The sequence below is a fragment of the Marinobacter sp. F4216 genome (assembly GCF_019931195.1).
GTDB lineage: Bacteria > Pseudomonadota > Gammaproteobacteria > Pseudomonadales > Oleiphilaceae > Marinobacter > Marinobacter suaedae.
Genome location: NZ_JAIOUO010000003.1, coordinates 288357 through 346027 on the forward strand (window position 1 = coordinate 288357; position 57671 = coordinate 346027).

Here is a 57671-nt window from a genome sequence, read left to right on the forward strand (position 1 = left end):
GAGTTTTTCACGGGCACCCTCGGCAGCCCCTTGTGCCATATCAACACGAACCTGAAGACAATCGAGCAGTCCGGGCATCATCGGAAACAACTCCGGAATCCGGCCGGCAGAGCGATGAGGCTCCAGCTTCTCAAGCGCCTGCCGGGCGCTCTCCAGTTGCCCCTGAGCCAGCCAACAGCTTGCCTTCAGTGCCTCCAGAACCGGCTCAAAAAAGGCCTCATCCACCTGCCAGGCATGCATGGTTCGTTCTGCACGGCCTACCCATGCGAAAGCCTCCTCGTACTGTCCTGCTGCCCGACACATCAATACCCGAAGCGCCATGGCCATCAGCAATCCGACATCCCTTGATTGCTCAGCCTGCCGACTGCAGGATGCCAGAAGACGATCCGCTTCCCGGTCACGCCCCTGATGCCAAAGCACAAGCGCGAGACTCAGCTGCAGGCGGGTTTCGCCGATGCGCGCATATCGCGTTAGCTCATGCATGGCTGTGTCGAGCCCCGTCCGCAGAAGCTGCTCCGCGTGTTTCAAGGCCCCTTTGCCAAGTTCAATACCCGCGTGACCATAGACTGACAAAGCCTCTGATCCATAATCACCGGCTTCACGAGCCAGTTTTGCTGCCATGCGATTGGCTTCCCTGGCTTCGGCAAAACGACCGCAAGCCGACAACGCACTTGAGCGGACCATCTGGGTTACCAGACGAGCCTGGGCAGACAGTTCATCCTGGGAAAGGGCGCGATCCGCCATATCCAGCGCCGACCCGATCCGGCCCTCCCCCCGCAGAATGAATGCTTCGAGCGCACACAAACGGGCTGAGTAGGAGACCCTGTCGACCTCGCCGAGGCCGTCGATCAGCGCCCTTGCCCGGCTGAACTGACCACCAATGGCATGCACCCAACTGTAAACAATTCGAAGACGGGGACTACTCTCCAGCAAGTGCTGCGGGAGTGCCTTCCGAAGCTGCAACAGCGACGCCGTATCCTGGCCGAGAAGCAGCGCTTCGGATCCCTCAGACGCGATCTCGATCACCAGTTTCGAGTCGCCGGACAGAAGGGCATATTTCAGGGATTCCGGAAACTGATCCCGTTCACCAAACCACTGACTGACGTAGCGCAATCGCGCCTTCTGCCCCGGTACCTGCGGCGTTTTCAGCCATTCCTTCAGCAAGCCATTCAACCGATACCAGCGTCCGCGACCGGGCACCGCCCGCAGCGGAATGCCGATATCAGCGGCCTGAGACGGCAGGAAATCAACGGGAAAGTCGGGAAACTCTCCGGAGGAAAACAGAGAGTCCGAACTCAGCTCAAGTTCAGCCATCAACTGAAGAGAGCGCTGCTGGAGTCGGGTCAGATGTCCCAGAACAGACTCCTTGAGAAAGCGCTGCACACTGGCACTATCCAGCAGTGATTGGCGATTCTCGGAGCAAGCGATTTCTCTCCTATATAAGGCAAGAGGCGCAGGCCAGCCCTCACTTACCTCGTAAAGCTGATCGACGGCTACGCTGGTCAACCGGTCAGACGCCAACAACCGGTCAAAAAACTCAAAGGTTTCGGACCGACTGAAAGCAAGTGCATCTACGCCAAAACGGACAAAGCGATTCTCAAGCTCAAGGTTATGGGTTTCAAATGGCACCGCACTGCGTGAAATCAGAACCGCACAGAGACAACGGGGTAGGTCCGCGACCAATTGATGAAGAAGCGCCGTTACCGACGGGTTAGTCAGGCTCTGGACGTTATCCAGAACAAGAGCCTTGGGCTCGCCCTTGCCGGACTTACGCTCCAGGGAAACCAACAGCATGGCCAACACATCGGAGAAGGTTCCACCACTGTGGAGAGCAGTTTCCAGCGTCTCTGAGAGGTTAAGTGCGATGGCAAGCAACGTCAGAAACCGAGACGGGGAATTATCCTGACCATTAAGCGTGATCCAGCAACAATCGTCTGGAGCGGATCGGTGAGTATCGATCGCCCTGGCAACCAGATGGGTCTTCCCGAAACCACAGCCACCCTCAATCAGAATCACGCTACGGGGCCGGAGCGATGCCGCGATAGACTGTTCGAGTTGCGGCCGACCAAGCCATCCTTCTGGCAACGCCGGAAACTGAATCCGCTGCCTTAGCAGATCCTTTACCAATTCGCCCTTTTGCAGACCATTATTCGCTGACTGGAACTCATCGTTGGCTGCACAGCCATCATTGAATGGATTCACTCACTGCCCCGTGTTAACTGCGACACTGGAATGGTCCGAAAGCCTGAAACGGGCATTTCGGCACTGAGTTAGAACTGGCGACCGGCAACGGGTACGCCTTTAGTATGACTGGAAGGGTAAACCAATTGACAGGGGGCTGCAAAAAATTGACGTAAAACTATTTTTCTAGGTTGCGGTTTTCTAACAACCCCGGACTTTACTTAAAGAAAAACAAAAAAAGGCGGACATTTGTCCGCCTTTTTATCTTTCGAGGGTAACAGGTTACCGGGTGCCCGACCGTCGGAGGGCCGCAGGAGTGTATTCCCGGAATCGACGGTCCGCACCAAACTCGTACGCGTTCTCTTCTTCGTTGGTCAGGCCAAGGGCCAAGTATCGACCAGACAGAAGATCATAGAGTACTTCAATCGCGTACCAGGGCACGTCATGATCGTAGAACTGGACCGCGTGGGCTTCCGCAACCCGCCACAGCTCACCACGTCCATCGTAATGATCGATCACGGACGCCTGCCAGGTATCCTCATCGATGTAGAAGTCACGCTTGGCGTAAACATGACGCTCACCGTCCTTCAGCGTCGCACGAACGTGCCAGACCCGGTGCAGTTCATAACGGGTCAGTTGCTGATTGATATGACCCGGCTTGACGATCTGATCGTAATTCAGGTCCGGGTTCATCAGCCGGTAGGAGTTGTACGGGATGTACACTTCCTTCTTGCCAACCAGTTCCCAGTTGTAACGATCGGGAGCACCGTTGTACATATCGTAGTTATCAGAGGTACGCATGCCATCAGACGCGGTACCCGGACCGTCATAGGAAACCTGAGGTGCCCGACGGACACGACGCTGACCAGCGTTGTAGATCCACGCCCGGCGAGGTTCAGCCACCTGGTCGATAGTCTCGTGAACCAGCAGTACGTTACCCGCCAGTCGCGCAGGAGCAGTGATCGCCTGCTTGAAGTAGAAAAGAACGTTGGGATCTTCTCCGGGCTCGTAGTCGCTCAGAGCCGTCCGCCAGGTAAACTCGTCCTGAAATTTAACCACCGAGAAAGCACCACCTTCCGTCGGGGTTACCTGACCGATGGTTCGCACAACAGAACCACCCCGGTAACGGGTAATGTGATTCCAGATCACTTCCACGCCACTTTTCGGAATCGGGAATGGAACAGACTCTACGTAATTGCCGAGACCGTTACCATCCTTAATCAACTCAACCTTGGTCGCGTTTTCGACTGACTGTTGCTGGATAGGCTCCGGGTAAGCCGCGGTCCGGTGAGTCTCGAAAACCGGCATGACGTAATCGTCATAGCGCTTGATCATGGCAATCTGGCCGGGAGACAGGTTGTCCGCGTACTGATCCACATTGCTCTGATCAATCACGAACTTCGGCTCCTCGCCGGAGAACGGATCAATGTAAGCGCCGCCACTTTTGTAGCCGTCTGGCGGCGTATCCAGGCCGCCCGTCCATGCTGGAATATCGCCACCATTGCCAGCCATCTCTGCGCCCATGCGGGTCAGAGAATCGCCGAGTTTGGCAGCTTCATCGGCAGAAACCGCACCATAGGCCTGACCAGCAAAAACGCTTGCAGCCAGTACACCTGTGGCCAGTAGTTTCTTGTTTAATTTCATTTTCATCCCTCGTAAAACGAATTCTTTCCGGTATTAGAATGAGTAGGAAACACTCACCGTTGCGAAGTCACGGTCTGTCAACTCGTTATACGGCTTACCGCCGAAAAAGTTCGTGTATCCGATATTACCGGTGATCTTGTTCTGGTAGACCGCTTCCATGGAAACACCCAGAGCCTTGCTGCCTTCATTGAACGCACCACCCGGCTGCGGGCTGTAGCCCTGAACATCATGTGACCACGCCAACTGCGGACGGAGGTTCACACCGGCAAACACGTTCGGGTAATCCCACACAAACCGGGCGCGGTAACCCCATGAGAAGTCAGTGGTAAACCCATCATTATTACAGTAGTTGGTATTCAGGTTTGCGCCAGCTTCACAGAGGTCGAATCCGCCGCCCAGTGGCAAAGTGCCTATACCAAAGGTACCAGAACGGCCATAGCGAGCTTCATCGTAATCCGGCAGATCATGGATGTAGGTTGCGCCAAATTCACTGACGAAAGTCAAACGGCTGGCACCCATAACCTGGTCAAAGAACTTGATCAGGGTGAACTGGGCCTGGGACACGTTGAAGCGGTCATAGCCCGCCACGGGTTTACCTGCAAAGTTCGCTCCACCAGTTTCTTCCAGACGCTGTTGCTCCAGCTTGCTCAGCACTTCACCGTTGGGACCACGCTGCTGAAGACCACCAAAGATCAGCTCGAACGCGCTCCACTGCAGAGGCACATTGTCACGGAAGCTATACTCTGCACCCAGCGACCAACCACCCGGAGTGGTGGTGTTGATGCTGACACCGTAAAGGTTGATGTTCTCCGGATACTCGATGAAGTAACTTGGAAATGCGGAATACGGAAGATCAGGATCGCTTTGCTGAGTCTCGCCGGGATCCGAAGGATTGTTTACCAGACCACTGACGTACGGCAGACGGCTGTTGTACTTGATGTAGTAGAAGCCCAGCTCGGAATCGTTCAGTGCTGGCACGTACCAGCGCATGGCCACACCAAACTGATCCTTGGAGTCGGCTTCCTGGTCGCCGATACGAGGCGCGATGAAGCCCTGGGCATACGCCTGAGAATCCGGCAACTGACCAGCCAGAAGGACCGGACCACAGCCATCAGCGGCAAAGTCGTTGGTGGAGAAGAAAGTACCGCAGTCATCCGGACGAACGGGCTCCCAGTCGGCCTGAACAAAGGTTTCAAGGGTAATGTTCTCGGTCACACCTGCTGACATGTAGAACATTTCAACCGGCAGCAGGACGTCCTTCAGCTCGGCACCCGGAGAACGGAAGGCCGGAACGTCAACCGGGTTGACGACGTTAATACCACCCTGAATAAAGGTACTTTCACCCCAGCTCACCACCTGGCGGCCATAGCGCAAGCTCACAGGAACGTTGCCAAAGTACCAGTCGGTGAACACATAGGCATCCAGCAACTCGCCGCCGGACGCGTTGCCCTTTGCTTTTGGGTTCAGTTCACGCTGCTGGCCGACATAATCCACTGCACGGCTTTCGTCTTTCAGTTCAAAGTCGTACCAGTAGCGGCCACGCAACAAACCTCCGACACGGGTCAGGACATTGCTGTCAACGTAATAGTCGATGAACAGCTCACTGTTACCCTTGACGATTTTCGAGTAGGTGTCACCTTTCTCGAAGTTCAGGTTGCCATCGTCGAAGTTATTCGAGGAGGAACCGATGTTCGCCAGGGAACCGCCCGGAGCATATTCTGGCCCAAGGTTACCCGGGGCGATCAAACGCTTGTCGCGATCTTCCATCCGCCAGCCGGCACCCGCTGACAAAGTGGTATTGAACTGGTAGTCGACACCCCAGACGCTGCTGCTGAAGGCAAGCGCCTGACCCGACATACCTGCGGCAACCGCGGCCGCCAGTGGCAATTTGGTCCAACGCTGCCATTGATGAGTTTTTCTTGTCATTGGAAGGCTACTCCATTGTTGTTCTGAGTCGCTGCTCTGATTATTGGTGTTCACGATGTATTGGAGGCTTCGTGCACAGTGCTCGTGATGTACGCACTATAGCTAAGGCTGTCGAGGGCTTTGATCAGTCAAAAGTATGATTTTGATATCACCCCATCCCGGCACCTTTGAATTGCAAATAAGAAGGCCCGGTTTTTAACCGGGCCTTTATTCATTAAATCAGCTCTATCGCCATGGCGGTGGCTTCACCGCCGCCGATGCACAGGGCGGCGACCCCACGTTTCTTTCCGTGCCGCTGAAGCGCGTGCATCAGCGTGACCAGCAGTCTGGATCCTGTTGAGCCAACCGGGTGACCCTGAGCACAGGCACCACCATGGACATTGACCTTATCCGGATCCAGGCCGAGCTCACGGATCGGCATCATTGCCACCATGGCAAACGCTTCATTGATCTCGAACAGGTCAACGTCGGCCTTGTTCCAACCTGTTTTGCCAAGGAGCGTTTCGATAGCGCCCACGGGAGCACAGGTGAATTCGGAAGGATGCTGGGACTGAGTGCTGTGACCCACGATCCGGGCAACCGGCTTGAGCCCCCGCTTCTCGGCTTCTGACTCGCTCATCAGAACCAGAGCAGAAGCACCATCGGAAATTGACGAGGCATTAGCCGCGGTTACCGTACCGTCTTTGCTGAAGGCCGGACGCAGGGAAGGAATTTTCTCGATGTTGGCATTGAACGGCTGTTCATCGTGCTCAACCACCGTTTCACCTTTGCGGGTTTTCACGGTAACCGGAACGATTTCATCTTTTAGAGCACCCTCTTCAATGGCTCGCTGCGCTCGCTTGAGCGACTGAATGGCGTATGCATCCATGTCTTCGCGGGTGTAACCTTTCTTATCCGCCATCTCCTGGGCAAACGCGCCCATCAGACGACCCGTCTCGGCATCTTCAAGCCCGTCCAGGAACATATGATCCTGAACAGTGTCACCCGCGCCCATACGATAGCCTTTACGAGCATTGGGCAGGATATACGGCGCGTTGGACATACTCTCCATACCGCCGGCGACCATGATGTCATTGCTACCAGCCTTGATCAGGTCATGAGCAAACATGGCGGCCTTCATGCCGGAGCCACACAGCTTGTTGATCGTGGTGGCACCGGTGCTGTCCGGTAAACCTGCCTGGCGCATCGCCTGACGAGCTGGCCCCTGCTTGAGCCCTGCCGGCAGAACGTTGCCCATAATGACTTCCTGCACATCCGCAGGCTGAAGTCCCGCGCGTTTAACTGCCTCGGCGATCGTAATGGCCCCAAGCTCCGGCGCAGACAAAGGCGACAAACTGCCTTGAAAGCCCCCCATCGGGGTCCGAACGCCGCTAACAATCACTACGCTATCGCTACTCATGGATCAATCTCTCTGTCTTTATGTTGTGGGTCGGGACGAACTGCCCGATCGTCCGGTTTAGCAAAGAACCGGAGCGCTGCTCCGGCCAGAAAACTTAGGGTTTGTGAGGTGCCTCTAGATATTCATGGGACTGCATTTCCAGCAACCGGGATTCGGTACGCTCAAATTCGAAACTGAGCCGGCCGCCGGCATAGAGTTCGGTGATAGGTGCCGCTGCAGACATGATGACCTTCACGTTGCGGTCGTAGAACTCGTCCACCATGTTGATGAACCTACGCGCCTGGTCGTCTTTTTCACCACCGAGGACTGGCACATTGCTGATGATGATGGCGTGGAACTGTCGCGCCAATTCAATGTAATCGTTCTGGCTCCGAGGCCCGTCACAGACATCGGTAAAATCAAACCAGACAACGTCATCGGCGTGCGCCTGAACCGGAATTTTCCGGCCATTCACCTCAATACTCTGACTGTGCTTGCCCGCCTCAAGAGCCAGCGCGTCATAGCTTTTGCGCAAGCTGACATCAGCTTCTGCATCCAGGGGGGAGTGAAACAATTCCGCCTGCTCTAGTGTTCGCAACCGGTAATCAACGCCGCCATCCACGTTCACCACATCGGTATACTTCTTAACCAACGCGATCGCCGGCAGGAAGCGAGCCCTTTGCAAACCATCTTTGTAGAGGCCATCCGGCACGATGTTGGAGGTACACACCAGCGTGACGCCCCGGCTGAACAGACCGTCCATCAGCGTTGCGAGAATCATGGCATCGCCAATATCGGAGACAAAAAACTCGTCAAAGCAGATAACCCGGGTTTCCTCGGCAAACTTCCGGGACACAAGATCCAACGGGTTCTTCTCGCCCTTCAACTGTTTTAGCTCGTTGTGGACCCGCTGCATGAACCGGTGAAAGTGGACACGCATCTTTCGGTCAAACGGAAGCGACTCGTAAAACGTGTCCATCAGATAGGTTTTACCGCGCCCTACGCCACCCCAGAAATACAGACCCTTAACGGGCTCCTCTTTGCCCTTTTTCAATTTGCGACGCAACCTGGCCATCGCCTTGTTGCGCTCTTCTTCCGCAACAACCAATTTTTCATACAACGCCTGAAGACGACGTACGGCATCTTCCTGGGCAGCATCCTTCTGGAAATCCGGACGCTCAAGATCTTTTTGATAACGCTCCCAGGGAGTCAGATTTGCACTGGCATCTAGTTTGGACATCGCTGCGGTCATTGATTTTTCCAGGATCATAATCATGAAATTTCGGCGCTGTATTGTCTCGCATTTGGGCATTTTTCGCCACGATGCCGCCCCACCGCCAAATTACGACGATTGGTTCACCACAAGGTAATGTGCTGCGAGCGCTCAGGGCGCTATACTCGGAAAACGTGCGAGGTAAAATTCCAGTCAAAAAGGGACGACACAACCTATGGAAAACCTGATTCTGGCAGCCGTTGCCGCGCTCATCGTCGGCATCGTCATTGGGGTCATGATTGGCCGTTCAGGGCAAGGAACCACGCTCCGGCAACGCCGGGCGGAACAGCAGGTCGAAGAACTGCGAAATGAATACACCCGCTATCAGGCGCAGGTGAACGAGCATTTCATGGAATCCGCTCATTTGCTCCGGCGGTTCAATGACAGCTACCGTGACATCAACCAGCACATGGCCAGAGGCGCAAACCGCCTGTGCAACGACGATGAATGGCTGGACGAACTGGGCGACGAAACCGCGAGGAAGCGCCTGGGAGAAACCGGGGACCGCGATGATGGCGTGGAAGCACCACGGGACTATGCGCCCAAAACCGACCCCAAAGCCTCCGGGACCCTGTCCGAAGACTTCGGGCTGGCGGGAAAAGGCAACGCCTGAATCCTTAAACCGGGTTGTCGCAGTCAATAAACCGGTGCATCAACCCGAACTCCTTTGCCAAAGCCGCGCCTAATGCCTGGACACCGTACCTTTCGGTAGCGTGGTGGCCCGCCGCAAAGTAATGGATACCACACTCTCTGGCGGTGTGCGTGGTGGGCTCGGATATTTCGCCGCTGATGTAGGCATCCAGCCCAGCTTCAAGCGCCTGATCAATAAATCCCTGCGCGGCACCGGTACACCAGCCCACCCGCTTTATCTCGTCTTTACCTTCACCCACCCAGAGCGGCGTTCGATTCAGCTTTTCAGCTATCCATTCGGCAAAATGAGAGGCTCCCAGCGGCTGTTCCAACTCCCCCTGCCAGACCAGCCCGGCCAGAGGACGAGGATTCCGCAGCCCAAGCACATCCGCCAGCTGCCGGTTATTACCGAATTCCGGATGATCGTCCAGCGGGAGGTGGTAGGCAACCAGGTTGATGTCATGATCGAGCAGCAGCTTCAGACGCTCACGTTTCATTCCACGAACACGGGCATCCTCGCCTTTCCAGAAATAGCCGTGGTGAACAAGAATCATGTCTGCCCCGGCATCAATTGCGGCATCAATCAACGCCTTTGACGCCGTCACCCCGCTGACAATGGTTCGAACTTCGGCCCTGCCCTCAACCTGAAGACCATTCGGACAATAGTCCTGAAAATTGTCTGGCTGAAGCCATTCATCGATCCGGGTCAGAATTTCGTCTCGGGTGATCATGATTTTCTCCTGCCATCAAAGAGCAAAGCCACCATACCAAAGCGCCGGCTTTGCTCTGCTCGGATAAGTTTAAAGAGCTGCGAGCCCGTCGATCAGCGCATCGTTCTGGGAGGTCGTTCCGATGGTAATCCGGAGGTACTCACTGATTCTGGGCTTGTTGAAGTGGCGAACGATAATGCCCTTTTCCCGGAGCCCCGTCGCCAGGTGCTGGCCGGATTTGTCGGGATGGCGAGCAAGAACGAAGTTAGCCCTGGACGGCAACACCTCAAAGCCCTGCTGCTCCAGCGCCTGTGTTACACGCTCCCGCTCGGCGATAACAGTCTGGCAGCATTGCTGGAACCAGGCTTCGTCCTCATACGCCGCCTTGGCTCCAGCCAGGGCAAGCCGATCCAGGGGATAGCTGTTGAAACTGTTTTTCACCCGATTCAGCGCCTCAATGAGATCGGGGTGCCCGACAGCAAAGCCCACCCGCAAGCCGGCCAGCGCCCGGGACTTTGACAATGTCTGGGTAACCAGAAGGTTCGGATAGCGATCCACCAGGGTAATCGCACTGGTACCGCCAAAATCAATGTAGGCTTCATCCACCACCACGACACGATCCGGATTGGCGTGCAGAATCGTTTCGATATGCTCCAGCTCCAGGTACCGACCGGTTGGCGCATTGGGGTTGGGGAAAATAACCCCACCGTTGGGACCGGTGTACTCTGCCGGGTCAATCTCGAAGCTGTCCGTCAGGGGAATCTGCCGACTTTCTATGCCATAAAGGCCACAGTAGACCGGATAGAAACTGTAGGTGACATCCGGAAACAGCACCGGCTCCCCGTGCTGGAACAGCCCGTAGAAAATATGCGCAAGCACCTCGTCGGAGCCGTTTCCGAGAAACACCTGCCCGGGCGTGATGCCATGATAGGCCGCAATGGTTTTCCGAAGGCTCTCGCCTTCGGGGTCCGGATACAGCCGCAGGGTATCGTTCAGCTCGGCCTGAACGGCCGCGATAACCTTTGGCGAAGGCCCAAACGGGCTCTCATTGGTATTCAGCTTGATCAGGTTAGCGACCTTGGGCTGCTCCCCCGGCACGTAGGGAACGAGATCATTAACCAGCGGACTCCAGAACTTGCTCATGGCCTTACTGCTCCACTCCAGCGGGGATTAGCATTCACTCTTTGATTCGATATTCCGCAGAACGGGCATGGGCCGTCAGGCCTTCTCCTCTGGCCAACACAGAGGCGATCCTCCCCATTTTATCGGCACCATTGGCCGAAAAACCGATAATGGACGAACGCTTCTGGAAGTCATATACCCCCAAAGGAGAGGAGAAACGCGCCGTACCACTGGTCGGAAGAACGTGGTTGGGGCCAGCGCAATAATCCCCCAGCGCCTCAGCGGTGTAACGCCCCATGAAGACGGCACCCGCATGGCGAATGTTTTCCAACAGGGCTTCCGGCTGCTCCACGGACAACTCCAAATGCTCCGGAGCAATTCGGTTGGACACCTCGGCGGCCTCCGCCAGATCTGCTACCTGAATCAACGCCCCGCGACTGCCGACCGACTCCGCAATGATATCCGCACGCTCCATGGTTGGAAGCAAGCGCTGAATGCTGGCTTCAACGGCATCCAGGAAGCCTTTATCCGGACTGATCAGGATGGACTGGGCCTGCTCGTCGTGTTCAGCCTGGGAGAACAGGTCCATGGCAATCCAGTCCGGGTCAGTCTGGCCATCGCAAATCACCAGAATTTCGGACGGGCCGGCAATCATGTCGATGCCAACGGTTCCAAACACCTCCCGCTTGGCCGTTGCAACAAAGATGTTCCCGGGCCCGACAATCTTGTCGACCGCCGGAACGGTTTCGGTTCCGTAGGCTAGCGCGCCAACCGCCTGGGCACCGCCAATGGTAAACACCCGGTCTACACCAGCGATCGCTGCCGCAGCCAGGACCATATCATTCACCAGACCATCCGGTGTGGGCACCACCATGACCACCTCGGAAACACCCGCCACCTTCGCCGGGATGGCATTCATCAACACCGATGAAGGATAAGCTGCTTTCCCTCCCGGAACGTAAAGGCCGGCGCGATCCAGAGGCGTCACCTTTTGCCCCAGAACCGTCCCATCGGCCTCTTCGTACTGCCAGGAAGTTTGATTCTGGCGTTCGTGGTAGTCACGAATGCGTTGAGCTGCTGCTTCCAGCGCCAGGCGCTGATCCTGAGGAATGGCCTCAAGCGCCTTCAGCAAGCGATCCTTGCTCATTTCCAGTTCCGCCACAGAGTCAGCCTTGAGCCGATCAAACTGTTCGGTAAATTCCAGGATCGCGGCATCGCCACGGGACTTCACCTGGCTCAGGATATGACGCACTGACTCGTTCACCTGATGATCAACACTGTCGTCCCAGGCCAGCAGTCGGGCCAGCGAACGGTCAAAATCCTCGTCGGACGTATTGAGTCGAGTGATACTGAGATCAGACATGTATTCAATCCTGCGCTAAATGAGGGAATTGAAGGCGGCCCAAGCACGGACCGTAAAACGGCGTGCCGAAGTCACCGGCACACCCTGAAAAAAACGACAGCAGGCGGCGATTACGCCTCGGCGTGTCGCGACGCCACAGCAGCAGCCATGCGCTCGATTATGGGGTTAATGCGACCGTGTTTCATCTTCATCGAGGCGCGATTCACCACCAGGCGACTACTGATATGCTCGATCAGTTCACGCGCCTCCAGCCCGTTCGCACGAAGCGTGTTGCCCGTGTCAACGATATCGACGATTTCATCCGCCAGCCCCAGAATCGGCGCCAGCTCCATCGCCCCATAGAGTTTGATGATATCGGCCTGTCGCCCCTGAGCGGCGTAATAGCGGCGGGCGATGTTCACAAACTTGGTGGCTACCTTGATGCGACCCGACGGAGGCTGACTGCCCTTGGGACCAGCTGTCATCAGGCGACATTGGGAAATCTTCAGGTCCAGGGGCTCGTACAACCCCTCGCCTCCGTGCTCCATCAGTACGTCTTTCCCGGTTACGCCGAGATCGGCGCCACCGTATTGAACGTAAGTCGGCACATCGGTGGCGCGGATAATCAGCACCCGCACATTCGGATCGGTGGTAGGGAACACCAGCTTACGGGATTTTTTGATGTCGTCGACCAGCTCAATACCGGCCTCGGCCAGCAGCGGCAACGTTTCATCCAGGATTCGTCCCTTCGACAAGGCGATGGTGATGGAATCTGTCATACGTCCTTCCGGTTTCCCCTAATCTCCGTTATGCCGGCAGCCGGCGGATGCTTGCGCCCAGCAGCTGCAGCTTTTCCTCGATACACTCGTAGCCACGGTCGATGTGGTAGATACGATCAACGATGGTGTCGCCATCGGCTACCAGACCGGCAATGACCAGGCTCGCGGACGCCCGAAGATCGGTTGCCATCACCGGAGCGGCTTTCAGATGATCCACACCTTTGATAATGGCCGCGTTGCCTTCGAGAGTGATATCCGCGCCCATACGGATAAGCTCCTGCAAATGCATGAAGCGGTTCTCAAACACCGTTTCAACGATGGTTCCCGAGCCTTCTGCCACAGTATTCATCGCGGCGAACTGCGCCTGCATGTCTGTCGGAAATGCGGGATACGGTGCAGTGCGCAGACTGACTGCCTTGGGCCGATTGCCCTTCATGTCCAGCTCGATCCAGTCCGGACCGGTGGAAATGTGGGCGCCCGCCTCATTCAACTTGAGCAACACCGCTTCAAGCAGGTCCTCACGGGTATCCTTGAGTTTTACCCGGCCACCGGTTGCGGCCGCAGCCACCAGGTAGGTTCCGGTTTCGACCCGGTCAGGCAGCACGTCATAATGGCATCCGTGCAACCGCTCGACACCATTGATCTCTATGGTCGCCGTACCGTGGCCTTTAATGTCAGCACCCATGGCAATCAGACACTCGGCAAGGTCGACCACTTCCGGTTCACGGGCGGCGTTCTCCAGAATGGTTTTGCCGTCAGCCAGGGCGGCGGCCATCATCAGGTTCTCGGTGCCGGTTACGGTAACGGTGTCCAGGAAGATATGAGCGCCCTTGAGGCGACCATTGGTCTTCGCCTTGATGTAGCCGTTTTCAACCTTGATGTCGGCCCCCATCATCTCCAGACCGTGGATGTGCAGATCCACCGGGCGGCTACCAATAGCGCAGCCACCTGGCAGTGAAACCTCGGCTTCGCCAAAGTGTGCGACCAGCGGCCCCAAAACGAGAATGGACGCACGCATGGTTTTCACCAGCTCATAGGGCGCATGGAACTGCTTGATGGTATTGGCGTGAATCTCAACACTCATCTTTTCATCGATCAGCAGCTCCACCCCCATGCGCCCCAGCAACTCCATCATGGTCGTCACATCATGAAGGTGCGGCAGGTTGCCAACAGTAACCGGCTCGTCAGCCAGAAGTGTGGCTGCCAGGATCGGCAGTGCAGCGTTCTTGGCACCGGAAATCCGGATTTCGCCATCCAGGGGCTTACGCCCCCCGATCATTAGTTTATCCACGGTAATTATCCTGTTCTGTCGGTGCTGGGGATCAGCCCTGTCGCTCGGCCCATTCAGACGGAGTATAGGCTCTTGGATGCAGTGCGTGGATGGTGCCATCCATGACTTGCTGGAACAGCGCCTTGTTGATCATCTGCTGCCGTTTGATGGTCGGCAGCCCTTCAAAGACATCACCCACCACAACGACCAGGTAATGAGTACCGTCGACCTGCACCTGAACTTCACAGCCGGGAAACGCAGCTTCAACCAGTGCGGTAGCTTCGGTGGCATCCATAACTAAATCCTCGGGCGTTTTGAAAAAATCAGGGGCGGGATTGTAACCAATTACGTTGCGCGGGTCAGCTTTAGCGTCATGAGATGGAAGGAAAGTAACCCGCAAAGACAGACGTCACATCAGGCCGTTTCGAATCCGGGGATTTGCCTGTCCAGATTGCTCAGCGCCGCCAGTGACCTTAGACGGTCACTGGCGTTTTGAAAGGTCAGCGTTGCGCCACTCTCTCCAGCTGCTCTTTGCCAGCACAGAAGCATGGAAAGCACCACACTGTGGGCCGTCTCCAACCCTGCGAGGTCGACGGCCAAAGGTGACCGGGCCGAACGAATCAGGGCCTCGCCCCGGGATCGCAACGACATAACGGTCTCAGCATTAACCTCGCCGGCGACGCTCAGTGTCGTACCGTTCAGCGTCACGCTCGGCACTGCGAGACTCACGACTTATCAACTTCCTCTTCGAGGTTCAGTGACTTCACCGCATCGCCCCAGTCATCAATCACAACATCGACCTGGCCGCGATTTTGCTCCATTTCCTGGGCAAAACGGTCGCGGAACGCAAGGCCGATATTCACACCTTCGACGATCACGTTCTCCATCAACCAGACACCTTCGCCGGATTTATACATGGAGTAGGTCACCGGATAGCGGTTACCAGAAGCGGTGATCACCTCCATCTGAACCGAGGCCCGATCTTCATCACGGGGATTTATCACCGCTTCATTCACCTCGATACTGAAATCCTCGGTGTTCACCAATGCCTGGGCGTAGCTGTCAAACAGGCTGCGCTTGAACTTGGCGACGAATTCATCCCGCTGCTCGGGGGTAGTCTGGCGAGCGTAACGCCCCATTACCCGGGCTGCGATCCGGCGAAAATCAACAAACTCCTCTAGTGAGGCGTCCATGCTGGCATAGAATGCTTCCGGATCTGACTCGTAAAGCCCCCGCTCCTGGTTGAGCTGTGCAACCATCTTCTGGGTTTTTTCATCCACATAGCTTCGAAGATCCTCGGCAGCATCAGCCTGTGCCGCACTGGCAAACGCCATTACCAGAAAAAGCAGCATCAGAAAGCGTTGTGTCATTCCGAACATCGAATTCTCCTTCATAAATCAAATTCCGTCGTACTGGCTCATCGGCCAGAAGCAAAATTGCTGATCATCCGCTCAAGGTTCATGGCCGACTGCGTAGAGTAAAACGTATCGCCTTCTGCCAGAGACTCCATGTCGCCGCCAATCGATATATCAATGTACTGCTCACCGAGCAATCCGGATGTACGTATTACGGCTGAACTGTCTGCCGGAATGTTGTCCACATCCGAGCGAATCGCCAGGGAAACCCGAGCCTGGAAGGTTTCCGGCTCAAGCGTGATGGAATCGATCGAGCCAACCGTCACACCCGCCATCGAAACCCGCCCGCGGGGCCGCAAGCCGCCAATGTCATTGAAATTGGCATACACCGTGTAGGTGTTCCCGGCCGACTGCAACGACAACCCGCTAACCTTCAAGGCCAGGAACAGCACCGCAGCGAGACCGGCAATCATAAACAAACCCACTGCAATTTCCATCGTTCTCTGCGTCATCACTTACACCCGATATTCAGTACCCAAACTCACCAAACATGATTGCGGTGAGCACGAAATCCAGCCCCAGCACGGCCAGAGACGAGTAAACGACCGTCTTGGTGGTCGCTGAACTGATCCCTGCCGACGTCGGCACGCAGTCGTAGCCCTGGTACACCGCAATCCACGCACATACGAAACCAAACACCACACTCTTGATTACACCGTTCAGAACGTCTTCCCTGAAATCCACGGAGGACTGCATATTCCCCCAGTAGGAACCTTCGAACACACCGAGCCATTCGACACCAACAAGCATGCCGCCGACGATCCCCACCATGGAAAAGATCACAGCCAGTACCGGCATTGCCAGGAAGCCCGCCCACAGTCGAGGGGCAATGACACGCCTCAATGGGTCAATCCCCATCATTTCCATACTGGACAGTTGCTCGGTTGCCTTCATCAAACCAATCTCCGCCGTCAGGGCAGACCCTGCCCGACCAGCAAAAAGCAACGCCGTTACCACCGGCCCCAGTTCACGAACCAGAGTCAACGCAATCATCTGACCAATTGCCGCCTCGGAACCGTAGTCGCTAAGAATCGTATACCCCTGCAGCCCCAGAACCATGCCGATAAACAGGCCAGACACAACCACTATTACAAGGGACAGCACACCAACCGAGTAGAGTTGCTTGATAAGGAGGGGAAAGCCGGTTGCCGGCCGGGGAACGCCTGCGAGCACACCAAACAGAAACTGACCGGCCCGCCCAAGGGAGGCAACCACATCCAGCCCCTGACGCCCAAGGGCTGCCACACGCTCAATCATGCACCGCCCCCGGCCAGGCCGAGATCCGCGTCCAGCCCGCTCGCCTGATAATGAAAGGGAACCGGGCCGTCGGGTTTGCCCTGTAAAAACTGCTGAACCTGTTCCGAGGGGTGGGACTGAAGCTCATCAGGCTCGCCCTCCCCGATCACCTTGCCATCCGCCACAATACAGGCGTAATCGCAGATACTCAGGGACTCCGCGACATCGTGAGAGACCAGGACACTGGTCATCCCCGTGGCCCGATTCAGATCCCGGATCAACTTCACCAGAACGCCCATGGCAATCGGATCCTGACCGGCGAAAGGTTCGTCATACATAATCAATTCGGGATCCAGTGCAATACTGCGGGCCAGGGCCACACGACGAGTCATGCCTCCAGACAGCTCAGAGGGCATCAACTGGCGCGCGCCCCGGAGGCCAACCGCTTCGAGCTTCATCAGGACGATATCGCGAATCATATCTTCCGGCAGGGAGGTATGAACGCGTAATGGAAAAGCCACGTTCTCGTACACATTTAAGTCGGTAAACAGTGCGCCACTTTGAAACAGCAGGCCCATTTTTTCCCGCAATTCATACAACGCTCGCCGCTTAAGGCCCGGAACCTCCTGGCCAGCCACCTGAATGCTGCCCGAATCCGGCTTCAACTGCCCACCGATCAGCCGCAAAAGTGTGGTCTTACCAGTCCCGCTGGGCCCCATAATGGCGGTAATCTTACCGCGCGGAATATCCAGCGACACGCCATCGAAGATTCGTCGCCCAGCGCGGGAGAAAACAACATTCTGCAGGGAAATATACGCAGGCGATTCCATGGCCTTTACCTTTGTGGGAGCGGCAGCATGCTGCTGCTGGGGCACGAAGCTCAATCCCTTGAACAAAAAACGGGTTGTATCTGAAGGTCAGTTTGCCCGAACATACCTCAACCGAACAGCGTCGATGTATGAAAATGATATACTGAACAGTCGACTTGGACTAGTTTCCGGGCCGCGCATCACCACTTGATTGACGTACATCCATACCCACGCAAGCAGACCAGGCAAGGATCCCGATGACTGAAACGAGCCCCAAGGATTTTCGCACATCCGCACTGCAGGCCATCCGAATTGAACGCCAGGCCATCGAGGCTCTTGAAGAACGCATTGATGATGAGTTCATCAAGGCCTGCGAAGTCATCATGCAGTGCAAGGGGCGCGTCGTCGTTACCGGGATGGGGAAATCCGGACACATAGGCAACAAAATTGCCGCAACACTGGCCAGCACAGGCACCCCGTCCTTTTTCGTACACCCGGGCGAGGCCAGTCACGGCGATCTGGGCATGATTACCAGTCAAGACGTGGTGATCGCCATCTCGAATAGCGGCAATACCAGTGAGGTGGTGACTATACTGCCCCTGATCAAACGCATGGGCGCACCCCTGATCAGCATGACCGGCAACGCGTCGTCCACGCTGGCCAAGGAGGCCGTGGCCAACCTGGACGTCAGTGTACAGACCGAAGCCTGCCCTCTGGGCCTGGCCCCCACTTCCAGCACCACGGCCACACTGGTGATGGGAGATGCACTGGCCGTGGCGCTACTGGAAGCCCGCGGCTTCAGCGCAGAGGAATTTGCCTTCTCTCACCCTGGCGGCAGTCTGGGACGGCGGCTTTTGCTGCATGTCTCAGACATTATGCATGTCGGCGACCGGATTCCCCGAGTCCAGGAAGGCACTCCCTTAAGCGGCGCACTGCTGGAGATTTCCCGCAAGGGGCTGGGCATGACCACGGTTCTGGACGCACGGGGCAAACTGACCGGTGTATTCACCGATGGTGACCTGCGACGCACCCTCGACAAGAACCTTGACGTGCACACGACACCTATTGAAGACGTCATGACTCGCAACGGCAAAACAATCGAGGCCGATCATCTGGCTGCCGAAGCGCTGAACATCATGGAAGAAATGAAGATCAACGCCCTGCCGGTCACCAATGCACAAGGTGAACTGGTTGGCGCTATCAACATGCACGACCTTCTGCGGGCGGGAGTCATCTGATGCCGGAGACAACGCATCCAATGGCTGACCAGTGGCCCGAAGCCCTGAAGAAAAAGGCGGCACCTATCCGGCTCGCGGCCTTCGATGTCGACGGCATCATGAGTAACGGCAAGCTCTACTTCAGCGCCACAGGCGACGAACTCAAAGGTTTCAACATCCTTGATGGACTGGGCCTCAAGCAGCTCATGGCCGCCGGAATCACGGTGGCGGTTATTACCGGGCGGCGCTCGGCGCTCACCGAGAAACGCATGAATGACCTGGGCATCACTCACCTGATGCAGGGGCGTGAGGACAAAAAAGTCGCCTTGCAGGAACTGGTCAGCACCATGGATGTGCTACCGGAACAAATTGCCTATATGGGCGACGATCTGCCTGACCTGCCAGCCATTCGCTTCGCGGGCCTGGGCATCACCGTACCCAATGGCTACTGGCTGGTCCAGAAACACGCCGATTACTGTACCCGGGCAGCAGGTGGCGAAGGCGCCGTCCGCGAGGCCTGCGACCTGATTCTGACATCGCAGAACAAACTGGACGAGGCACTGGCAAAATACCTGGAACCGGACGCATGACCTCAGGAACCTCATCCCAGCAAAACAATCAGGACTCCGCTCCGGATTACGATCCGGACAACGCTGATGGTGGCCTGATCGCACTGCTCACACTGGAAAACCGCCCCTGGCTTCGCACCCTGGCACTGATCGCAACCATCGGCGCGACCATATTCCTGTTGTGGCGCAGCGACGAACCCACCATGTCCAGCGACGACCGGGCCGATCTGCGAGGCACCCGGGAACCGGACGGCTTTGTGGTCAACGGCAGTTATACCTCGTACAACGAATCCGGCGAGCTGGAAATCCAGTTCACCAGCCCGCGGATCGAGCAATTCGAAGAAGGCAACCTGGCCACTGTCGAAGCGCCAAAAGCAAACATATTCGGCGAACAGGGCGACACCTCCCCCTGGCAAATCGAGGCCGAAAACGGCAGCCTTCTTCAGAACGAAGGCATTCTCTATCTGACCGGCAATGTCCGTGTGTTCCAGCAACTGGGTGAGCGTGACATCACGCTTACCACGGAATCACTCACACTGGACAACGATCTTGGTATTGTTTACACCGATGCCCCGGTCACCATAGCCGACAAAACCGGTGTGACCCGCGCAAATGGCATGCAAGCATGGATCGACAAACGTATTGTGGAACTCAAATCCCAGGTGGAAGGACGTTATGAAACTGGCAAATAAGCGGCTCCGAGGGGCGCTGGCAACCACTCTTTTGCTGACACTCGCAGGCCCTGCTGCCGCCTTCACCCTGGACTCCGACGAGCCCATCACCGTCAGCGCCGACAGCGCCCGACTGGATGACGGGCAAGGCATCGCAGAATACAACGGCGCCGTGGAACTGATTCAGGGCAAGACCCGACTGACCGCAGACAAAGTGATGCTCTACCGCTCCGGAGACGACCTCAACCGGGTGGAAGCCACCGGCAGCCCGGCCCGATACCAGCAGCCCGCCCGGGACGGCTCGGGCGAAACCGACGCAAGGGCACTCAGCATTACCTGGTCGGCCTCGGACAATCAGCTTACGTTCGAACGGGAAGCCGTGATCCAGCAAAACGGGAACCTGTTCCGAGGCGACGTCATTCATTATGATACCGTCCGTCGAGTCGTCACCGCCGAGGGTGGCGCCGAGACCACGACAGGCGGCGGGCGCGTCGAAATGATTATTCAGCCACGTAGCACCAGCAACAGACAGGGATCCGATGGCAGTTCTGAGAGCCAGTAATCTGGCGAAAAGCTACAAACAGAAAAAAGTGGTGATTGACGTCTCGCTGGAAATTCGCAGCGGCGAGATCGTCGGCCTCCTGGGGCCGAACGGCGCGGGCAAAACGACCTGTTTTTACATGATCGTGGGCCTCGTGCCCGCCGACCGGGGCCGAATCGCCATTGATGGCCAAAACATCACACCGTTGCCCATGCACGGACGCGCGCGAAAAGGTATTGGATACCTGCCGCAGGAGGCATCCGTGTTTCGCAAGCTGTCGGTCCGGGACAACATCATGGCCATCCTGGAAACCCGCAAGCGGTTGAGCCGCAGCGAGCGTGAACACAAACTGGAAGAACTGCTGGAAGAGTTCCACATCACCCACATTCGGGACAGCGTTGGCATGGCCCTTTCCGGGGGCGAACGCCGACGCGTGGAGATCGCCCGGGCGCTGGCCATGGAGCCCGCCTTTATTCTGCTTGATGAGCCCTTTGCCGGGGTCGACCCCATCTCCGTGAGTGACATAAAGCACATCATCCGCCACCTCAGGGACAAAGGCATTGGCGTGCTGATCACCGACCATAACGTCCGGGAAACACTGGACATCTGTGAAACCGCCTACATCGTATCGGGCGGCCATATCATCGCCTCTGGAAACGCCGAGAGCATTCTCGCCAACCAGCAGGTGAAGGAGGTCTATCTGGGCGATGAATTCCGCCTGTGACCCATGGCATCCAATTGTTTTGGTACTCGCTACCAAGTAAACTCGGCAAAGAACTTGCTAGACCGCGTACTCTGCAAACGCTGGTCGTGTATAGATTTTTACGACACATTCCGTAATCGCGTGAGCTGATGAGTAACGGATCCTGAACCATGGTGATGAAAGCCTCTTTACAGTTAAAGCTGGGTCAAAGCCTGACCATGACGCCCCAGCTTCAACAGGCGATCCGGCTACTACAGCTATCTACCCTCGATCTCCAGCAAGAGATCCAGCAGGCTCTGGAATCCAACCCCATGCTGGAGACGTCGGAAGATGACGAACAGCATCCGGACACCGCCAGCAACGACGCTGACAATTCCCAAAACGATACCGAAGCTGACGTTACGGCAGACGCCCCGTCCGAGGCTGAGCAAGACTGGGACGAACCCGATCCCGGCCCCGACTGGTCGACCGAAAACGAGGCTCCCGACAACATTCCGGATGACCTGCCCGTCGACACAGCCTGGGACGATATCTACCAGTCTGCCCCAGCACCCGCTGCCCGAAACGACGACGAAAACGATCACGACTTCGAGACACGAAACTCGCCCACAGAAACCCTGCAGGATCACCTTGAGTGGCAGCTCAACCTCACCCCACTGAGTGAAAGGGACAGCGCTGTAGCCCACGCACTCCTGGATGCCGTGGATGACCGCGGCTACATCACCAGCCCACTGGAAGAAATTCACGCCGGCCTGCTGGACGAGGAAGACGAGGACCCACTGGAACTGGACGAAGTGGAAGCGGTTCTGCATCGCCTGCAGCATTTTGATCCGCCCGGCGTGTTTGCCCGCGACCTTCAGGAATGCCTGCTGATCCAGCTGAACCAGCTTACGCCCGAAACCCCCTGGCTGGCCCAGGCCCGCCTGGTGATTACTCACTACATCAACCTGCTTGGCAATCGGGATTACGCACAACTGCTGCGCAGGAGCCGGCTGAAAGAGGACCAACTTCGGGAAGTATTGGCGCTCATTACCAACCTGAACCCACGCCCCGGCGATTCCATTGACCGGGCGGAACCGGATTATGTGATTCCAGACGTGATTGTCAGGAAACACAGCGGTCGCTGGCGCGTGGAGCTTAACCCTGAAATCGCACCGCGCATCCGCGTCAATGCAAGCTATGCTTCCCTTATAAAGCGAGCGGACAGCAGTGCTGACAACACCTACCTCCGGGATCAGCTGCAAGAGGCCAAATGGTTCATCAAAAGCCTGCAAAGCCGGAACGAAACCTTGCTGAAGGTCGCCACGCGCATTGTGGAGCACCAGCAAGGGTTTCTCGATCAGGGCGAAGAGGCCATGAAACCTCTGATCCTGTCAGACATTGCGCAGGCCGTCGAAATGCATGAATCGACGATTTCCAGGGTGACGACGCAAAAATATATGCACACCCCACGGGGCATTTTCGAACTCAAGTACTTCTTCTCCAGCCATGTCAGTACCGATGAGGGTGGGGAGTGTTCTTCGACCGCCATCCGTGCAATGATCAAGAAACTGATTGCTGCAGAAACACCGAAAAAGCCGTTGAGCGATAGTAAAATTGCGGCCATGCTAGGAGAACAGGGCATCAGGGTGGCGCGACGCACGGTAGCCAAGTACCGGGAGGCCATGCATATTCCGCCGTCCAACGAGCGAAAACGACTGGTTTAGGGGCATTCGGTCTGCAAGGGCAGCCCCTGAACATTTCTGCTGGTGCAGAACACCGCACCAGCGCTCAGCCCGGCCCCAGTTTGGGCCGGCATGATGACAACAGGAGACGCCTATGCAACTCAACATTTCAGGCCATCATGTAGAACTGACTCCCGCACTGAAGGATTACGTTTCAGAGAAATTCGAAAAACTGGAACGGCACTTTGACCACATCAACAATTGCCAGGTCACCCTGGAGGTGGAAAAGGTGCGCCAGCTGGCGGAAGCAACCATGCATGTGGTTGGCGGTGAAATTCACGCAAAGGCTGAAAACGAGGACATGTACGCGGCAATCGATGCCCTGATCGATAAGCTTGACCGCCAGATCCTCAAGCACAAGGAAAAGAACGTAGACCGTAAGCACGGTAACGGCTCCCGGTAGCGACCGGATCCGTGAACAACAGCGAATCGCGCTGCGGCCAGGGTATCCTGCCGCAGCTTTTTTTAACCGACATGCAGTCGATCCATGAGCGACACATCCCTGACAATCGATAACATCCTTTTGCCCGAACTTTCCCTGTGCAGGATTCCTGCATCGAGCAAGAAACGGGTACTGGAGTCTATTGCCGAGCAAATTCACCAGCACGACGCCACGCTCAACGCAACGCAGATTTTCAACAACCTGGTGGCACGGGAGCGCCTTGGCAGCACCGGCATTGGCCAGGGCATCGCCATTCCCCACTGCCGACTGGAAGGCCTCGATCATGTCATCGGTGTTCTGGTAACACTGGAACAAAGCATTGATTTCGACGCCATCGACAACCAGCCTGTCGATCTGGTTTTTGCCCTGATCGTGCCAAAGGAAGCAACCAGCGAGCACCTTGAACTGCTGAGCCAGCTGGCGGAGAAGTTCAACGATCGTGCATTTTGCGACCGGCTTCGCCAGTGCGAAGCGTCCGGCACCCTCTACCAGCACATGACCGCCGGAAACCCGTAATCATTCATCGACAGGGGAGGCTGAGAAACCATGAAACTGATTATCGTCAGTGGCAGGTCTGGTTCCGGTAAAAGTACAGCGCTCCATGTACTGGAAGATCTCGGCTACTACTGCATCGACAACCTGCCAATCGGTCTGCTGTTCCCGCTGACTCAGGAAGCCACCGAGCATGCGACACCGGGCAGGCTCAGCAAAATGGCCGTGAGCATCGATGCCAGGAACCTGTCCGGGGAACTGAGCAACTTCGAGGATATATACCGCCAGCTGAAATCGACAGCCCTCCAGGTTGAGATCATTTTCCTCGATGCGGACGAACAGTCGTTACTCCAGCGCTTTCACGCTACCAGACGCAAACATCCACTGAGCGATGATAAAACGTCCCTCCGGGAAGCCATTCACAACGAAAAAAACCTGCTGGAACCCCTATCCAAACTGGCCGATCTCTATATTGACACCACCGGCACGTCGATTTACGAACTGCGCGACATGGTCAAGCAACGCGTGGTCGGACGTAAAGACCAGGAACTGGCTCTGCTCATCCAGTCCTTTGGTTTCAAGCATGGCGTTCCGCTGGATTCGGATTATGTCTTCGATGTGCGCTGTCTGCCCAACCCCTACTGGGATCACAGCCTGCGCAACTACACCGGTCTGGACCAACCCGTTATCGATTTCCTGGAGCAGGAGCCAGCCAGCCGAAAAATGGTGGATGACCTGATCGGATTTCTGGAGAGCTGGCTGCCGGCGTTTGCCGACAGTAACCGCAGTTACATGACCATTTCCATTGGCTGCACCGGTGGCCAGCATCGCTCGGTGTTTGTCAGCGAACAGCTGTGCCAGCATTTTCGACGTCGCTACGGCAACGTTCAGTTAAGGCATTCAGAACTGCCTCATCTGCAACTGCCTGACAACAACTGATCTGGATATGATTCGGCGCCCTATCACCATCATTAACAAGCTTGGTCTCCATGCCCGTGCCACTGCCAAGCTGGTGGCCACTGCCTCGGAGTTCGACAGCAACGTGCGAATTCACGGCAAAGGCCGGGAGGTGGATGCCAAGAACATCATGCAAGTCATGATGTTGGCCGCCAGCCAAGGCACCGAAGTCGAGCTGGTGGCCGATGGCCCGGACGAAGAAGCTGCAGTGGATGCCTTAACCGCCCTCATCAACGACTATTTCGGCGAGGGTGAGTAAGGCTACGTTACGCGCCAGATTTACCTGAACGTCCCCCCTCACCAAGACACCCTAACTCCGCTATAATGCAGGGGTTTTCTGACTGCAGGTAATCCATGACAGACATACTGGAAAAAAGTCAGGCTCGCCAGCGGCTACGCTCCCTGAGCGAAGCCCTAGACAGCGGATCCCTGAAGCAGGTCGCCCGTATCCTGAATGGCGGCCTGAGCCCCAGTGATATTGCCCACCTTCTGGAATCGTCCCCTCCTCGCCAGCGCGCCCTGCTCTGGAATCTGGTGGACAAACAGCTCGAAGGTGAGGTTCTCCAGTACCTGAGCGATGACATCCGGGGTTACTTCCTGAGCCAGCTGAACGTTCAGGAACTGGCCGACATCATCGAGGACTTCGAGTCCGATGACCTCGCCGACTTGCTTCAGCAACTTCCTGATACGGTCATCCAGGAAGTGCTCGACACCATGGATGAGCAGGATCGCCAGCGGGTCGAGGAAGTCCTGTCCTACCCGGAGGACACCGCCGGCGGCCTGATGAACACGGACACCATTACGGTCCGTCCGGACATCAGTATCGACGTTGTCCTTCGTTACCTGCGCCGTCACCGCAACCTGCCCCCCATGACCGACAGCCTGATCGTGGTCAGCCGTCGGGATGACTTCATCGGCATGTTGCCGATCACCACCATGCTGGTGTCCAACCCGGCTTCCACCGTCCGGGAAGTGATGGACACAGACATCGAGCCGATACCGGTGGAACTGCAAGACACCAAGGTAGCGACACTGTTCGAGCGCTACGACCTGATCTCGGCGCCAGTGGTCAATGATGATGGCAAGCTATTGGGCCGAATCACCATTGATGACGTGGTCGATGTTATTCGGGAAGAGGCCGACCACTCCCTGATGAGCATGGCGGGTCTGGATGAAGACGAAGATACCTTTGCTCCGGTCTGGAAAACCACCCGCCGGCGCGCCGTATGGCTGGGCATTAATCTGATCACAGCCTTCATTGCCGCCGGTGTCATCGGCCTGTTTGAAGAGACCATTTCCAAGGTCGTTGCCTTGGCGGTCCTTATGCCGATTGTTGCCAGCATGGGCGGCATCGCCGGTAGCCAAACCCTGACTCTGGTTATCCGCGGCATGGCTGTCGGCCAGATCAGCGGCGCCAATGTGGGCTGGCTGTTAAACCGGGAATTCCTGTCCGGGGTATTGAATGGGCTGTTCTGGGCCCTGGTGGTGGCCGCCGCGGCCGCCCTCTGGTTCAACGATATGCTGATCGGTGCCATCATTGCCGCCGCACTGGTCATTAACCTGGTTGCAGCGGCTCTGGTTGGAACGGTTTTACCCCTGTTTCTCAAATCCAGGAACATTGACCCGGCACTGGCCGGCAGCGTTATCCTGACGACTGTCACCGATGTGGTGGGTTTCATGGCGTTCCTTGGCCTGGCCACCATCTTTTACGGCTAACGGACAGCCTCTGACCCGAGTATACGGATCCATCATGAGCGAACACGATTCCTACGAAGACGACGAGTTTGGAAAAAGTAAATCCCAGCTCAAGCGCGAAATGCAGGCACTGCAGGACCTTGGTAAACGAATGCTCGAACTGAGCCGCGACCAGCTGGACACACTGCCAATCAGCGAAACCCTCAAATCCGCCGTGGCAGAGTCCCACCGGATCCGCCAGCATGAGGCCCGGCGACGTCACTTGCAGTACATTGGCAAAGTCATTCGCCGGGAAGATGATCCCGATGGTATCAAGCGGGCGATTGATGCATTCGACGCCGGTAGCGAAGAACACACCCGCCGGCATCATTTGGCCGAACGCTGGCGCGATCGTATGATTTCCGAAGGCGACAGTGCGGTCGGGGAGTTTTTCAGCTATTGCCCGACCTCCGACCTACAGCACCTCCGTAATCTGGCCCGTAACGCCCGCAAAGATCTGGAAAAAGAGAAGAACACGGGACAGGCGAAGAAGCTGTTCCGCTACCTGCGAGAATGCATTGACGACGCCGAAGCCGAAAATCCCTGAGAAAGCAGTGCAGCCACTGCCTTAAAGCCGGCGATGCTCCCAGACGGGCATCCGCTTTCTCAGCTCCGTTAACTGCTCCATATTCAGATCTCCGGAGACAATTCCCGGCCCCTCCTGATCCCGTTCAGAGACTACCCTGCCCCATGGGTCGCAGATCAGTGAATGGCCATAGGTTTTGCGCCGCTCACTGTTCTGCCCGCCCTGGTTGGGGGCCACGATCCACAACTGGTTTTCGATGGCACGCGCCCGAATCAGAGCGTGCCAGTGCGCCTCGCCTGTCTGCCAGGTAAAGGCACTGGGAAGGCAGGCCCAAGTGGCACCTTTCTCTCGAAGTGCGCGGAACAGTTCGGGGAAGCGCAGGTCGTAACAAATCGCCATACCAACAACACCCGCCGGTGTGTCCACCGTTACCACCTGGTCACCCGGCTCGAAGGTATCCGATTCCCGGTACTGGCCGTGGGCGTCCTCAACCATCGCGTCAAACAGGTGGATTTTGTCGTAGCGAGCCACCTGGTGCCCGTTGGCGTCATAAACCAGGCAACTGGATCGGACCCGGTCGTCAATGCGCGAACCGTCGGGCCTGGTGGCGACGGGCAGTGAGCCGCCGACAATCCATATGCCTAATTCCCTGGCCCGGTCAGCCAGAAAACGACGGATCAGACCATCACCCTCAACTTCCCGATTGCCACAACGGATCATCTGGTCGGTAGCCAATACCGCAAAATTTTCTGGCAGAACAGCAACAGCCGCGCCCTTCGCGGCGGCCTGTTCGAGCAGCCGGCCGGCCTCTTTCAGATTGACGTCGATATCGCGGCCGCTGACCATTTGAATGGCTGCCACTCGTTGAGACTGTGCTGCTGTCATAACCCCTCCTGTTACTGGCCGGTATCAAAGACCCGTTGAAGTGAAACCTCTGGATTATCCCAGGTACCGCCGACACGGTAGGTGGCACTGGTCAGCTTGCTGAGCGGGTCTCCAAGGACTTTATCCAGGACAAAAAGAGCCCCACCGATCGGGGCACCCGCCCCCATCAACAGGGCCGCCAGCGGCAGGTTCTGAGTCAAGGGAAGCACAACCACCAGCTTCATATCCAGGCTTTCCTGCACCATGTTGGTAGCACCTACTAGCCGGAAGGCACCCGAAGGCCCAACTACCTGAAGCTCCGGGTCCAGCGTGAGCAGCCCCTCTGTGATCTGAGCCTGCCCGGAAATCGCATCGAAGGCCACACCACGCTCATAAAGGTCTGAAAAATCCAGTTTCAAACGGCGCCAGAGCGTGTCGGCATTGAGCAGGTTGAACACCCGGAACAACTGAGCGGTATTGTTTTGTTCCAGTATGACCCCTTCGTCAAGCCTGAGCTGGACCGATCCACTCAGTCGCCTGATGCCGAACTCGTCCGGCCGGCCGGGCCAGTCAACATCAAGCTCGATGTTGGTTGTTTTGTTGGTGAGCGGCACATCGTAGCCCAGGAGTGGGCCCAGATCGTTCAGCGCCCCGCCCGAAATCTGCCCGTTGAATCGCGTGGTTTCACGCGCACCGACAATACTCCAGACCATATCGCCCACAACACTCAGCGAACTCAGCCTCCCTTCGATGCCTTCAACACTCAATCGCTCGGCTTCCGGACGCAGACGAAAAGCCCAGGAGCCCACCGACTCAGTATCCAGTTGCAGATCGGCGATCGTGACATCGATGTCTGGCCAGTCTCCCATTCCCAGTGATCGGAAGGCTTCGAGCTGCTCTTCCAAGGTTAGCAGGCTTCTGGCATCGTCTTCGTCATTGTCGCCACGCCTGAGTCGAAGCGTCTCGATGTCGGCCACCACAATGCCTTGCTCCGGCACAACCAGGCGCCCCTCCACCCGCTCCGAGCGAGCATCAATGATCCACCGATCCTCCAGAGCCGTTGCTTCGAGCTGGATATTTTCGAGACGCTGGTCCTTGAGATACAGGTGCTTCACGTTGAGATCCAGCCCTGAGTCCCTGAAAAGCAGGGAAAAGGCCGCGCGATTCTCCCAATCGGCGATGATCTCAATTCCACCGTCGGCCCCGGGGTTCACGATGGCTTTCAGGGGCGCAACCTCATCGGCAGTCTTGCCCAGCGCACCAGGCCAGTCCAGAGCCACCCCCCTCAGACCGGAACGCAGATTCACTCCCGGACTGGAGTTGTCCCCCATCTTCAGCTCGGCCACATAGGAAACCGTTCCGCTTACCCCGAAACCCGCTCCCTCGTCGCGCCCGGCGAGACGAAACAGGTCCGGCACAGACATCTGGCCCCACTGACGCACGGAAACGCCCGAGTCGTTTGCGGATGAAGCCAGGGTGATCTCTACCGGTTGGCCGAGAAACCGGGCACTCAAACCCAGGCCAGAAATACCGGATTCGGTCTGGTAGCTAATTTCACCAGTGATACCCTGCCACCCCAGATCAGCAGTGGGATAACGCACCGAGCCCGACTCAGTCTTCACCTGCAGGTCGACGACTGGTTCCGCTTCACTGCTTAACGGCAGCGCGATCGACAGTGCCATCTGGTAATCGCCGTCAATATCCAATTCAGCAGCCCGCTCGGAAGCGATTTCCCCGAGTGGGCTGTTTTTCAGCCAGAAGCCAATCGCTTCACCGGGAAATTCTCCGGCAGCGTTCACACGTACCACCGTGTCGCCGTCTTCAGAGGCAACCTGGACGTCACTCGGCTCAAGCGTGATGCCCCCGGTGCGAGCCGAATCCAGGCTCACATTGGTTACCCCGTCCTGCACAACCACCCGCCCACTGGCTCCGGACACCACGGGCCAGCGTTCGTGATAGGCCACGGTCGCTTTGTCAAAGCCGAATTCCATTGACGACTCAAAGGAGCCCTTGGCCGCCAGGGCGCCAATCTGGCCGCTGCCCCGGTAATAACCGGAAATATTATCTGCTGTTTGGATGGCCTCGGTCAGCCAGTCGTAGAGACCCGGGTTGAGGGGTTTATCTGGTAAAAATGCGGACAGCGTCTGCTCATTGCCATTCGCGACACCAACATCGAGTTCCAGCCCGGTCGGCTCCTCGGGTGCCTTGGCCAGCTCAAAAGCGCCGGTAAAGCGGGTGTCTTTCCCATACTGTAGATTCAGGTTCTCGGAGAACACCCTGAACCCTGTGTTATCGAATTGCCACGACACGCGACCGTTGAACCCCGGAAATAACCACCCTTGGCTATACAGCCCCGGGAAAGCCATGCCGACTGGCCCATCCTCGCTGGTAAGGTCAACATATCCCGCTTCACGATCCAGCCAGAGCTGACCCGCCACGCCACTCAGGGCCGGAGCGCCACCGAACGCCTCGACACGCACGTCTCGCAGCTGCCCCCCGAACTCAAAGCTGCTTTCCGGGTCTTTGGGAAACCAGAGCGTAACCCCGTCAAGAAACCCCTCCGGTCGATAATTGACCAGTGCGTTTGAAGCGGGTTCTGGCAGGACGGGAAGTGCCGACAGCAGGCGCTGTATGGGCCCGAGAGGCAACGCATCGGCACTGGCCAGCAAGCCGTTTTCAGACGGAACCATACTCAGGCTGAATGGTGACACCTTGTCTGCGTTCCACTGCCACTGAAGTTCCTGAAGGTGCCACTCGCCAGGCTGTTCTGACACATCGGCCGCTTCGCTCCCGGAGGCCACCGAAGACAGGGGGTGCCCCGATCGCCGCCAGCCAAATCGCGCCTGTATATTTTCGATGGGCGCCAGGGATTCGTTACCAACCGATAGCTGAAGATAAGGGGTATTGAGACGTCCGTTAACCTGCTGAACCTCGCCATCCTGAAAGGTAAGCCAGGCCTCGCCACCCAGATCGACACCTTCAACCCGAATGTCGCGCCATTCGTACTCGTCGATCAAGGCGTCGAAAAGGCGACCGGACTGCACATCCAGATACAGTTGACCGGTAAAATCGCCTCTAAAGAAATGCCGGCCAACCAGACGGAAACTGGCCAACTGCTCGGTCGCCCCCGATTTGATCGCCCGCCCGGAGGCACGGAACAGGCCGTCGCGATAAACCAGATCAAGCTGTGGGATGTCGACGTGACGCAACTCGCCCTCGCTGTCTTTCAGCGACAGGCTGAGGCGCGTCACCTTCGCATAGGGCTCGGACAACCATTCACCGGCCAGCTGCAATAATCGATTTAGCCGGTTGTTTACTGGCTCGGGCAGCTCGGCCCCGCGAACCCTCAATTCGCCTTCATTCGACTGCCGAAGGGCTAGCTCAACACCGTCCAGCTCAAAGTCTTCGAACACCACCCGCCAACGAAGCAGGGATGACAAAAAATCAAAGCGAATCCGGAAATACTCGATCTGTGCCAGTGAGTCGTCGGAGTCGGGTCTGCGAACGACAACGTTGCGAGCGGTAAAGGAAGGATCAAGCCAGAACCAGCGGGAAGATAATTGCTCGATGGATACCTGATGGCCGAGACGGGCCGAAAGCTCGGATTCAAGGTCTGCGGTGTATCGGTCGACATTACTCGTCAACTGCCGGCCAACTCCGGCATAGAGCGCCAGCAGCACCAACACCGCGAGCAACAGCCACCAGATGACGCTGGATAAGCGGGCAGCAAACCTCAGTGCAGGCCTCGGGGAAGTCTGCTCGGCAGCCCTGTTTTCCGAACCGGTGGCGGACATTTGACTCCCCTAACCCAGCGGCCAGCCCGTCACCCTCGCGTCAGAGCAGAACCACATCGTATTGCTCCTGGCTGTAGAAGGGTTCCACCTGAAAGCGAATCGTTTTACCAATAAACGTCTCCAGATCGGCGACGTTGTCAGACTCCTCATCCAGCAGGCGATCAACCACGCTCTGGGAGGCCATCACCAGGTAGCTTTCCGCGTCATAGGCCCGATTCACCCGGAGAATTTCCCGGAACACCTCATAACACACGGTTTCGCTGGTCTTGAGGAAGCCCCGTCCATCGCAGATCGGGCACGGTTCGCAGAGCACCTGGCCCAGGCTTTCCGTGGTCCGTTTGCGGGTCATCTCCACCAGTCCCAGCTCTGATACGCCGGTGATCTTGGTCTTGGCGTGGTCACGCTCGAGCATCTTCTCGAGCATCCTGTGGACCTGACGCTGATGCTCCGGATCTTCCATGTCGATAAAATCAATAATTATGATACCGCCGAGGTTGCGTAGCCTCAGTTGGCGACTGATGGATCTGGCCGCTTCCAGGTTGGTCTTGAAAATGGTTTCCTCAAGATTCCGGTGCCCCACGAAGCCGCCCGTATTGATGTCGATGGTGGTCATTGCTTCAGTCTGGTCGATGATGACGTAGCCACCGGATTTCAGCTGCACCTTGCGACTGAGGGCCTTCTGGATTTCATCTTCCACCGAGTACAGATCAAAGATCGGACGCTCACCGGGGTAATACTCCACCTTGTTGGAAAACTCAGTGACAAACTCCTGGACGAACTCCATGACCCGCTGATGGCTCTCCCGGCTATCGATGCGGACCTTTTCCGTCTGCGGCCTGATCAGGTCCCGGATGGTACGGATAAACAGGGGAAGGTCCTGATAAATGACCGCCGGCTCCTTCACCCTGGAGATTCGCTCCTGAATGGACTGGCTGAGCCGATGCAGGTATGCCATGTCTCCGATCAGGTCCTCGGGTGAGGCGCTTTCGGCGGCGGTACGGATGATATAGCCGCCCTGCACCTCGGTCTCTTCGGCGGCAGCCTGTTCCACCAGTTCCTTCAGGCGAGTGCGTTCGGCTTCGTCCTCAATCCTCTGGGAAATCCCGACATGGGATACGCCGGGCATGAAGACCAGATAGCGGGAGGGAATCGATAACTGCGTCGTCAGCCGGGCACCCTTGGTACCAATCGGATCCTTGGTGACCTGGACCACCAGTGACTGCCCTTCCCGGAGCAGTGTGCGAATGTCAGGCACAGTCTTCGGGGAGTCGTTAGTATCTTCAGAGGAGTTCTGGGAGATCACGTCAGAAGCGTGAATAAAGGCGGCTCGTTCGAGGCCGATATCGACAAATGCCGCTTCCATCCCCGGAAGCACCCTGACCACCTTGCCCTTGTAGATATTTCCGACGATGCCCTTGCGGCTGGTGCGTTCGATGTATGCCTCCTGCAGCATACCGTTTTCCACCAGGGCGACCCGGGTTTCTACCGGCGTCACATTGATCAGGATTTCTTCACTCATCTTCAGTTCTCCAGACTGATTGGCCAGCGCTTCCACACGGGATAACCTGCTTGCTCCAGCAGGCCGGCAGTTTCCTGCAACGGCAGGCCAACCACCGCACTGTAACTACCCCTGAGTTCTCTGACAAAAATACCACCAAGACCCTGAATCCCATAGCTTCCAGCCTTGTCCATCGGTTCACCGCTGGCGATATAGGCGTCGATCTCTCCCTCCGACAGAGTACGAAACTCGACATCCGTCACCACCACCAGAGCGCGGCACCCGGATTTACTGACCAGCGCGACTGACGTCATGACCTGATGGGAACGACCGGAAAGCCTCTTGAGCATGGTCCGGGCCTCTGACTGATCGAGAGGTTTGCCAAGAATACGATCATCCAGCACGACCGACGTATCCGAACCCAGTACCAGGGCATCCGGGTAATCGTCAAAGACCGCCAGGGCTTTTTCTCTGGCCAGACGCTCCACGTAGGTGTCGGGGCGTTCTCCACTGTTCGGTGTTTCGTCCACATCCGCCGGTTGCACCGTGAAGGACACGCCCATTTGCTGCAGGAGTTCAGACCTGCGAGGGGATGCTGAGGCAAGAACGACAGCACACATGGTTAACCCAATCTGCGATTGATGTTATCCAACAGCACACAGACCACCGGCCAAACCAGCGCGCCAGTCACCGCCGGCCAGAGATAACTAAAGCCTGCATCCTGGGCGCCCAGCATCTGCTTGATAAAGTGAACCAGCATCTGGTTGATGCCCAGCAACAGGAAGACCATCAGGCATTGCTGGGAAATGGGATACATGCGTAAACGCTGATGAACCGTCAGCACAAGGAAAGCCACAAGCGCCATGGCCATGGCATTAACCCCCAGAGGCGTGGCTTCAAGTACATCGAGCAGCAGCCCCAGACACCAGGCCAACACAATCCCGAACTGCGCCGGCGCCCGGAAGGTCCAGTAGAACACAATCAAGCCAAGCCATTCTGGCCGGTAGGCGAGCCAGTCCACTGGAAAAAGAGAAATGCTCAGTACCAGGGAGATCAGCACGGATACGGCAAACACCGGATAACTGATTACTGACAACATCAGCTTTCACCCTCCGGCCTTGTACTGTCGCCGGCAGCCGGTCCGACCCCGGTCCCGCTACCACCTTCAGAGTCATTCAGGTCTGCTTTGGGCACCTCAGGCTGGAACACCACCAGAATCAGTCGGCTCTGATTTAACTCCGCCTTCGGCCGGGCCTCGATAGAGACAAAAGGCTCGCCGGGTTCTTTTGTAATTCGCGCAACTTCTGCCACCGGGTACCCTCTCGGGAAACGCCCTCCCAGCCCGGAACTGACCAGGAGGTCACCTTCGCGAATATCCGCCGTATCGGGCACATGAACCAACTCAAGGGTATCTGGATTACCGGTCCCCAGGAGAATTGCCCGCAGCCCATTGCGAACCAGTTCAACCGGTACCGCATGACTGCTGTCTGATACCAGAATAACCCGGGACGTCACCTGACTGGTCTGGACCACCTGCCCCATCAAACCATGGGCATCCAGTACCGCCTGACCTTCGATAAGACCGTCGCTCGAACCTTTATTGATAATGATTTCGTGGGAATAGGGGTCCGGGGAGATACCCACCACTTCACCGAGGATGGATCGGTCGTCCAGCACACGGGACGAGTTCATCAGTCGCCGCAGTTCGGCGTTCTCCGATGCCAGAGCGGCGTATTTCAGGGCCCGGCGTTCCAGAATCAGGAGCCGAGCTTTGAGATCTTCGTTTTCCTGCTGCAAGTCTTCTGTGCTGACAAACAGACCAGAGAACCAGTCACTGAGCTGCTGTGGCGCATTGCCAAGCCAGTAGACTGGGGCCAGCCCGGTTCCGAGGGTATTACGGACCGTCGAGAGCTTATCAAAACGGGCATCGGCAACCACAAGGGCTGCCGACAGGATAATGATGAACAGAAGTCGTAAGCCGGGAACCGGACCCTGAACGAAGATGGTCTTAATGGTAATTCCTCCCTACGGGCTTATCCCTCCTGGGAGAACATTCCAATGCCACCCTTGTCAATCAACTCAAGCGCCTTGCCGCCGCCCCGGGCCACACAGGTCAGCGGATCTTCAGCGATGATCACCGGCAGCCCGGTTTCTTCACTCAGCAGCTTGTCCAGCCCCCGCAACAGCGCACCACCGCCAGTCAGCACAATACCGCGCTCGGCAATATCAGAGGCCAGCTCCGGGGGAGACTGCTCAAGGGCGCTCTTAACCGTTTGCACGATTTGCGCCAGGGACTCCTGCAACGCGTCCAGAATTTCTTCGCTGTTCAGTGTAAACGCACGGGGTACACCTTCGGCCAGGTTGCGCCCGCGCACATCGATTTCGCGAATCTCCAGACCTTCGTAGGCACAACCAATCTCATGCTTGATGCGTTCTGCGGTGGTATCGCCGATCAGGCTGCCGTAGTTACGGCGCACATAGGTAACGATGGCTTCGTCGAACTTGTCACCACCCACGCGAACCGATTCGGCATACACAATGCCGTTGAGGGAAATGATGGCGATCTCTGTGGTGCCACCACCGATATCAACGATCATGGAACCGCTGGCTTCTTCCACCGGCAGCCCGGCACCAATCGCTGCCGCCATAGGCTCCTCAATCAGGAAAACTTCCCGCGCGCCCGCGCCCAGAGCCGACTCACGAATGGCCTTGCGCTCAACCTGGGTTGACTTGCTCGGTACACACACAAGAACTCGAGGACTGGGTGTAATAAAGCTGTTCTCATGCACCTTATGAATAAAGTGCTGCAGCATTTTTTCAGTCACCACGAAGTCAGCAATCACACCGTCCTTCATCGGACGGATGGCAGTGATGTTCCCCGGCGTACGTCCCAGCATGCGCTTCGCTTCAGCACCCACGGCGGCGACCATCTTCTGGGAATTGCTGGTCCGAATTGCCACCACCGATGGCTCATTCAGCACAATCCCGCGCTCGCGCACATAAATAAGGGTGTTGGCGGTACCCAGATCAATCGACAGATCGCTGGAAAACATGCCTCGGAGTTTCTTGATAAACATTCGCGTTGTTTCAACCTGAAAGTTGTGGTGGCAAAAATATTGCGGCAACTTTAGCAGTGAGCACCCCGGCAGGCAAGGCAGTAAAACCCCTGAAACCTAACGATTTACCCATACTCCGGCACCTTTGATCCTGCCGCTCTCGCCTGAATCTGTTACCATTATCGGTTTAATGCACCGGCTGCCTGCGCCAGCCACTTTCGTGTTACATCTCGTACGAATACCAATGACAGTTTAGATACTGGGAGACTTTGCGTGACCATTTCCCGTGAGAACATCGAAAAAGTCGCTGTGCTCGCCCGCATCCAAGTGGATGATGATCAGGTTTCAGCCTTGGAAAAAGACCTGGGCAATATCCTCGACCTGGTGGATCAACTCGGCGCCGCCGACACCGACGCCGTTGAGCCCATGGCCCATCCGCTGGACGCCATTCAGCGCCTGCGCGCCGACGAGGTGACCGAAACAAACCAGCGGGAAGCCTTTCAGGCCACAGCCCCCGCCACTGAAGACGGGCTTTATCTCGTTCCCCGAGTCATTGAGTGATCTGACGAACAGCGACTTCAGGAATCAACATGCACAACAAAACCGTAGCAGAACTGGCCCGCGAACTGGACAGCGGCACTGTTTCAAGCCTGGAACTGACCCAGCAGCTGCTTGACCGTATTAAGAAAGAAGACAGCAAGTACAACAGCTTTATTACTGTCACCGAAGAACAGGCGCTGGCCGATGCCAGAGCCGCAGATGAACAACGCGCCGCAGGGAACGCGACGCCCTGGACCGGCATCCCGTTTGCCCACAAGGACATTTTCTGCACCAATGGTATTCGCACCACCTGCGGTTCCCGGATGCTGGAAAACTTCATTCCGCCTTATGACGCAACGGTAACGGAAAACTTCCGCAAGGCCGGCGCCGTGTGCCTTGGCAAAACCAACATGGACGAGTTCGCCATGGGCTCCTCCAACGAATCCAGCTACTTCGGCGCGGTAACGAACCCCTGGGGACTGGATAATGGCGAGAAACGTGTACCGGGGGGCTCCTCCGGCGGCTCCGCCGCTGCCGTCGCGGCGCGACTGGTTCCCGCAGCGACCGCAACGGATACGGGCGGTTCCATCCGCCAGCCCGCAGCCTTGTGCGGCATCACTGGCCTCAAGCCCACTTATGGCCGGGTTTCCCGCTACGGCATGATTGCCTTTGCCTCCAGCCTTGATCAGGGCGGCACCATGGCGCGGACGGCCGAAGACAACGCCATGATGCTTAATGTGATGGCAGGCTTCGATCCGAAAGACTCCACCTCCATTGAGCGGGACGTGCCGGATTACACCGCCACATTGAACGAACCGCTGAAAGGCCTGCGCATTGGCCTGCCGAAAGAGTACTTCTCTGACCAGCTCAGCCCAGCCATGGAAGAGCAGGTTCGTGCTGCAGTGCGCGAATACGAAAAGCTCGGAGCAACGGTCAAGGAAGTGTCCCTGCCCAATGCCAAGTTGGCCATTGCAGCCTACTACGTGATTGCGCCGGCCGAGGCCTCCGCCAACCTGTCCCGCTTCGACGGCGTGCGCTACGGCTACCGCTGCGAAGACCCGAAAGACCTCATGGATCTTTACACCCGGACCCGGGCAGAAGGCTTCGGTAACGAAGTGAAGCGCCGGATCCTGGTGGGCACCTACGCCCTGTCCCACGGCTATTACGACGCCTACTACCTGAAAGCCCAGAAAGTCCGTCGCCTGATCCAGCAGGATTTCGCCAACGCCTTCAAGGAAGTGGACGTCCTGATGAGCCCGGTATCGCCGTCACCCGCCTTCATACAGGGCGAGAAGACCAACGATCCGGTGACCATGTATCTGGAGGACATATTCACCATCGCCATCAACCTGGCAGGACTGCCAGCCATGTCTGTACCCGCCGGATTTGTCGATGGATTACCTGTCGGCCTGCAGATCATCGGCGACCATTTTGCCGAGGCAAGACTGCTCAACGCCGCCCACCAGTTCCAGCAGGTGACCGACTGGCACCAGCGTGAGCCGAAATAAGCCCGACAGAGGAGACGAACACATGCAGTGGGATATCGTGATCGGGCTGGAAATTCACGTTCAGCTCGCCACCCAGACCAAGATTTTCTCCGGCACCAGCACCGCTTACGGTGCCGAACCCAACACCCAGGCCAGCGCGGTCGACTTGGCCATGCCCGGTACGCTGCCGGTACCTAATGAAAACGCGTTTCGATACGCGTTAATGTTCGGCCTGGCGGTCAATGCCGAGATTGGCCGACGCTCGGTGTTCGAGCGGAAGAACTACTTCTACCCGGACCTGCCGAAAGGCTATCAGACGACCCAACTGGACAAGCCCATCGTCGGCCCTGGCTATGTGGACGTCGATCTGGCCAACGGCGAAACCAAGCGCGTACGCATTCACCACGCCCACCTGGAAGAGGATGCCGGCAAGTCCCTGCACGAGGACTACCACGGCATGACCGGTATCGACCTGAACCGGGCCGGCACGCCGCTGATCGAAGTAGTCACAGAGCCGGATATGAACAGCGCCGAAGAAGCGGTCGCCTTCGCCAGAAAACTGCACAGCATAGTGACGTCGCTGGGCATCTGTGATGGCGACATGTCTCAGGGCTCCATGCGCTTTGACGTGAACATCTCCCTGAAGCCGAAAGGTTCCGACACGCTTGGCACCCGCACCGAGACCAAGAACCTGAACTCCTTCCGCTTCATGGAACAGGCCATCGCCCACGAAGTCGAGCGGCAGATGGACATCCTGGAAGACGGTGGCAAAATCGAGCAGGAAACCCGGCTGTACAACGGCGACCGCGACGAATCCCGCTCCATGCGCACCAAGGAAGAAGCCAACGACTATCGCTACTTCCCCTGCCCGGACCTGCTACCCATCGAAATCGACGACAGCTTTATTGAGGATGCCCGTGCACGTCTGCCGGAACTTCCGGACGCCCGAAAGGCGCGCTTCAAGGGTCAGTATGGTCTGAACGATTACGACGCAAGCCTGCTGAGCAGCGATGCCAAACTGGCAAGCTTCTTTGAGGAGGCAGCGGCCCACGGCAAGGATGCGAAACTGACGGCCAACTGGATTCAGGGCGAGTTTTCAGCCCGACTGAAGGCCGAAGAGAAGACCGTCACCGAGTCTCCCATCTCCGGCGCCCAGCTTGGCGATCTGGTGGTGCGCATTGCCGACAACACCCTGTCGTCGGCGGGCGCCAAGAAGGTCTTCGAAGCACTCTGGACCGGCAACGGCGACAATGTGGATGCCATCATCGACGCCAAGGGCCTGAAACAGGTATCCGATACCGGTGCTCTGGAAGCCATGGTGGATGAAGTTCTGGCCGGCATGCCGGATCAGGTGGCCCAGTTCCAGAATGAAGAGGACCCGAAGAAACGCAAGAAGATGCTCGGCGGGTTTATGGGGCCCCTGATGAAAGCCTCCAAAGGCCAGGGCAACCCGAAACTGTTCAACGAGATTCTGCTGAAGAAACTCGGCGGGTAACTCTTACTTCAGAGAGCAAAACGGGCGCCCTATGGCGCCCGTTTTCGTTTACTGCAGGCTGACCTTCGCCCTTAATGCACGAGACTCGCCCACAGATCGTGCTCGTCCGCGTGCTCCACCACGGCCTTCACGATCTGCCCCGGCTCCAGGTCGGTTTCTTCGTTGAGGTAGACCATACCATCGATTTCCGGCGCATCCGCCTTCGAACGACCAATAGCGCCCTCTTCGTCCACCTCATCAATCAATACGTCAATCGTCTGACCGATCTTGGACTGCAGGCGGGCGGCAGAAATTTCAGCCTGCTTCGCCATAAAACGCTCGAGTCGCTCTTCTTTGACGTCTTCGGGAACCGCCCCCTCCAGTTCATTGGCGCGGGCACCTTCAACGGGGCTGTACTTGAACGCGCCAACTCGATCCAGCTGCGCCTCTTCCAGCCAGTCCAGCAGATACTGGAAATCCTCCTCCGTCTCGCCAGGGAAACCAACAATGAAGGTGGAGCGAATAGTCAGCTCCGGGCAAATTTCCCGCCATTTTCGGATGCGATCCAGCGTCTTGCTGTCATGCGCCGGTCGCTTCATGGCCTTCAGGACTTTCGGACTGGCATGCTGGAACGGGATATCGAGATAAGGAAGAATCTTTCCTTCAGCCATTAAAGGAATGATGTCGTCCACATGGGGGTATGGGTACACGTAATGGAGACGCACCCAGACGCCCATCTCCCCCAGCGCCTCGCACAATGCCTGCATCTTGGTCTTGAGCGGGCGCCCTTGCCAGAAACCGGTGCGGTATTTGATATCAACACCATATGCTGAGGTGTCCTGCGAGATGACCAGCAACTCCTTTACCCCGGCATCCACCAGACGCTTGGCCTCATCCATGACGTCGCCAATCGGCCGGCTGACCAGATCACCGCGCATGGAGGGGATGATGCAGAAGGTGCAACGATGGTTGCAGCCCTCAGAGATTTTCAGATAGGCGTAATGCCGTGGCGTCAGCTTGACCCCCTGGGGCGGAACCAGATCGACAAACGGATCGTGCTTTTTCTGGGGCGGCACATACCGATGAACTGCACCGACAACCTCCTCGTAGGCCTGCGGGCCCGACACCGCAAGCACACCCGGGTGGGTATCCCGAATTCGGTCGGCTTCCACGCCCATACACCCGGTGACAATTACCTTGCCGTTTTCATTCATCGCCTCGCCTATCGCATCCAGGGACTCCTGCTTCGCAGAGTCGATGAAGCCGCAGGTATTCACTACCACCACATCAGCATCATCATAAGTGGGCACAACCTCGTAGCCATCCTGCCGAAGCTGGGTCAGGATACGTTCGGAGTCCACCAACGCCTTGGGGCATCCAAGGCTGATAAAGCCAACCTTTCCACTGCCAGTGTCGGTATCGCGAGATTTTTCTGTCATAACCAAACTGAGTCCCCGGAGTTTTTCGCAAACTCCCGAATGAATGAAAACGCCGATTTTACCCCACCATGGAACCACACTGCAGCACGCATCGTCCTTAAAGCGGATGCGTAAAGACCACTAATCGAAAAATTCCCATCGGTGTGCATTTTTTGTGAATCCATGTTCATTTTTTTGCAGCAAATCTGACACAATGGGCGACACGAATCTTGCCGTGCGCAAATCAAACATCTAAACTTTTCGAGCCTAAGCGTCTCTCCGGATGGGATTTATGGGAAAGGCAGAGTCCATTAAAACCAGTCACGCCAATCGAGTAACCATGAAACCAGTTGCCATTAAAAGTAATCTTCGGAACCAACAGCGGGTCGACGTCAAGTTCGACATTGCCGTAGAAACCGAAAGTGGCGACAAACTGACATGCACGACAATTAACCTATCACGCTCGGGCGTGATGATCTCCTGCAACCGGGGGGACATCAAAAAGCTGATCCCCACCCAACAATCCCCGGCCCCGGGCCACTGGATAGCGGTCAAGACTGCCTTCTCGGTTCCCGTTTTGGCGCACCAACCCGTCAGCGTGGTGGCCGACTGCAATATCGTGCATATGCGCCGCGTTGCTCGAGATGAATTTCATCTCGGCATTAACTTCTCCGAATTTGAAGGCAACGGATTCGATTACGTGGACCGTTACGTAGCCGAGCTACTGGCCGACTCCAAGACCATCTGATAACCCGCCCAACCTCCTAATCTGCTCTACGCAGCTATATTTTTATAACCCAAACATCTACTTGGGCACCTTATTATTCCTCGCACCCCTCTGATATACTCGGGCTCTCAAACATCTGGCAGGCCTGTGAAACAACAGCGGAACACCATGACCACATACAATCTGACCCATCTGAAGCAGCTGGAAGCAGAAAGCATCCATATCATCCGGGAAGTCGCAGCGGAATTTGACAATCCGGTCATGCTGTACTCCATCGGAAAGGACTCTGCGGTCATGCTGCACCTGGCCCGCAAGGCTTTCCACCCCGGCAAATTGCCGTTTCCTCTCATGCACATCGACACCACCTGGAAATTCCGTGAGATGATCGAATTCCGGGACCGCAAGACCAAGGAATATGGTCTGGACCTGATCGTGCACACCAACCAGGAAGGTGTTGAGCAGGGCGTCGGGCCCTTTACTCACGGCAGTGCCAAGCATACGGACGTCATGAAAACCCAGGCGCTCAAGCAAGCTCTGGACAAGTACAAGTTTGACGCCGCCTTCGGTGGCGCCCGCCGCGATGAAGAAAAATCCCGGGCCAAGGAGCGGGTTTACTCCTTCCGGGACGAACATCATCGGTGGGACCCGAAAAACCAGCGTCCGGAACTCTGGAACATCTACAACGGCAAGATCAACAAAGGTGAGAGCATCCGGGTCTTTCCGCTGTCCAACTGGACCGAACTGGATATCTGGCAGTACATCTACCTGGAGAACATCGAGATCGTTCCTCTCTACTACGCCGCCAAGCGTCCGGTGGTTGAGCGCGACGGCACACTGATCATGGTGGATGACGATCGCATGCCTCTTAAAGAGGGTGAAACCCCGATGATGAAATCGGTTCGCTTCCGTACCCTGGGCTGCTACCCCCTCACCGGTGCCATTGAATCCGAAGCCGACACGCTGACGGACATTATTCAGGAAATGCTGCTGGCCAAGAGCTCTGAGCGTCAGGGCCGGGTCATTGACCACGATTCTGCCGGGTCCATGGAACAGAAAAAGCGGGAAGGGTACTTCTAAGATGTCACACCAGTCTGATCTGATTGCCGAAGATATTCAGGCCTACCTGAGTCAACACGAGAACAAGCAACTGCTGCGTCTGCTTACCTGCGGCAGCGTGGACGATGGCAAGAGCACCCTGATTGGCCGCCTTCTCCATGACACCAAGATGATCTACGAAGATCACATGGCCAGCCTGAAGACCGATAGCGCCAAGATGGGGACCACCGGCGAGAAGCTCGATCTGGCCCTGCTGGTAGACGGCCTGCAGGCGGAACGTGAACAAGGCATTACCATCGACGTAGCCTACCGCTTTTTCTCCACCGACAAGCGCAAGTTCATCATTGCCGATACACCGGGGCACGAGCAGTACACTCGCAACATGGCCACCGGCGCATCCACGGCCCAGCTGGCCATTCTGATGATCGATGCGCGCCACGGCGTCCTGACCCAGACCCGCCGCCACTCTTACATCGCCTCACTGCTCGGCATCCGCCACATCGTCGTTGCCGTCAACAAGATGGATCTGGTGGACTTCAGCGAGCAGCGGTTCAATGAAATCAAAGACGACTACCTCGCTTTTGCGGCCAAACTCGGCCTGAAAGACATCCGGTTTGTCCCCATGTCTGCGCTGGAAGGCGACAACGTTGTAAACCGCAGCGAGAACACGCCCTGGTTTACCGGCCAGCCCTTGATGGAAATCCTGGAAACCGTCGAGGTTTCCCGGGATAAGAACATGGAGCACTTCCGGCTTCCGGTCCAGTACGTCAACCGGCCCAACCTGAACTTCCGGGGTTTCTGCGGCACGATCGCCTCCGGAGTTATCCGCCCGGGCGATGAGGTCATGGCCCTACCCTCCCGACGCACCAGCAAAGTGAAGGACATCGTCACTTTCGATGGCAATCTCGAGGAGGCCTACATTGACCAGGCGGTTACCCTGACCCTGGAAGACGAGATCGATGTCAGCCGTGGCGACATGCTGGTCAAGGTTGGCGACGAGCCTGAGGTGGACAACCACTTTAACGCCAACATCGTCTGGATGACCGACGCCCCACTGGAAACCGGCCGCCTGTACAACATCAAGCTCGGCCCCAACTTCACCTCCGGCACCATCAAGAAAATCCACCATCAGACCGATGTGAATACGCTGGAGCAGAATGCCAATCCATCACAATTGGCACTCAACGAAATTGGCCTGTGCGAGCTGACACTGAATCAGCCCGTAGCATATGACAACTATCCGGGCAGCCATGCGACGGGCAGCTTCATCGTCATTGACCGGCTCACCAACATCACCGTGGGTGCCGGCATGATTGCCGGACAGGCGGACAAGGCCAGCTCTTTCGAGCCCGTCAGCACCGAGGAACGCGAACGCCGGTTGGCACAGAAGCCCGCCATCGTAGGTTGCGGAGGCAAGCAGGCCACATCCCTGGCGCTGGCGGTCGAACGCGCCCTGTTCGACCATGGCAAGACGTCCGTCGTTCTCACTGAAGACAACACCGGTGATGCTGACGACCGCCGTCGTGCTGCTCAGCTGCTATCCGCGCACGGGCTGATTGCCGTTGCGGTCAACCTCGGTTCCGATGTAGCCTCTGCATCCGTTTCCGCAGACAGCGAACAGGAAATTCCTGCCGCCGTCAGCCAACTGGTTCAGGATCTGATCCGGAGCAAGCGCATCTGACCCTCGGGTAATCCAAAGCCCCGCAGGCCAGACGCCTCCGGGGCTTTTTTATTGCACCCCTTGTAAGAGAGTCCGAGCATGGCCATCAAACACCTCCGCACCGCATTCGCCAGCCAGTATCAGCCAGGCCAGCCCGCCCGCCTGAACGCCGGGGACGCTCTGACTGAGCCAGGTGGCGATTACGAATCTCTTCACAAGCAAATGAAGCGGCTTTTCAACAGCAAGCCAGGCAAAAAGTACGGCCGTTTCACCGATGATATCGGCGAAAGTCCGTTCGGCGCCTGGCTGAAAGACTATCTTCAGGACAAGCAGAGCTTCGATTCACTGACGGACCGCCTGTTCGGCCAGTGGCAGGAGCTGCTGACCGGCTGCCAGGAAGAGTTTCAGGGGCACCTGATGATTGTCCACGAGGCCCTGGCCGATGCCGAGGTGGTTTATCTGCTGATCATGGAAACCGACAGTGCGCTGCGCTTCGATGGCAGCCAGACTCTCGACGCCACCGATGTCCTGAGCCTCTCGCGCCTGAATCTTGCAATGCGCATAGAGCTGGACGACTGGCTTGGCGACAACAGCGGCGACAACTACCTGACGCTACTCCACGGCCGGGGCACAGGCGAACCAGGCGAACTGTTTATCCGCCTTGCGGGATTCACCAATCAGGTGGACGTGGAAAAGGAAACCCTGACATTCCTGGATGCTGTGGAAGCGTTCGCGAAGACCTCGGAGCCGGAAAAAGCCGGAGAGGTCCGCACCAAGGCCTATGAATTCTGCAAGGAGCAGCATGCCCTGGGTGAGCCGGTAGAAATCGGCGCCCTGTCCGAATACCTGGACGAAAGTGCCCCTCAGCGCTTCCAGGAGTTTGCCGGCAAGAATACCGAACTGCCGGAAAGCGGCGTGATTCACCCGGATCACCGCAAGGTCAAAAAGCTGGTGCGCATCGCTGGCTCCGGCGGTGGTATGAGTGTGTCGTTTTCCTCGGATCTGGTGAACCAGGCGGTGTATTACGACAAGGACAAGGACGCGTTGACCATAACCCGACTGCCCAAGGCGCTGCGGGAACAGCTTCAGCGCTATCTGGAAGCTCGCGAGGAGTAAACTCGTCGGTTGTTGCTTGGTAGCCGGCCGGTAAGGGGCTGCGCCGGGCTGCAAAGCCTTTCCTTCTGGAAAAACAACTCGCTTCGCTCGAACATTTTTTCCGACAGAAAAGGCATCACATCCCAGCGCGAATTTGGACAAGCAGGTATGGCTTTTAATCTAAATTTTCTTCGATGGCAGCAGGCTCGTCGTCCCACCTTGGACGGTTAGCCCTCAGTTTTCTGACTTCCTGCATCCAACCGACGCCGTCGATCAAATCGCCGGTTTCCGGATCAATCGGCGGATACGGCAGGTTACGGTCATCGCAGTAACGCTTCACCGTCGGCTGGCACCAGCAAAACAGAAGACGCTGATACTCGTCGTCCGGCAGCCGCCGGGCATCAAAGAGCCCGGCGGCCTTCCTCTGACGCTGGGCTTCGGCGAGGATGATCGAGCAGGCCGAGGACACATTGAGCGATTCCACCATCCCCATCATCGGGATCACGATATGCTCGTCCGCCTGATCGGCCGCACCCGCGCTGACACCATCCACTTCATTGCCCATGATCACCGTGCAGGGTACGGTAAAATTCACCTCTCGGTAGTCCACGGCCCGGTCCGACAACTGTGCCGCGTAGAGTTTGTGGCCCTGCCCCTTGAGGTAACCAATGGCATCGTCCATGGTCCGATGGGTATGGGTCGTCACCCAGTTGTAACTGCCCCCCGCCGTTTTGCGGAAAGCACGGAATCCTTCCCTTGGCCAGACCACATGCATGTTAGCCAGCCCGAACGCATCACAGGACCGGATGATCGCAGACAGGTTCCGCGGCTTGTGAACCTGATCGGTTAACACACTGATATCAGGCTGGCGTGTATCAAGGATTTGCTTGATGCGGGCGAGGCGTTCAGGGGTCATGGTCTTCGGTGTCAGTACTTGAAAAGTCGCGCATCATACCACATTGAACTAGCAACAAGCCGAGACAACGGTGGTTGAAGAATAGGCAGACCGCTATAATACGCCGTCCCTTTTTTGACCGCGCCTTCTGTAGCACTCAGTCGACACGACTCGTCCGGCGCAACATCCACCAGAATACGTTGAGACTCATGGCCAAGAAGCTGTACATCAAAACCCATGGCTGCCAGATGAACGAATACGATTCATCCCGCATGGCAGACCTGCTGCGCTCCGGCGAAGCGGTCGAAATGACCGACACCCCCGAGGACGCGGACATCCTGCTGCTGAACACCTGCTCTATCCGGGAAAAAGCCCAGGAAAAAGTGTTTCACCAGCTTGGCCGCTGGAAGTCGCTGAAAAACAGCAAGCCGGAACTGATCATTGGCGTGGGCGGGTGCGTGGCCAGCCAGGAAGGCGAGGCAATTATCGAGCGAGCCCCCTACGTCGACATGGTATTCGGCCCACAGACCCTGCATCGCCTGCCGGACATGATTACTGAGGTTCGCAGCAAGGGTAACGGCGTTGGCGTGGTGGATGTCAGCTTCCCGGAAATCGAGAAGTTCGACAAACTGCCCGAACCGGGTGCGGACGGCCCCTCGGCATTCGTGTCCATCATGGAAGGCTGCAGCAAGTACTGCACCTTCTGTGTGGTCCCTTACACCCGTGGTGAGGAAGTCAGCCGACCGGTGGACGACGTCATTGCCGAAGTCGCCCACCTGGCCACCCAGGGTGTTCGTGAGGTGAATCTGCTGGGCCAGAATGTCAACGCCTATCGTGGCGAAACCCACGACGGCGACGTCATGGACCTGGCGGAACTGATCACCCTGATCGCCACCATCGATGGCATCGACCGGATTCGGTACACCACGTCTCATCCGGTGGAATTTACCGATGCGATGATCGACGTCTACGAACAGGTTCCGGAACTGGTCAGCCACCTGCATCTGCCGGTCCAGAGTGGATCCGACCGAATCCTGGCCGCCATGAAACGCGGTCATACCGCACTGGAATACAAGTCCAAGCTGCGCCGCCTGCGGAAGATCCGCCCGGACATCAGTTTCTCGTCCGACTTCATCATCGGATTTCCCGGCGAAACCGACAAAGACTTTGAAGACACCATGAAGCTGATCAACGACATCGGTTTTGACGTGTCCTTCAGCTTTATTTACAGCGCCCGACCGGGCACTCCGGCATCTGACCTGCCGGACGACACCCCGATGGACGTCAAGAAGCAGCGCCTGAGCATTCTTCAGCAGCGAATTAACCAGCAGGCCATGGATATCAGCCGTAAGATGGTGGGCTCCACCCAGCGGATTCTGGTCACCGGCCTGTCCAAGAAAGACCCGGGCGAGTTCGCCGGACGCACCGAGAACAACCGGATCGTCAACTTCCGCCACGACAACCCGGATGTGGTCGGTCACTTCATTGATGTGGAGATTGTCGACGCATTCCCCAATTCCCTGCGGGGCGTACCGGTGGACGATCAGCTGCACTGATTAAGTCGACAGACTTTCCAGAACCGGTCCATTATTAAGTAAATCCTTCAACACGCCCGGCACTTGCCGGGCAGCACGACGGAGCATTCTTGAGCACCCACGACTCCAGACAGTTCGACCTGCATCCGGCAGATCAACGCAGACTCGCCACTTTGTGCGGCCAGTTCGATGAAAACCTCAAACACATCGAGCGCCGACTGCACGTCAAGGTTGGCCGACGGGGGCACCATTTCCGAATCGAGGGCGAAACCGAGCATGTTGCCGCCGCCATTGAAGTAATTCGACACCTCTACCGTGAAACCGAAGCCACGGACGACCTGCAACCAGACACCGTCCACTTGTTCATCCGGGAAACCGGATTGGAGCGCCTGCCCGAAGATGTGCCCTACGATGGCGCTGTGACAGTCATTAAAACCCCGAAACTCCAGGCCAAGCCCCGTGGCGCGAACCAGCAGAAGTACGTGCACAACATTCGCACCCACGACATCAACTTCGGCATTGGCCCGGCGGGAACTGGCAAAACCTGGCTGGCCGTGGCCTGCGCGGTCGAGGCCCTGAAGGACGAACAGGTCAAGCGAATCCTGCTGGTGCGCCCGGCAGTTGAGGCTGGCGAAAAGCTCGGCTTCCTGCCTGGCGACCTGGCCCAGAAGGTCGATCCCTACCTTCGCCCCCTGTACGACGCCCTCTATGAGATGCTGGGGTTTGACCAGGTGACGCGGCTGATCGAAAAGAGCGTCATCGAAATCGCCCCGCTGGCGTTCATGCGCGGCCGAACCCTCAACAATGCCTTCATCATCCTGGATGAAAGCCAGAACACTACCCGGGAGCAGATGAAAATGTTCCTGACCCGCATCGGCTTTGGCTCCACCGCCGTGATCACCGGCGATACCACTCAGGTAGACCTGCCCCGCGGGCAAAATTCCGGCCTGATCCACGCCGCCGGCGTGTTGAGCAAAGTCTCGGGCATTGGCTTCACGCGCTTCGGCGCCAAGGATGTTGTCCGGCACCCTCTCGTGCAGCGGATTGTCGAGGCCTACGATGCCTTCGATGACGGAGGCAGCAGCCAGTGAGCAAGCTGACGGTGGACTTGCAGGATGCTTACGAGCAGCCCGGCATTCCGGAACCAGCCCACCTTGAAAGCTGGGCCAATCTTGCCTGGCAAGGCGACGAGCCATCCGAGGTCACCATCCGCATTGTTGGCGAACCGGAAAGCCAGGCACTGAATCTGGAATATCGGGGTAAGGATAACCCAACCAACGTCCTGTCCTTTCCATTTGAGGCACCAGCGGGTATAACCATTCCATTGGCGGGCGATCTCATTATTTGTGCGCCAGTTGTTGAAAAAGAAGCCAGGGAACAACATAAAGAATTAATGGCCCACTGGGCCCACATGGTCGTACACGGTATGCTGCACTTACAGGGCTACGATCATGTGATCGACGAGGATGCCGAGGTCATGGAAGCCCTCGAGGTCCAGCTGCTCGGCCAGCTCGGATTTGGTAACCCCTACGAAGCAGAGGAATTGGAAAAAGACTCATGAGCGACGACCAGTCGAGTCGCAGCCAGGGCAACAAGTCCTGGCTGGAACGTATATCACAGGCCTTCTCCAGCGGGCCTGAGTCCATCGAGGACGTGCTGGAAATCCTCCGGGACGCAGAGTCCCAGAGCATCATCGATACCGATGCCATGAGCATCATCGAAGGTGCGATGCAGGTGATCGACATGCGCGTGGAAGAAATCATGATCCCGCGTTCCCAGATGGTCACCGTCAAGGCCTCCCAGGAGCCCAAGGAATTCCTCGGCGAAATCATCAACTCCGCTCACAGCCGCTTTCCCGTCATTGGTGACAATCAGGACGACGTCGTCGGGGTACTGCTGGCCAAAGACCTGCTGCCCCTGGCGCTGAACGACGACCTGAACTGGTCCAGCATCCGGGAAATTCTCCGCCCACCGACCTTTGTTCCTGAGAGCAAGCGCCTTAACCAGTTGCTCAAGGAGTTCAAGGAAAATCGCAATCACATGGCCATTGTGGTGGATGAATACGGCGGCACAGCCGGCCTGATCACCATTGAAGACGTGCTGGAGCAAATCGTCGGCGAAATCGAAGACGAGCACGATTTCGATGAAGAAACCCACATCAAGGGTCGCGGAGACGGAGTCTACACCGTCAAAGCCGTAACTCCCGTTGAAGACTTCAACGAGTTCTTCGAGACCGAACTGGATGAAGAAGAGTTCGACACCATTGGCGGCCTGGTTCTCAAGGAGTTCGGTCACCTGCCCAGACGAGGCGAAACGGTTGAATTCGGTGGCTTGCGCTTTACCATAGCCAACGCCGATAACCGCGTCATCCGACTGTTGCAGGTAAACCGAGTTGAGCCATAACCCAGACGCTCCCCAGGGGCTGACCTTCCCACTCTCCGGCAATCGTTGGCTGGCAGCCTTGATTCTGCTGGCCGCCGGAGCATTTCAGACATTTACGTTCTCGCCATTTGAGTACTGGTGGCTCGGCCCGTTTTCGGCATTCCTGATCCTGCTGGTCACCATACCGGCAGCGCCGGAAAAGCTTTTCCAGGCGGGGTGGCTCACGGGGCTCGGACTGTTTGGATCCGGCGCCAGCTGGGTCTATATCAGCATCAGTGAATACGGAAATACGAACGTTCCCGTCGCCGTGCTGCTGACAGCCATTTTCGTCGCCGGGCTCGCCCTGTTCCACGGCCTGGCTTTCTGGTTCTGGGGTAAACTGGCGAGAGAAAACCGCGTTCGTCGCCTCATTCTGTTTCCGGGTATCTGGCTTCTGGGCGACTGGCTGCGCGGCTGGCTGCTGACTGGCTTCCCCTGGCTTTACCTGGGGACCGCCCACACGGACGGCCCGCTCGGCGGATGGGCGCCACTGGTGGGCGTGCATGGCATTACCCTGTGGATCACGGCTACCGGCGCAGCAATTTATGGCGCCTGCTGGCTGGCCCGCTATCGCAACTGGGGAGCGACGGCCGCTACTCTGGCGCTGGCTCTGATCCCGTGGCTGGCTGGCCCGCAACTGAAGCAGGTTGAATGGACTCGCCTCAGCGACGAACCCACCAGCTTTGCGGCCATGCAGGGTAACATCCCCCAGCAGATCAAGTGGGATCCGGACTTTCTGCGCGACCAGATCGTCACCTACCTGGGTATGACCGATGGGCAATGGAACACCGACCTGATCCTATGGCCCGAGACCGCCATTCCCATTCCGCACGATCAGGCCGGCCAGATCATCGATCACATCAGCGATCGACTGGGAGACAACAGCACTCTGATTACCGGCATCCCTTGGTACGGGTTCAGCGAACGCCTGGAAGACTTCACCTTCCACAACAGCATCATGGCAATCGGCGAAGGGGAAGGCATTTATCACAAGCAAAAACTGGTGCCCTTCGGCGAGTATGTGCCTCTGGAGGGCTTGCTGCGAGGACTGATTGGCTTCTTCGACCTGCCAATGAGCAGCTTCAGCCGGGGCCCGGAATACCAGAGCCCCCTTCAGGCAGGCGGCGCCAAGATCATGCCGTTTATCTGTTATGAGGTGGCCTATCCGGATTTCGTCGCATTCAACAGCCGTCAATCCGGTCTGTTGCTGACGATCAGCAACGATGGCTGGTTCGGCGCTTCGATCGGCCCACTACAGCACCTTCAGATCGCCCGGATGCGGGCACTGGAAACAGGGCGCTACATGCTCCGGGGCACCAACAACGGAGTCACGGCGATTATCAACCACAAGGGCAAAATCACCGAATCGACGCCGCAATTCGAGCGGGTCACCCTGCGCGGGGAAGTCTACTCGGCTGAGGGCATGACGCCGTTCATGCAGACCGGCTCCTGGCCGGCCCTCACCATTGCGCTGATCCTGGTGGTCTTTGTGCGGGAACGGATCATTCCTCCTGTTTCGGCCAGCGGCTCGTAACCCGTTCGTAGTAGTGGGAACCGCAGGCTTCGCAGGGTTCCAGATGACTGGTGGCCGTCAGGCAGCGCATGTGACTGCAGTTCAGACAGCGAAACATGCCGGCCGTAGCCACCTCGCCGGAGATGTAATGGCCCGCATCGGTGTTATCCAGTTTCTGGTTCAGCTCCAGCGTGTCGACCAGGGTCTTGTCCGCGACCGACAACAGCCGGTCCGCTAGCTGGTGCTCCAGCAGGGCGATATCCAACTGCAGCCACTCTTCGAGTCCTTCTCCGGTTTCTTCCATGAAATGCATCAGGTGCTTGAGGTCCCGTTCCAGGTAAGCGCCTAACAGATCTGACTCTTCCCTCGTCATCTCCTCAAGCTCATATTCGAACTCCACGGCCTTCTGCACCTCGTCCTCCAGGGCCTGGACCGTGATATCAGGCAAGGTTTTCAGCCGGGTCTGGACACGCTCAAGCATCCGGTCATAGACCTCCAGCGCTTTTCCTGAAAGATGGCTACGTTCGGGTTCGCTCATAACGACTCCTTGATACCGTCCGGAAGGGAGGTGCCGCCTGCAGGCGCAGGCCTGGCACGGACAATCAGCATCCCTAATCATGGCACAGGATTCGCGGATTGGCAGACTACCTGTCGGGGCGCTGGTGCGTTAGAATGTCCGGCCGCTCCGAACATCATTTTGTTATAGGGTAACTTTGGTAATGGCAGGAATGGACGAGCAATACAATCCGAGTAACGTAGAACAGAATGCCCGCAATTTCTGGGAAGAAAACAAAACCTTCGAAGTGAAGGAAGAGCCGGGCAAGCCAAAATACTACTGCCTGTCCATGTTCCCCTACCCCAGCGGCAAACTGCACATGGGGCATGTTCGCAACTACACCATCGGCGATGCCATCTCCCGATACCAGCGCATGCAGGGCAAGAATGTCATGCAGCCCATGGGCTGGGACGCCTTCGGTCTTCCGGCGGAAAACGCCGCCATTGCCAACAAGACCGCACCGGCCAAATGGACCTACGCCAACATCGACTACATGAAGAACCAGCTCAAGCAGCTGGGCTTCGGTTACGACTGGAACCGTGAACTGGCCACCTGCAGCCCGGATTACTATCGCTGGGAACAGTGGTTTTTTGCCCGCCTGTACGAGAAGGGCCTGGTCTACAAGAAGATGTCCACGGTCAACTGGGATCCAGTAGACCAAACGGTACTGGCCAACGAACAAGTCGTTGACGGCCGCGGCTGGCGCTCCGGTGCCCTGGTGGAACAGAAGAAAATTCCCCAGTGGTTCATTCGCATCACCGATTACGCCGAAGAATTGCTCAACGATCTGGACGAGCTGGATGACTGGCCGGACCAGGTCAAAACCATGCAGCGCAACTGGATCGGCAAGTCGGTCGGCACCGAGCTGACCTTCCCTCTCAAGGATTCGCACGACGGCCTGACGGTTTACACCACTCGCCCGGACACGCTCATGGGTGTCAGCTACATGGCCGTGTCCGCCGAGCATCCGCTGGCCAAGGCATCCGCCAAGCTGCATCGGGACGTCGCCGAATTTGTCGACGAGTGCCGGAATAGCAAGGTAGCCGAAGCGGAACTGGCCACCATGGAAAAGAAAGGCATCGACACCGGCTTCAAGGCCGTCCACCCGCTTACCCAGGAAGAGATTCCGGTCTGGATCGCGAACTTTGTTCTGACCGACTATGGCACCGGCGCCCTGATGGCCGTGCCGGCCCACGATGAGCGTGACCACGAATTTGCCCGCAAGTATCGCCTGCCGATCAAGCAAGTCATTGCCGCCCGGGATGGTCGTGAAATCGACGTCCAGGAAGCCGCCTTCACCGAAAAAGGCACCCTGGTATCCTCCGGCAAGTACAGCGGCCTGACCAGCGAAGAGGCCTTCGATGCCATCGCCGAGTACCTTGAAGAACACAGCATCGGCAAACGCACCGTGAACTATCGACTGCGTGACTGGGGCGTGTCCCGGCAGCGTTACTGGGGCGCCCCTATTCCAATGATGACTCTGGAAGACGGCACCGAGCGGCCGGTTCCTGACGACCAGCTGCCTGTTCGCCTGCCCGAAGAAGTCGAAATGGACGGCGTTCAGTCCCCTATCAAGGCCGATCCGGAGTGGGCCAAGACGACCTTCGAAGGCCAGCCGGCGACGCTGGAGACCGATACCTTCGACACCTTCATGGAGTCGTCCTGGTATTACGCCCGTTTCTGCAGCCCAAACTACGACAAGGGCATGCTGGATCCGTCCGCTGCCAACTACTGGCTGCCGGTTGACCAGTACATCGGCGGCATTGAGCACGCCATCCTGCACCTGCTCTACGCCCGCTTCTTCCACAAGTTGCTGCGGGACGTGGGCCTGGTCACCAGTTCAGAACCTTTCAAGCGCCTGCTGTGCCAGGGCATGGTGCTGGCCGAAACCTACTACCGGGAAGACGAGAAAGGCGGCAAGGTGTGGATTGCCCCGTCTGACGTCACGGTAGAGCGGGACGACAAGGGCCAGCCCATTCAGGCCACCCACAAGGAAGACGGTCAACCGGTCATTGCCGGCGGCGTCACCAAGATGTCCAAGTCCAAGAACAACGGCATCGACCCACAAGCCATCATCGACCAGTACGGTGCAGACACCGTTCGCCTGTTCATGATGTTCGCAGCGCCCCCCGAGCAGTCCCTGGAGTGGTCCGACAGCGGTGTTGAAGGCGCCCATCGATTCCTCAAACGCCTGTGGCGTCTGGTTAGCGAGCATACCGCCGCAGGTGCAGCCCCGACGCTCAATGCCGCCGAGCTGACTGACAAGCAAAAAGATCTGCGCCGAAAGACTCACGAGACCATTGCCAAGGTTAGTGACGATCTGAGCCGGCGCCTGACGTTCAATACGGCTATTGCAGCGGTGATGGAGCTGCTGAATGACGTCAACAAGCTGAACGATGACGAGCCCCAGAGCCGTGCTGTGCGTCAGGAAGCCCTGAACACCGCCGTGTTGCTCCTGTCTCCGATTGCACCGCACGTTTGCCACAACCTGTGGCAGGCTCTGGGTCACGAGACACCGGTCGTGGATGCCCAGTGGCCGGTGGCGGATGAAAAGGCCATGGTTCGCAGCGAAATCCAGGTCGTTCTGCAGGTCAACGGCAAAGTCCGAGCTAAACAGGAAGTACCGGCTGACATTGCTAAAGCCGACCTGGAAAAGATTGCTCTGGAAAACGAAAACGTGGTTCGTTTCACCGAGGGCAAGACCGTTCGCAAGGTCATCGTAGTACCGGGCAAACTGGTCAACATCGTAGCGAACTGATCAATGCCCATGAGCCGCGCACCGATAACCAGCACACTGGCCCGACCGGCTGCAGCACTGCTGTTGGCAGGGTTGACTGGCTGTGGTTTTCAGTTGCGCGGCGCGCCACCGGTATCCCCTGCCCTGCAGCCGTTGGCTGTGACCTGCAGCCAGGACATTCAGGACACTCTGTGCAACGCGGTCCGAAGCCAGCTGGAACTGGGCGAGGTCGAACTCAAGTCGCCAGCCGATGCGGCGTTCGTGCTCAATCTGAGTAATTTCCAGCGAAACCGGCGGGCATCCGCCATCACGGCCCAGGCCTCTGCTGCGGAGTACACACTCCGGCATTCGGTGGACATGAGCCTTACCAGTGCCGACCGCATTCCCCTTATTGCCGACACTCGCCTCACGGCCAGTGAAAGTTACCGTTATGACGAGACCAACGTTCTGGCCAAGCGACAGGAAGAGGAAACCCTGCGCATTCAACTCGATGAGCGTCTTGCCCAGCAGATTATTTTTCGTCTGGCGCCACTGACGGACGAACGGATTGACGCGATCAGGGAAGAATATGAGGCTTCAATTGATGCAGAAGAAACGGATTCGACCTCACCATGAAGACTCAGGCCAACCAGCTTCCGCAGTTACTGAAAAAAGGCCTCGCTCCCGTTTACCTGATTTCTGGTGACGAACCCCTGCTCGTTCAGGAGTGTTGTGACCAAATCCGACAGGCCGCCAGGGACGCAGGCTTTCAGGACCGGCTGACTTTCCACGCAGACAACCAGCTTGACTGGGGCACCGTCGCCGATGAGTTCAATGCTATGTCGCTGTTCGCAGAGCGTAGGCGCATCGAAATCCATCTACCCAATGGCAAGGTGGGGAAAGGCAAGGACGTTCTGGAGCAGTACCTGGAAGCACCCACGGATGACATTATCCTCCTGCTGATCAGCTCCCGCCTTGACGCCGCGGAGACAAAGCGCAAATGGTACAAGTCTCTGCAAAATAAGGGGGTCCATGTCCCCGTCTGGCCTGTTGATGCGGACAAATTCCAGGGCTGGCTGAAGCAACGAGCGACCCGCCAGGGCCTTCACCTGACCCAGGGAGCCCTGGCCATGCTTGCCGAACGACTGGAAGGCAACCTGCTGGCCGCCAGCCAGGAAATGGACCGTCTGCAGTTGCTGACCAATGGCGAAACCATTGATGAAGAAACCGTGGAAAAAGCAGTGCTGGACAGTTCACGCTTTAACGGTTTTGAACTGGCAACCGAATTACTTGCCGGCCGTGCACCCCATGCGGCAAAAATGATCGGCGTACTCCAGCAGGAGGGCGAGAACCCTCTTGGCATGCTGACCGTTCTGACTCGGGATCTAAACCTCACCCTGGAACTGAAAAGCGCCGCCAGTCAGGGCGAAAACGCATCAGCCTTCCTGAAAAAGCGGGGTGTATTTCAACCCCAGCGTGCCCGAGTCATTGAGCAGGCTGCCCGACGACTCACCCCGCCCCAGCTTCATCACGCCCTCGAAATGTGCGCCCGGATTGATCGTGCGGCCAAAGGCTTCGGCGATTTGCCGCCGTGGCATCACCTCCGCGATCTTTCAGCCTTCCTCGCACGCCCAAACTGATCCGGATCAAAAACGCCTCTCGTTATCGGCTTTTGGCTCAATTGCCATCTTGAACCTTTCTACGCCAAGGAGCATGGTTAGGATATAACCAGCCCGGGAGGTGCCTGCCATGTCATTTCAAGAAGAACTGAAAAAACTGACCGAAAAGATCAAACAGTATCGCGATGAGGCCCGGGTTCAGATCCACCTTGCCCGGGAGGATGTAAAGGACGAATGGGACGACCTCGAGCAAGAGTGGGATCGCTTTCGAGCCAAAATGGAGGACATTTTCCATGACGCCGAAAACGCTTCCCAGGAAACCCGGCAAGCGGCCGAACGGCTTGGCAAAACACTGAAGGACAACTACGAAGAGCTTCGAAACAAGCTGAAATAATGCGTTAACAGGTTAACAAAAGCACACATTTATCAACTGGATAGATTCAGTTGAAAATTCCC

55 protein-coding genes (1 of these 55 only partly in view) are annotated in these 57671 nt (G+C 57.2%); 29 read left to right on the plus strand and 26 right to left on the minus strand.

Features of this window, described 5'->3' with window-relative positions; genetic code table 11:
* From K8I84_RS06745 to zapE, 5 genes are all read right to left on the minus strand, one after another.
* A protein-coding gene (locus K8I84_RS06745; protein WP_223793973.1) for a LuxR C-terminal-related transcriptional regulator crosses the window boundary here: on the minus strand, positions 1-2202 show its 5' portion. Its footprint begins 480 nt before the window's first position; only the first 2202 of its 2682 coding nucleotides appear in the window; its start codon is at positions 2200-2202; the stop codon falls past the left edge of the window.
* A 261-nt stretch (positions 2203-2463) separates the two neighbouring features.
* Positions 2464-3825, minus strand: a complete 1362-nt coding sequence (locus K8I84_RS06750; RefSeq protein ID WP_223793974.1) for a DUF1329 domain-containing protein — start codon at positions 3823-3825, stop codon at positions 2464-2466.
* A gap of 33 nt (positions 3826-3858) precedes the next feature.
* Complete coding sequence (locus K8I84_RS06755) at positions 3859-5751, minus strand: DUF1302 domain-containing protein (RefSeq protein WP_223793975.1); 1893 nt, start codon at positions 5749-5751, stop codon at positions 3859-3861.
* A gap of 214 nt (positions 5752-5965) precedes the next feature.
* Positions 5966-7150: a thiolase family protein gene (locus tag K8I84_RS06760; RefSeq protein ID WP_223793976.1), complete on the minus strand. Its 1185-nt coding sequence runs from the start codon at positions 7148-7150 to the stop codon at positions 5966-5968.
* Positions 7151-7244: 94 nt separating this feature from the next.
* The gene (gene zapE, locus K8I84_RS06765; protein WP_263283039.1) at positions 7245-8342 is read right to left on the minus strand and encodes a cell division protein ZapE; all 1098 of its coding nucleotides are present in this window, start codon (positions 8340-8342) and stop codon (positions 7245-7247) included.
* 235 nt (positions 8343-8577) lie between these two features.
* On the opposite strand from zapE, the gene K8I84_RS06770 reads away from it, so the two are divergent.
* Complete coding sequence (locus K8I84_RS06770; protein WP_223793978.1) at positions 8578-9015, plus strand: YhcB family protein; 438 nt, start codon at positions 8578-8580, stop codon at positions 9013-9015.
* Between the two features lie 4 nt (positions 9016-9019).
* On the opposite strand, the gene K8I84_RS06775 is transcribed toward K8I84_RS06770, so the two are convergent.
* From K8I84_RS06775 to K8I84_RS06825, 11 genes are all read right to left on the minus strand, one after another.
* Positions 9020-9763: a Nif3-like dinuclear metal center hexameric protein gene (locus K8I84_RS06775; protein ID WP_223793979.1), complete on the minus strand. Its 744-nt coding sequence runs from the start codon at positions 9761-9763 to the stop codon at positions 9020-9022.
* A 69-nt stretch (positions 9764-9832) separates the two neighbouring features.
* A complete protein-coding gene (gene hisC / locus K8I84_RS06780; protein ID WP_223793980.1) occupies positions 9833-10885 on the minus strand; it encodes a histidinol-phosphate transaminase in 1053 nt (350 codons plus the stop codon).
* Between the two features lie 34 nt (positions 10886-10919).
* Positions 10920-12227 (minus strand): histidinol dehydrogenase, encoded by a 1308-nt coding sequence (gene hisD, locus K8I84_RS06785; RefSeq protein WP_223793981.1) that lies wholly within the window; start codon positions 12225-12227, stop codon positions 10920-10922.
* Between the two features lie 110 nt (positions 12228-12337).
* Complete coding sequence (hisG, locus tag K8I84_RS06790; RefSeq protein ID WP_223793982.1) at positions 12338-12985, minus strand: ATP phosphoribosyltransferase; 648 nt, start codon at positions 12983-12985, stop codon at positions 12338-12340.
* A 28-nt stretch (positions 12986-13013) separates the two neighbouring features.
* Positions 13014-14276 (minus strand): UDP-N-acetylglucosamine 1-carboxyvinyltransferase, encoded by a 1263-nt coding sequence (gene murA / locus K8I84_RS06795; RefSeq protein WP_223793983.1) that lies wholly within the window; start codon positions 14274-14276, stop codon positions 13014-13016.
* Positions 14277-14307: 31 nt separating this feature from the next.
* Positions 14308-14550, minus strand: a complete 243-nt coding sequence (locus tag K8I84_RS06800) for a BolA family protein (protein WP_223793984.1) — start codon at positions 14548-14550, stop codon at positions 14308-14310.
* A 119-nt stretch (positions 14551-14669) separates the two neighbouring features.
* Positions 14670-14984, minus strand: a complete 315-nt coding sequence (locus tag K8I84_RS06805; RefSeq protein WP_223793985.1) for a lipid asymmetry maintenance protein MlaB — start codon at positions 14982-14984, stop codon at positions 14670-14672.
* Entirely contained in the window at positions 14981-15607 is a 627-nt protein-coding gene (locus K8I84_RS06810; RefSeq protein WP_411722665.1) for a phospholipid-binding protein MlaC, read from the minus strand. The genes K8I84_RS06805 and K8I84_RS06810 overlap by 4 nt, the downstream gene beginning before the upstream one ends.
* 65 nt (positions 15608-15672) lie before the next feature.
* The gene (mlaD, locus tag K8I84_RS06815) at positions 15673-16122 is read right to left on the minus strand and encodes an outer membrane lipid asymmetry maintenance protein MlaD (RefSeq protein ID WP_223793987.1); all 450 of its coding nucleotides are present in this window, start codon (positions 16120-16122) and stop codon (positions 15673-15675) included.
* 16 nt (positions 16123-16138) lie between these two features.
* The gene (gene mlaE / locus K8I84_RS06820) at positions 16139-16927 is read right to left on the minus strand and encodes a lipid asymmetry maintenance ABC transporter permease subunit MlaE (protein WP_223793988.1); all 789 of its coding nucleotides are present in this window, start codon (positions 16925-16927) and stop codon (positions 16139-16141) included.
* Positions 16924-17736 carry an ABC transporter ATP-binding protein gene (locus K8I84_RS06825; protein WP_223793989.1) on the minus strand — a complete coding sequence of 271 codons (813 nt, stop codon included), beginning with the start codon at positions 17734-17736 and terminating at the stop codon, positions 16924-16926. Before K8I84_RS06825 ends, mlaE begins: the two co-directional genes overlap by 4 nt.
* Positions 17737-17972: 236 nt before the next feature.
* Between K8I84_RS06825 and K8I84_RS06830 the strand changes: the two genes are divergently transcribed.
* The 12 genes from K8I84_RS06830 (at position 17973) to yjgA (ending at position 27312) form a co-directional block, all read left to right on the plus strand.
* Positions 17973-18953 (plus strand): KpsF/GutQ family sugar-phosphate isomerase, encoded by a 981-nt coding sequence (locus K8I84_RS06830; protein WP_223793990.1) that lies wholly within the window; start codon positions 17973-17975, stop codon positions 18951-18953.
* The gene (locus K8I84_RS06835; protein ID WP_223793991.1) at positions 18953-19522 is read left to right on the plus strand and encodes a KdsC family phosphatase; all 570 of its coding nucleotides are present in this window, start codon (positions 18953-18955) and stop codon (positions 19520-19522) included. The genes K8I84_RS06830 and K8I84_RS06835 overlap by 1 nt, the downstream gene beginning before the upstream one ends.
* Positions 19519-20193, plus strand: coding sequence for an LPS export ABC transporter periplasmic protein LptC (lptC, locus tag K8I84_RS06840; protein ID WP_317848206.1), 675 nt, complete (start codon positions 19519-19521; stop codon positions 20191-20193). Before K8I84_RS06835 ends, lptC begins: the two co-directional genes overlap by 4 nt.
* Positions 20177-20734: a lipopolysaccharide transport periplasmic protein LptA gene (gene lptA / locus K8I84_RS06845; protein WP_223793992.1), complete on the plus strand. Its 558-nt coding sequence runs from the start codon at positions 20177-20179 to the stop codon at positions 20732-20734. The genes lptC and lptA overlap by 17 nt, the downstream gene beginning before the upstream one ends.
* Positions 20712-21437 carry an LPS export ABC transporter ATP-binding protein gene (lptB, locus tag K8I84_RS06850; RefSeq protein ID WP_223793993.1) on the plus strand — a complete coding sequence of 242 codons (726 nt, stop codon included), beginning with the start codon at positions 20712-20714 and terminating at the stop codon, positions 21435-21437. Before lptA ends, lptB begins: the two co-directional genes overlap by 23 nt.
* A 155-nt stretch (positions 21438-21592) precedes the next feature.
* The gene (locus K8I84_RS06855; RefSeq protein ID WP_263283042.1) at positions 21593-23122 is read left to right on the plus strand and encodes an RNA polymerase factor sigma-54; all 1530 of its coding nucleotides are present in this window, start codon (positions 21593-21595) and stop codon (positions 23120-23122) included.
* A gap of 112 nt (positions 23123-23234) precedes the next feature.
* Positions 23235-23543 (plus strand): ribosome hibernation promoting factor, encoded by a 309-nt coding sequence (gene hpf / locus K8I84_RS06860; protein WP_223793995.1) that lies wholly within the window; start codon positions 23235-23237, stop codon positions 23541-23543.
* A gap of 84 nt (positions 23544-23627) precedes the next feature.
* Positions 23628-24098 (plus strand): PTS IIA-like nitrogen regulatory protein PtsN, encoded by a 471-nt coding sequence (ptsN, locus tag K8I84_RS06865; protein ID WP_223793996.1) that lies wholly within the window; start codon positions 23628-23630, stop codon positions 24096-24098.
* 30 nt (positions 24099-24128) lie between these two features.
* Positions 24129-25013: an RNase adapter RapZ gene (rapZ, locus tag K8I84_RS06870; RefSeq protein ID WP_223793997.1), complete on the plus strand. Its 885-nt coding sequence runs from the start codon at positions 24129-24131 to the stop codon at positions 25011-25013.
* Between the two features lie 7 nt (positions 25014-25020).
* Entirely contained in the window at positions 25021-25290 is a 270-nt protein-coding gene (locus K8I84_RS06875; protein WP_223793998.1) for an HPr family phosphocarrier protein, read from the plus strand.
* A 95-nt stretch (positions 25291-25385) separates the two neighbouring features.
* Entirely contained in the window at positions 25386-26747 is a 1362-nt protein-coding gene (mgtE, locus tag K8I84_RS06880) for a magnesium transporter (RefSeq protein ID WP_223793999.1), read from the plus strand.
* A 34-nt stretch (positions 26748-26781) separates the two neighbouring features.
* On the plus strand, positions 26782-27312 hold the full coding sequence (yjgA, locus tag K8I84_RS06885) for a ribosome biogenesis factor YjgA (protein ID WP_223794000.1): 531 nt from the start codon (positions 26782-26784) through the stop codon (positions 27310-27312).
* A 21-nt stretch (positions 27313-27333) separates the two neighbouring features.
* Here the strand turns inward: yjgA and K8I84_RS06890 are convergent, their stop codons facing one another.
* From K8I84_RS06890 to K8I84_RS06920, 7 genes are read right to left on the minus strand one after another with little or no spacing between them, the layout of a single operon-like run.
* Positions 27334-28176, minus strand: coding sequence for a carbon-nitrogen hydrolase family protein (locus tag K8I84_RS06890; protein ID WP_223794001.1), 843 nt, complete (start codon positions 28174-28176; stop codon positions 27334-27336).
* Between the two features lie 11 nt (positions 28177-28187).
* Positions 28188-31949, minus strand: a complete 3762-nt coding sequence (locus K8I84_RS06895) for a YhdP family protein (protein WP_223794002.1) — start codon at positions 31947-31949, stop codon at positions 28188-28190.
* Between the two features lie 40 nt (positions 31950-31989).
* Entirely contained in the window at positions 31990-33468 is a 1479-nt protein-coding gene (gene rng / locus K8I84_RS06900; RefSeq protein ID WP_223794003.1) for a ribonuclease G, read from the minus strand.
* A gap of 2 nt (positions 33469-33470) precedes the next feature.
* The gene (locus K8I84_RS06905) at positions 33471-34067 is read right to left on the minus strand and encodes a Maf family protein (protein ID WP_223794004.1); all 597 of its coding nucleotides are present in this window, start codon (positions 34065-34067) and stop codon (positions 33471-33473) included.
* Between the two features lie 2 nt (positions 34068-34069).
* Positions 34070-34546, minus strand: a complete 477-nt coding sequence (mreD, locus tag K8I84_RS06910) for a rod shape-determining protein MreD (RefSeq protein ID WP_223794005.1) — start codon at positions 34544-34546, stop codon at positions 34070-34072.
* Positions 34546-35451, minus strand: a complete 906-nt coding sequence (gene mreC / locus K8I84_RS06915; RefSeq protein ID WP_317848209.1) for a rod shape-determining protein MreC — start codon at positions 35449-35451, stop codon at positions 34546-34548. The genes mreD and mreC overlap by 1 nt, the downstream gene beginning before the upstream one ends.
* Positions 35452-35480: 29 nt before the next feature.
* Positions 35481-36524 (minus strand): rod shape-determining protein, encoded by a 1044-nt coding sequence (locus K8I84_RS06920; RefSeq protein WP_223794006.1) that lies wholly within the window; start codon positions 36522-36524, stop codon positions 35481-35483.
* 252 nt (positions 36525-36776) lie between these two features.
* Here K8I84_RS06920 and gatC point away from each other — a divergent pair, with 252 nt between their 5' ends.
* From gatC to gatB, 3 genes are read left to right on the plus strand one after another with little or no spacing between them, the layout of a single operon-like run.
* Positions 36777-37064: an Asp-tRNA(Asn)/Glu-tRNA(Gln) amidotransferase subunit GatC gene (gatC, locus tag K8I84_RS06925; protein WP_223794007.1), complete on the plus strand. Its 288-nt coding sequence runs from the start codon at positions 36777-36779 to the stop codon at positions 37062-37064.
* A gap of 29 nt (positions 37065-37093) precedes the next feature.
* On the plus strand, positions 37094-38551 hold the full coding sequence (gene gatA, locus K8I84_RS06930; RefSeq protein ID WP_223794008.1) for an Asp-tRNA(Asn)/Glu-tRNA(Gln) amidotransferase subunit GatA: 1458 nt from the start codon (positions 37094-37096) through the stop codon (positions 38549-38551).
* 22 nt (positions 38552-38573) lie between these two features.
* Positions 38574-40025: an Asp-tRNA(Asn)/Glu-tRNA(Gln) amidotransferase subunit GatB gene (gene gatB, locus K8I84_RS06935; protein ID WP_223794009.1), complete on the plus strand. Its 1452-nt coding sequence runs from the start codon at positions 38574-38576 to the stop codon at positions 40023-40025.
* 71 nt (positions 40026-40096) lie between these two features.
* Here the strand turns inward: gatB and rimO are convergent, their stop codons facing one another.
* The gene (rimO, locus tag K8I84_RS06940) at positions 40097-41443 is read right to left on the minus strand and encodes a 30S ribosomal protein S12 methylthiotransferase RimO (RefSeq protein WP_223794010.1); all 1347 of its coding nucleotides are present in this window, start codon (positions 41441-41443) and stop codon (positions 40097-40099) included.
* 271 nt (positions 41444-41714) lie between these two features.
* On the opposite strand from rimO, the gene K8I84_RS06945 reads away from it, so the two are divergent.
* The 4 genes from K8I84_RS06945 (at position 41715) to K8I84_RS06960 (ending at position 45981) form a co-directional block, all read left to right on the plus strand.
* Positions 41715-42170: a PilZ domain-containing protein gene (locus tag K8I84_RS06945; protein WP_223794011.1), complete on the plus strand. Its 456-nt coding sequence runs from the start codon at positions 41715-41717 to the stop codon at positions 42168-42170.
* Positions 42171-42317: 147 nt separating this feature from the next.
* On the plus strand, positions 42318-43226 hold the full coding sequence (gene cysD, locus K8I84_RS06950) for a sulfate adenylyltransferase subunit CysD (protein ID WP_223794012.1): 909 nt from the start codon (positions 42318-42320) through the stop codon (positions 43224-43226).
* A 1-nt stretch (position 43227) separates the two neighbouring features.
* Positions 43228-44886 (plus strand): sulfate adenylyltransferase subunit CysN, encoded by a 1659-nt coding sequence (gene cysN, locus K8I84_RS06955; protein WP_223794013.1) that lies wholly within the window; start codon positions 43228-43230, stop codon positions 44884-44886.
* A 78-nt stretch (positions 44887-44964) separates the two neighbouring features.
* Positions 44965-45981 (plus strand): nucleoid-associated protein, encoded by a 1017-nt coding sequence (locus tag K8I84_RS06960; RefSeq protein WP_223794014.1) that lies wholly within the window; start codon positions 44965-44967, stop codon positions 45979-45981.
* A 154-nt stretch (positions 45982-46135) separates the two neighbouring features.
* Here K8I84_RS06960 and trmH read toward each other — a convergent pair whose 3' ends face one another.
* Positions 46136-46876 (minus strand): tRNA (guanosine(18)-2'-O)-methyltransferase TrmH, encoded by a 741-nt coding sequence (trmH, locus tag K8I84_RS06965; RefSeq protein WP_223794015.1) that lies wholly within the window; start codon positions 46874-46876, stop codon positions 46136-46138.
* 188 nt (positions 46877-47064) lie between these two features.
* Here trmH and miaB point away from each other — a divergent pair, with 188 nt between their 5' ends.
* The 5 genes from miaB (at position 47065) to lnt (ending at position 52345) form a co-directional block, all read left to right on the plus strand.
* Positions 47065-48411 (plus strand): tRNA (N6-isopentenyl adenosine(37)-C2)-methylthiotransferase MiaB, encoded by a 1347-nt coding sequence (gene miaB / locus K8I84_RS06970; protein ID WP_223794016.1) that lies wholly within the window; start codon positions 47065-47067, stop codon positions 48409-48411.
* A gap of 89 nt (positions 48412-48500) precedes the next feature.
* Positions 48501-49481, plus strand: coding sequence for a PhoH family protein (locus tag K8I84_RS06975; protein WP_223794017.1), 981 nt, complete (start codon positions 48501-48503; stop codon positions 49479-49481).
* The gene (gene ybeY, locus K8I84_RS06980; protein WP_223794018.1) at positions 49478-49951 is read left to right on the plus strand and encodes an rRNA maturation RNase YbeY; all 474 of its coding nucleotides are present in this window, start codon (positions 49478-49480) and stop codon (positions 49949-49951) included. The genes K8I84_RS06975 and ybeY overlap by 4 nt, the downstream gene beginning before the upstream one ends.
* On the plus strand, positions 49948-50793 hold the full coding sequence (locus K8I84_RS06985; protein WP_223794019.1) for an HlyC/CorC family transporter: 846 nt from the start codon (positions 49948-49950) through the stop codon (positions 50791-50793). The genes ybeY and K8I84_RS06985 overlap by 4 nt, the downstream gene beginning before the upstream one ends.
* Positions 50783-52345 (plus strand): apolipoprotein N-acyltransferase, encoded by a 1563-nt coding sequence (gene lnt / locus K8I84_RS06990; RefSeq protein WP_223794020.1) that lies wholly within the window; start codon positions 50783-50785, stop codon positions 52343-52345. Before K8I84_RS06985 ends, lnt begins: the two co-directional genes overlap by 11 nt.
* Here the strand turns inward: lnt and K8I84_RS06995 are convergent.
* On the minus strand, positions 52314-52862 hold the full coding sequence (locus tag K8I84_RS06995) for a zinc ribbon-containing protein (RefSeq protein ID WP_223794021.1): 549 nt from the start codon (positions 52860-52862) through the stop codon (positions 52314-52316). The genes lnt and K8I84_RS06995 overlap by 32 nt on opposite strands.
* 190 nt (positions 52863-53052) lie before the next feature.
* Between K8I84_RS06995 and leuS the strand changes: the two genes are divergently transcribed.
* The 4 genes from leuS to K8I84_RS07015 all read left to right on the plus strand — a co-directional run bounded on the left by leuS (position 53053) and on the right by K8I84_RS07015 (position 57609).
* On the plus strand, positions 53053-55638 hold the full coding sequence (gene leuS, locus K8I84_RS07000; protein WP_223794501.1) for a leucine--tRNA ligase: 2586 nt from the start codon (positions 53053-53055) through the stop codon (positions 55636-55638).
* 9 nt (positions 55639-55647) lie between these two features.
* On the plus strand, positions 55648-56232 hold the full coding sequence (gene lptE, locus K8I84_RS07005; RefSeq protein WP_317848207.1) for an LPS assembly lipoprotein LptE: 585 nt from the start codon (positions 55648-55650) through the stop codon (positions 56230-56232).
* Positions 56229-57236: a DNA polymerase III subunit delta gene (holA, locus tag K8I84_RS07010; RefSeq protein ID WP_223794023.1), complete on the plus strand. Its 1008-nt coding sequence runs from the start codon at positions 56229-56231 to the stop codon at positions 57234-57236. The genes lptE and holA overlap by 4 nt, the downstream gene beginning before the upstream one ends.
* Positions 57237-57345: 109 nt before the next feature.
* On the plus strand, positions 57346-57609 hold the full coding sequence (locus K8I84_RS07015) for a hypothetical protein (RefSeq protein WP_223794024.1): 264 nt from the start codon (positions 57346-57348) through the stop codon (positions 57607-57609).
* Positions 57610-57671 lie beyond the last annotated feature (62 nt).

What these genes read in the sequence shown, in the direction of transcription:
- K8I84_RS06800 (WP_223793984.1), bottom strand. Translation starts at nt 14,550, where the DNA reads ATGGATGCCACCGAAGCTACCGCACTGGTTGAAGCTGCGTTTCCCGGC.
- K8I84_RS06875 (WP_223793998.1), top strand. Translation starts at nt 25,021, where the DNA reads ATGATTCGGCGCCCTATCACCATCATTAACAAGCTTGGTCTCCATGCC.
- K8I84_RS06835 (WP_223793991.1), top strand. Translation starts at nt 18,953, where the DNA reads ATGCCGGAGACAACGCATCCAATGGCTGACCAGTGGCCCGAAGCCCTG.
- mreD (WP_223794005.1), bottom strand. Translation starts at nt 34,546, where the DNA reads ATGTTGTCAGTAATCAGTTATCCGGTGTTTGCCGTATCCGTGCTGATC.
- K8I84_RS06995 (WP_223794021.1), bottom strand. Translation starts at nt 52,862, where the DNA reads ATGAGCGAACCCGAACGTAGCCATCTTTCAGGAAAAGCGCTGGAGGTC.
- K8I84_RS06770 (WP_223793978.1), top strand. Translation starts at nt 8,578, where the DNA reads ATGGAAAACCTGATTCTGGCAGCCGTTGCCGCGCTCATCGTCGGCATC.
- lptB (WP_223793993.1), top strand. Translation starts at nt 20,712, where the DNA reads ATGGCAGTTCTGAGAGCCAGTAATCTGGCGAAAAGCTACAAACAGAAA.
- K8I84_RS06920 (WP_223794006.1), bottom strand. Translation starts at nt 36,524, where the DNA reads ATGTTTATCAAGAAACTCCGAGGCATGTTTTCCAGCGATCTGTCGATT.
- mlaE (WP_223793988.1), bottom strand. Translation starts at nt 16,927, where the DNA reads ATGATTGAGCGTGTGGCAGCCCTTGGGCGTCAGGGGCTGGATGTGGTT.
- mgtE (WP_223793999.1), top strand. Translation starts at nt 25,386, where the DNA reads ATGACAGACATACTGGAAAAAAGTCAGGCTCGCCAGCGGCTACGCTCC.
- K8I84_RS06960 (WP_223794014.1), top strand. Translation starts at nt 44,965, where the DNA reads ATGGCCATCAAACACCTCCGCACCGCATTCGCCAGCCAGTATCAGCCA.
- K8I84_RS06905 (WP_223794004.1), bottom strand. Translation starts at nt 34,067, where the DNA reads ATGTGTGCTGTCGTTCTTGCCTCAGCATCCCCTCGCAGGTCTGAACTC.
- rimO (WP_223794010.1), bottom strand. Translation starts at nt 41,443, where the DNA reads ATGACAGAAAAATCTCGCGATACCGACACTGGCAGTGGAAAGGTTGGC.
- lptA (WP_223793992.1), top strand. Translation starts at nt 20,177, where the DNA reads ATGAAACTGGCAAATAAGCGGCTCCGAGGGGCGCTGGCAACCACTCTT.
- K8I84_RS06985 (WP_223794019.1), top strand. Translation starts at nt 49,948, where the DNA reads ATGAGCGACGACCAGTCGAGTCGCAGCCAGGGCAACAAGTCCTGGCTG.
- K8I84_RS06810 (WP_411722665.1), bottom strand. Translation starts at nt 15,607, where the DNA reads ATGCTGCTTTTTCTGGTAATGGCGTTTGCCAGTGCGGCACAGGCTGAT.
- K8I84_RS06750 (WP_223793974.1), bottom strand. Translation starts at nt 3,825, where the DNA reads ATGAAATTAAACAAGAAACTACTGGCCACAGGTGTACTGGCTGCAAGC.
- trmH (WP_223794015.1), bottom strand. Translation starts at nt 46,876, where the DNA reads ATGACCCCTGAACGCCTCGCCCGCATCAAGCAAATCCTTGATACACGC.
- holA (WP_223794023.1), top strand. Translation starts at nt 56,229, where the DNA reads ATGAAGACTCAGGCCAACCAGCTTCCGCAGTTACTGAAAAAAGGCCTC.
- yjgA (WP_223794000.1), top strand. Translation starts at nt 26,782, where the DNA reads ATGAGCGAACACGATTCCTACGAAGACGACGAGTTTGGAAAAAGTAAA.
- gatA (WP_223794008.1), top strand. Translation starts at nt 37,094, where the DNA reads ATGCACAACAAAACCGTAGCAGAACTGGCCCGCGAACTGGACAGCGGC.
- gatB (WP_223794009.1), top strand. Translation starts at nt 38,574, where the DNA reads ATGCAGTGGGATATCGTGATCGGGCTGGAAATTCACGTTCAGCTCGCC.
- K8I84_RS07015 (WP_223794024.1), top strand. Translation starts at nt 57,346, where the DNA reads ATGTCATTTCAAGAAGAACTGAAAAAACTGACCGAAAAGATCAAACAG.
- leuS (WP_223794501.1), top strand. Translation starts at nt 53,053, where the DNA reads ATGGACGAGCAATACAATCCGAGTAACGTAGAACAGAATGCCCGCAAT.
- lptC (WP_317848206.1), top strand. Translation starts at nt 19,519, where the DNA reads ATGACCTCAGGAACCTCATCCCAGCAAAACAATCAGGACTCCGCTCCG.
- K8I84_RS06755 (WP_223793975.1), bottom strand. Translation starts at nt 5,751, where the DNA reads ATGACAAGAAAAACTCATCAATGGCAGCGTTGGACCAAATTGCCACTG.
- mlaD (WP_223793987.1), bottom strand. Translation starts at nt 16,122, where the DNA reads ATGACGCAGAGAACGATGGAAATTGCAGTGGGTTTGTTTATGATTGCC.
- hisC (WP_223793980.1), bottom strand. Translation starts at nt 10,885, where the DNA reads ATGAGCAAGTTCTGGAGTCCGCTGGTTAATGATCTCGTTCCCTACGTG.
- K8I84_RS06945 (WP_223794011.1), top strand. Translation starts at nt 41,715, where the DNA reads ATGGGAAAGGCAGAGTCCATTAAAACCAGTCACGCCAATCGAGTAACC.
- K8I84_RS06890 (WP_223794001.1), bottom strand. Translation starts at nt 28,176, where the DNA reads ATGACAGCAGCACAGTCTCAACGAGTGGCAGCCATTCAAATGGTCAGC.
- ptsN (WP_223793996.1), top strand. Translation starts at nt 23,628, where the DNA reads ATGAGCGACACATCCCTGACAATCGATAACATCCTTTTGCCCGAACTT.
- K8I84_RS06830 (WP_223793990.1), top strand. Translation starts at nt 17,973, where the DNA reads ATGACTGAAACGAGCCCCAAGGATTTTCGCACATCCGCACTGCAGGCC.
- K8I84_RS06855 (WP_263283042.1), top strand. Translation starts at nt 21,593, where the DNA reads ATGAAAGCCTCTTTACAGTTAAAGCTGGGTCAAAGCCTGACCATGACG.
- hpf (WP_223793995.1), top strand. Translation starts at nt 23,235, where the DNA reads ATGCAACTCAACATTTCAGGCCATCATGTAGAACTGACTCCCGCACTG.
- K8I84_RS06895 (WP_223794002.1), bottom strand. Translation starts at nt 31,949, where the DNA reads ATGTCCGCCACCGGTTCGGAAAACAGGGCTGCCGAGCAGACTTCCCCG.
- rapZ (WP_223793997.1), top strand. Translation starts at nt 24,129, where the DNA reads ATGAAACTGATTATCGTCAGTGGCAGGTCTGGTTCCGGTAAAAGTACA.
- miaB (WP_223794016.1), top strand. Translation starts at nt 47,065, where the DNA reads ATGGCCAAGAAGCTGTACATCAAAACCCATGGCTGCCAGATGAACGAA.
- hisG (WP_223793982.1), bottom strand. Translation starts at nt 12,985, where the DNA reads ATGACAGATTCCATCACCATCGCCTTGTCGAAGGGACGAATCCTGGAT.
- K8I84_RS06825 (WP_223793989.1), bottom strand. Translation starts at nt 17,736, where the DNA reads ATGGAATCGCCTGCGTATATTTCCCTGCAGAATGTTGTTTTCTCCCGC.
- cysD (WP_223794012.1), top strand. Translation starts at nt 42,318, where the DNA reads ATGACCACATACAATCTGACCCATCTGAAGCAGCTGGAAGCAGAAAGC.
- K8I84_RS06760 (WP_223793976.1), bottom strand. Translation starts at nt 7,150, where the DNA reads ATGAGTAGCGATAGCGTAGTGATTGTTAGCGGCGTTCGGACCCCGATG.
- hisD (WP_223793981.1), bottom strand. Translation starts at nt 12,227, where the DNA reads ATGTCTGATCTCAGTATCACTCGACTCAATACGTCCGACGAGGATTTT.
- cysN (WP_223794013.1), top strand. Translation starts at nt 43,228, where the DNA reads ATGTCACACCAGTCTGATCTGATTGCCGAAGATATTCAGGCCTACCTG.
- K8I84_RS06775 (WP_223793979.1), bottom strand. Translation starts at nt 9,763, where the DNA reads ATGATCACCCGAGACGAAATTCTGACCCGGATCGATGAATGGCTTCAG.
- rng (WP_223794003.1), bottom strand. Translation starts at nt 33,468, where the DNA reads ATGAGTGAAGAAATCCTGATCAATGTGACGCCGGTAGAAACCCGGGTC.
- lptE (WP_317848207.1), top strand. Translation starts at nt 55,648, where the DNA reads ATGAGCCGCGCACCGATAACCAGCACACTGGCCCGACCGGCTGCAGCA.